This window comes from Corynebacterium lujinxingii (assembly GCF_014490555.1).
GTDB classification, from domain to species: domain Bacteria; phylum Actinomycetota; class Actinomycetes; order Mycobacteriales; family Mycobacteriaceae; genus Corynebacterium; species Corynebacterium lujinxingii.
In genome coordinates this window covers 2,098,535-2,156,205 of sequence record NZ_CP061032.1, presented here as the reverse complement: position 1 = coordinate 2,156,205, position 57,671 = coordinate 2,098,535, and the positions used below count along the sequence as shown (strand labels likewise).

The following is a 57,671-nucleotide window of genomic DNA, read 5'->3' as shown; positions in this document are numbered from 1 at the left end:
TTCCCGTCGGCTTGCGGCAAGACCAACCTGGCCATGATCACCCCGACGCTGCCGGGCTGGAAGGCCGAGGTCGTTGGCGACGACATCGCCTGGATGCACCTGCGCGAGGATGGCCTGTACGCCGTCAACCCGGAGAACGGTTTCTTCGGCGTCGCGCCGGGCACCAACTACGCCTCCAACCCGATGGCCATGAAGAGCATGGAGCCGGGCAACATCCTGTTCACCAACGTCGCGCTTACCGACGACGGCGATGTCTGGTGGGAAGGCATGGACGGCGAAACACCGGAGCACCTCATCGACTGGCGCGGCGAGGACTGGACCCCGGACTCCGCCAGCAAGGCCGCGCACCCGAACTCCCGTTACTGCGTGCCCATCGTGCAGTGCCCGTCCGCGGCGCCGGAGTTTGAGGACTGGCAGGGTGTGAAGATCGACGCGATCCTCTTCGGCGGCCGCCGCCCGGACACCGTCCCGTTGGTCACGCAGGCGCACAACTGGGAGCACGGCACGATGATCGGCGCGATGCTGTCGTCCGGCCAGACCGCCGCGTCCGCGGAGGCGAAGGTCGGTTCTCTGCGCCACGACCCGATGGCGATGCTGCCGTTCATGGGCTACAACGTTGGCGACTACTTCCAGCACTGGCTCGACATGGGCGAGAAGGGCGGCGACCGCATGCCGGAGATCTTCCTGGTCAATTGGTTCCGTCGTGGCGACGACGACCGCTTCCTGTGGCCGGGCTTCGGCGACAACTCGCGCGTGCTCAAGTGGGTCATCGACCGCATCGAGGGCAACGTCGAGGCTGACGAGACCGTCGCCGGCTACACCGCCCGCGCGGAGGACCTCGACCTCGAGGGCCTGGAGACCCCGATCGAGGACGTCCGCGAGGCGCTCACCGCCGACCCGGAGCTGTGGAAGGAAGACCTCGCGGATTCCCGTACCTACCTCGAGAGCCTCGGCTCGCGCGTGCCGCAGGAGATCTTCGACCAGCTGGCGAAGCTCGACGAGCGCATCCAGGAGGCCTCGAACTAACTCCTCGCCTGGATCGGTGGTGATGCTGTAGCATCGCCACCGGAAAACTTCAGACAAGATCTGTTGTTAATAAAACTCAAGGCCTGCCACTCGGCAGGCCTTGAGTTTTTGTTGGTGGCGTAGTGGGGGAATTGGCATTTTTAGCCCCGCAGCACGAGGACGAGGTTGGATACCGCGAACTCGCGGAGCACCGGCACTCGCGTGACCCACCACGCCCATGACGGGTGGTAGCGCGGGAACGCGGCGAGAAGCCGCCCGGTTGCCTCGGCCCATTCGAGGCCTTCGCGCGCGGAGACAGCGAACAGGGTGTCGCCGAAGCGGTTCTTCGGTTCGTGCCCGTGCTTTTTCGCGTATCGACGACGCGCCCAATCCCCACCGACGTAGTGCTGCCACAGTCCCGTTTCGTGTCCGCCGAAGGGGCCGAGCCAGACGGTGTAGCTAAGCACCGCCAGGCCGCCGGGTTTGGCTACGCGCAGCGTCTCGTTGCCCATCGCCTGCCAATTTGGGATGTGCTCGGCGACGTTGGAGGAGTACACCACGTCGAAGGAGTTGTCGGCGAAGGGCAGCGCGGTGCCGTCGCCGCGCACGGAGCCGAAGCCCGATAGGCCCGCGGCGGACATCTCGGAGACGTCCGGTTCGAGCCCGACGTAGAAGCAGTCCGAAAACGCCTCGGCGAAGTAGCCGGGGCCGCCGCCGACGTCCAGCACCGACTGGCCGGTGACGGGGGTGTCTCGAAGGTCGCGCGAGAGGTCGTCGATAAGCAAACGCGTGTCGCGTGCCAGCGACGAATAGAACACCCGAGGCCGGAATTGCTCGTAGGAAAACGAGCGCAGCAGCCGCATGGAGCGGCGGAGTGTGGCCATCCGGCGGGTACGGTGCATGCGCATACCGTAGCAACCGTGCTACGCTCCGGTGCATGGCCACGCCGCAACACGATGAATCGCTGGTAGAGCGCAGGATATCGCAGCGCGAATTGCGCAACGACTCCGCACAGATCATGCGCGCGGTGCGAGCGGGCGTCAGTTTTGTGGTGACCAGCAACGGCGAACCGGTGGGGCGGTTGACCCCCTTGGAGGCGCGACAACCGCGGCTGACGATTACCCGTCCGGCCACCCGCGTCGGCGGCTGGCTGGACCTGCCGGTGGAGCCCGTGGAAGGCGCGCCGCTGGACGAGATGCTCGACGACATGCGCGGGGAACGCATCTAGGATGCGCAGGGTCTACGCGGACACGTCCGCCATCGGATGCCTGCTGAAAGCCGAGCCGCACACGCACGCCATACGCTTGTGGCTTGAGGCGGGGGAGTGCGAGGTGGTGTCCTCCGATCTGCTCGAGGTCGAGTTGCGGCGGTTGGCGGTGCGTCTCGGCAGGCCCCAGGGTGAGGCGACGCTGATTCTGCGTGGCATTTCGATCGCGGACCTGGGCCGTGCGACGCTTCGTAGCGCGAGCATGCTGCCGATGCCATACCTTCGCACGCTGGACGCGATCCACCTGCAGGCGGCGCTGGACCTGGAGGCGGATGCGGTGCTCACCTACGACGAGTGGCTGGCGGATGCCGCGCGCGAAGTCGGGCTGGAGGTTATCGCGCCGTGAAGATACTGCTTCTGTGTTGGCGCGATACCACCCACCCGCAAGGCGGTGGGTCGGAGCGCTACCTCGAGCGCGTCGGTGAGTACCTGGCGGCGCAGGGCCACGAGGTGATCTACCGGACGGCGAAGCACACGGACGCGCCCCGGCGGTCGCGGCGAGGCGGGGTGCGCTTCGAGCGGGCCGGCGGAAAGTTCAGTGTGTACTTGGCGGCGCCGTTGTCGATTTGGCGCAACCGGCCGGATGTGGTCGTCGATACGCAAAACGGCATCCCGTTTTTCGCCCGCCTGTTCACGCGCAGGCCCGTGGTACTGCTCACGCACCACTGCCACAAGGAGCAGTGGCCAGTGGCGGGGCCGATCGTTGGCCGGTTGGGCTGGTTCTTGGAGTCGCAGGTCGCACCACGGGTGTATCGCGGGGCGCGGTACGTGACGGTGTCGCAGGCGTCGAAACGCGATTTGGTGGCGTTGGGTGTGCGTGCCGGCGAGATCGAGATCGTGGAAAACGGTGTCGACCCGGTGCCCGCGCACACGCCCACGCTTCACGACGACCACCGCACCCACCTGGTCACCCTCTCGCGCCTCGTGCCGCATAAGCGCATCGAGGAGGCGATCGACGCGGTGGCGACGATGGACAACGCGGTGCTGGACATCATCGGCTCGGGTTGGTGGGAAGACGAGCTGCGCGCCTACGCGGCGGGGCGCGACGACGTGGTGTTCCACGGGCACGTTTCCGAGCCGTACAAGCACGCGCTGCTCGAGCGCGCCGAGCTGCACTTGCTGCCCTCGCGGAAGGAGGGGTGGGGGATCGCGGTGATCGAGGCCGCGCAGCACGGGGTGCCCACGGTGGCGTACGCGTCCGCGGGTGGTGTGGCGGATTCGATCCGCGACGGGGTAACCGGCCGATTGGTTGCAAACGGGGAGGATTTCGCCGAGGCAGCCCGCGAGACCCTGGAGCGACGCGGCGCGATGGCGCAGGCCGCCAAGCGCTGGGCGCAGGGGTTTTCCTGGGAGGAGACGGGCCGGAAGTTCGCGCGCGTTATTGCAGCTCTGTAGTCCAGTTGAGCTGCTGGATCTTGGTGTCCAATTCGCGGTAGGCCTTGGAGGCGCTATCGGCCATGTCGCGCAGCGCCTTGACGTCCACGGTGGGCACGAAGCGGACCTCGGAGCGTGAGTAGCGGGCGTTTGACATCGTCGCGGCGTCGGCAACCGCGGCGTAGAGACGACGGGAGCGCAGGAGGGCGTCGCGGCGCGCGATGGCGTCGGTAAGCGTCGCGCCCTCGAAAGCCGTCTTCGCGTTGGTGTGGTTGATGCGGCGCACCAACGTTTCGATCTCCTGCAGCAGCCCGGCGACCTCCTCGAGCATGTCCGCCGGGTCCTCCGGCGGGGTGTCGCCCTCCTGCATCAGCGCGCCCTGGACCAGGCGGTCCTGCAGCTTGTTCAGGCGGTCCTGCGCCTCGGCGCGGCGCGCCAGTGCCTCTGCGAGCAGCATGTGTGCCTCCTTGACGTTGCTGTCCCCGTTCCCGACCCTCGCGGCCGCTTCCGAAACCCCCAACGTCGTGGTAGTAAATCGTGCTCGGTGCAACCCTGTGGTGGGGGTTGTGCCCGTGTGCGTCGTGCAGGCCGCATGCGTTGTGCGTGTGAGCGGAATCGAACCGCTTCAGCCCTGATACGGCCACAAGGCGCCAGGAGTGCTCCCTTTTCCCCGGGCGCGTGGGGTTGACGTTCGCTGGGTGACGGAAAGCATTTCCGCTACCGACAGTGTCATCCGAACATAGCAAAACGCCCAGCCACAAAACAAGGCTGGGCGTTGGCGACAGCGTTTACGCGGCTGCGGGGGCGGGGAACAGGTCGCCTTCGCGGAGGCGATCGCGCATCTCAGCCTCGACGAGGACCGGGACGAAGTCCTCGACGACGGCGCTGTTCTTGTGTGCGCGCAGGACGGCGTCGAACGCATCGTTGATCTCGAGCGCGTCGTACTTGCCGGCGTACTCGGTGAGCAGGTCCTCGCGGATGTTTCGCAGGGCGTGCTCGCGGATGATGCTGAAATCAATGTTGTTAGCCATGATTGTTCCTCTCTTGCAGAAGCTGTATCTGCTCCTTCAAAATCTCGGGGCTACACCTGGGGTGTAACCTGTTGTTCATCTTGCGTTCACTTTAACCCGGGCAACGTGAATCATGCAAGGACGTCAACGATTGGAACTTTCCATTAATGGGGAACTGCCAACTAATGTTCTTAGAAACCCTGGTCAGCGCGCTTTCTTCTCTTATTGTGATCTATGCCACATAGCAACAGTGGCACCATGCACCACAGCGCGAACAGTGCGACGCCCGTCCAAGGCCAGCCCCTCACGCGCGCTTGCGTATCGACGACCTCACCATCCGCCCGCACCACAACCCCGACGCCCAACTCGCGCAGGCGTTGCGGATCGTCGACGGCGGCCTGCGCCGCGGTCCAGCGCAGCGACGGCGGATCCACCGCCACGCCGTCGACCGTGAGCGCCCCGGATTCCACGACGTTGAAGGCTTTGGGGGCGGGGTCGACGGTGGGGTGGTCGCCGATAAGCACAAGCGTGGGGCGAGATTCGAACAGCACGTCGCGGCCCTGGTGGTGAATGGCGGGCACCTCGACGGTGGTGGGGGTGAGCGCCGCGACGGCGACCGGGGCGTCGGGGACCTGGAGCAGCGCGAAGGTCAGCGCGGCCAGTGCGCGGCGGGGATCGAGGGCGCCGGCGGCAGCGACGAAGGCGGGGATGGCGAGGATGAGCCACTTGTGACCGTCGCGAAGCAGGCCCGCGCCGGGCACGTGCGCGACCACCGGCCCGAGCAGACCCGCCCAGGACAACAGCGCGATCAGAAAACCCAGGCCGGCAAGCGCGAGCCAGCGGCGGGGAACCTCGCGCCACGTGAGGGCGAGCAGGGCAAACAGTGCGATGCCGAACAGGGCGAAGCCGACTGTGCGGGAGCCGGGCACGGCGTGGGCGTTCCAGATCCCGCCCAGGCCCGCGAGCGCGCCGAGGGTGCCGGTGAAGGCTTCGGCGCGCGGGGCGAAGAGGTCGGCGGACGCGGCCGAGGAGGTGCCGCCGGCGCCGGCGAAGATCCCGGCGACAACCCACGGCAGGCAGGTGATCACGGAGATTACGGGGCTGCGAGCCACGCATGCCGCGGCGATCGCGCCGGTGGGGGTAAGCGAGGCGAGCCAGTGTGCTAGGCCGGATGCAGGGTGGAGCCGCAACGCGACCAGGGGCAGCAGCCACGCGGCGGCGGCGAGCGACCACTGGCCCTGCAGGAGGCGCTCGACAACAAACGGGTTCCACACCGCAACCGTCATCGCCGCCGCCTTGCCCAGCGGGGAGCGGCCCAGGCGGTGCCCGGCCCAGGCGGCGCAGGCGGCCGCGGCCACCATGAACACGCGCAGGAACAGCACTGGGTGGGGCAGGATGCCCAGCAGCGCGTCCTGCGGAACATTGCGGGCGGGCAGATCACCCCAGCCGAGCGAGGCGCGGGTGAGCGCCATCTGGTCGAAGACCATCATGTCGCGCAGCGCGAACGCCTCGCCGGGGACAAGAAATGGCCAGGTCAGCGCAAGGACGAGCGCCGCGCCGTAGGCGGGCGCCCACCACTGGTTAACGGCGGCGCGCATAGGCCACCAGCCCGACGATGAACGCCACGGCCGCGATGAACCGCGTCAGCACCGCCATCACCTGCAGGCCGCGCAGCCAGGCGATATCGTTTCGGGCGGCGTTGACGGCGGCGGTTTTGGTGTCGTCGGCAAGCACCCACTGCTCGGGTGGGCAGTCCCATACCTCGTCGAGGATGCGGCCGGTGCGGCGTTCGGCGTCGACGGTGCGCGTGCAGCCGTCGGAAAGCGTGGCGGCGTATTTGTAGGTCTCCAGGCCGCGCACGTTGCCGGGGCCGAGGTAATCGAGGGCGGCGTCGTTGCCGGTGGTGGGGTCGTGCAGCGGGTAAGTGCGACGCTCCGGGTTGTACGGGATGAGTGGGCCGAGGCCGGCGCGGCCTCTCGTGGGAAACGCGGTGGAGGGGTCGATGAGGAAGGAGTCGACTTCCTCGCCGTCGACCTCGACGCGGGCCCGCATCGCCTTCGGTGCTTCGGTGAGCGTTACGGTGCGGGAGCGCTCGCCGCTGAAGTGCATCGTGTAGTCGCCGGGGACAAGAGTGCGCTGCTTCGCGATCACGATCGGCGAGGCGATATTGAGTACTGCGCAGACAACAATGACGCCCAGGCAGGCGGCGAGACGGCGACGCAGATTCACCCGACTTACCCTACCGGGCCGCTAGACTTTGCCCATCGTGAATCCGAGACCAGCCATCCTTCCCGAGCTCGACGGCCTGCGCGCCGTCGCCGCCTACGGGATCGTGGCCACCCACGTCGCGTTCCAAACCGGGGCCGGTTCGGCGGTACTCGAGCGCTTCGACTACTTCGTCGCCGTGTTCTTCGCGCTCTCGGCGTTCCTGCTCGCGCGCGGCGGATTACGCGACGGCTACTACTCGCGCCGCGTCGCACGCCTCGTACCCGCGTACGTGGTGTGCGTTGCAGTGGTGCTGCTCGCGCTGCCGCCGCTCGCGGGCGTAAACGCAAGCCAGGTTGTGGCGAACTTCCTGTTAGTGCAGGTCTACGTGCCGCACGCGCTTATCGACGGCCTCACGCAGATGTGGTCCCTGTGCATCGAAGCCGCCTTCTACCTGGTGCTGCCGCTGTACCTGAGGCTTACCGCGCGGGGGCGGCGCATCGCCCTGGCGGTGTCGGTGGCGCTCGGGCTGGCCTGGCCGTGGGCGGTGTCGGGCATCGCGGATCCGGCGGTGGTGAATCTGCAGATCTGGCCGCCGTCGTACGCGCCGTGGTTCGCCGTCGGGCTTGTGCTCGCCGAGCTGGAGCGCGCCGGGGTGCGATACGCTGGCCCGCGCTGGCCGTTTCCCCTCCTAGCGCTGCCGGTCGCGTGGATCGCCGGTGTCATCGGCCCGCGGGGGCTCGCTCACCCGGACCCGCTCGAGTTCAACGTGCGGGTGCTGCTCGGTGCGGTGTTCGCTGCCCTCATCGTCGCGCCCTTTGCGCTGGGGCAGCGTGTGGCGGGGACGTGGTTGTCGTCGTCACGCATGCGCACCTTGGGGCACTGGTCCTACTCGGTGTTTTTGTGGCACATGGCGGTGCTGTACTTCGTGTTCCCGGTACTCGGCGTGGATATGTTCAGTGGGCACTTCGTGGTCGTGTACGCGGCCACCGCGCTGGCCAGCACGGCTGTGGCGTACGTGTCCTACGAGTTGGTGGAGGTGCCCGGCGCGCGATTGGTCAGGCAGGCCACGGCGAAGCACGCGGCGAAGACACAAAACAGCGACCACCCCGCGTAGTTCGCCGCCGGCCATGGCGCACGCGCGAGCACGAGCCCGGCCACGGTCATCGACGCGGCGGCGAGGTGTGGCATCGGTAGGACGGTGAAGCGTCGGACTAGCCACGCGAGCGCGACCGCGACCAGGCCGGGCAGGGGTGCTGCGGCGATTACAGCCACCCCGGAAAGCCAGTTCGCGCCGGGCGGCGGGGTGAATCGCTCGAAGCGGCGCCAGGGCGCCCACAGGCAAAACACTACGACGAGCAGGCTGAACGCCCCGCCGAGGAGGAGCGAGTACCGGTAGGAGTTATCGCCTGCAAACGTCATCTCGAACTGCCCGGTGGCGCCGTCGGGGACGCGGAAGGCCTGGGCGCCGGCGTCGACACGCACAGGCTCCAGCGGGGTGCCGCCGAGGGTGCCACGCAGGCCCTCGTTGTACGCGCGGGTGGTCAGGATGAGCCGGTCGCCATCTGCGTCGGGCAGCGGCGCGCGCGAGAGCATCACGGTTTCGGCGCGGGTGAACAGTTCGTGGGTGCCGGCCTCGAGGAACACGCGGCCGACGTGGCGCTCGCCGTCGATGGTGGCGGGCTGCGACAGTTCCCACTCGCTGTCCACGGCGGTGGTGAAGCGGCGCTGGATCACGCTGGTGGCGGGGAAGCGGCGCTGGAAAAAGTAGCGGTCCGCGGTGCCGTTGACCTCCACGATGCGGCGCACGCCGGCGTCAAGTTCACGGATGCCTACCGGTTCGGTCAGGCGCAGGATTGCGGCGTCGCCGCGGGTGAGCCGCCGCGGCTGGTCTTTGACCAGGGTGACGCTGCGGCAGTGGTCGTTGCGGTCGCACAGCCGCACCGTGGTGTCGGCGGTGGCGGTCACGGTGACCGTATCTGCTTGCGAGTCGAACTCGATCCACGCGTCGTTATCGCCCGGCGCGGGCCACCACGCGGTCTCTGCCAGCCCGTCGAAGGCGGCAGTGAGCGAGTTCGCCGGTACCGGACCACCGAACGCGCCAGCGTCCGCGCGTGACGACGACGCCCGCGCCATCCCCTCCTCGCGCACGCCTACCCGCGTGCCGGCGGACGGGTAATCCTTCACCCGGTTGCGCACGGTGGTGTCCTCCCACTCGCCGGCCAGGGTGCCGGACTGGCCGCTGATGGTGCCGTAGTTGCGAACTGACAACGCTGGAGTGTCGGTGACGATGTCGGCGTTCCCGCTGGTCAGCGTTGCCGGAAAGTAGCCGAGTTCGCGCCACAACAGAGCCAGAACCTCGCCGCCGCCGTCGACGGCAATGGGGGCGCGGTCGGTGTCTATCACATCCGCCTCCGGGTCGAGCAGGTGGATATCCACGTCGCCGAAACTCGCGTCCGGCTCGCCCAGGCTCGGCGTGGGCGGCTGGTGCTCGAGGTCGCGGCGCACCACTACCGCGCCCACGCCGATGGAGCGCAGCGCTTGCGTATCGACGACCCCCGTCTGCCCGTCCAACCCGCGAATCGCCTCCGGATCCACAAGGGGCACAGCATCCCGGAACGCGAAGCGGGTGCTGGTCAGCGCCTGGATCGGCTCGTCGCGGGTCCAGCCCCAGTCTTGGCGCGCAAACTGCGTGGGCGGCACTACCAGGGTGCGCGTGCCCGCGGCGTGCTCCTCCAGCCACTGCCCGGCCGCCAGCCAATCCGGGGAGACCTCGGTCCAGGTGCCCTCCGGCAGCAAGCGCAGCGACCACGCGGGTGCCACCGCCACCGCGGCGGCAAGGGTCACGCCGACGATCTGCGGGCGGCGCACCGTTGATGCCACAAACCCCACCCCGAGCACGAGTGGCAGGCGCACCAGCGGATCGAATTTGTGGAGGTTGCGCAACGGGGCGAGGGTGTCGTCGTAAAGCGAGGCGATGCTCGCCGACGTCCCGAGAATGACAAACCCGACGGCGAAAATGGTGAGTAGCGGCCCGCGCCACGGCATGTCGCGCCGGGCGAGGCCGGCGAGCCCCACGGCAGCGACCAGGCAGGTGGCGATGATGAACGCGGGTTCGGCGACCAAAAGGTGACCGGCGGCGCGCTCGGTGTCCACGAACGGCGTCCAGGAGGTGGTGCCGCGCAAGATCTCCACCGGGTTGAGCCATGCGGTGGTCACGTGTGCGGACTCGATGAAGTCCGTAAACGGCGGGGAGTACCGGCCGAGCACGAGCAGTGGCCCGATCCACCACGCTGAGACGGCCATCGCTCCGGCGGCGAACAGCGCCGCCTGCTTCAACGCGCGCCGCGCAAGCAGCAGCACGAACGCCGGCAGACACGCGGCGACGGTGGCGGTTGCGTTGACCGCGCCCATGCATGCCACCGCCACCAGCGCGGGTGCGACCTGGGGCCTTTTAGACACCAACGGCACGAGTGTCCACGGCACGAGCGCGACCGGCCACGCCTCCGACGAGATTGCGGTGAGCGTGGTCAAAATCCTCGGGCTTAGCGCGTACAAGATCGCCGCGAGGACCGGTGGCCACGTGCCCCGGATCCCGATGCGACGCGCAAGCACCAGCGTGCCCGAGTACGCCAGGCACAGCAGCAACGACCACCACGCGCGCTGGGCGAGCCAATCCGGTGCCCAATCGAGAAGCAGGAAAAACGCGCCTTGCGGGAAGAGGTACCCGTACGCCTGGTTCTGCACCTGGCCGAGCGGGAACTCGTCGGTAAACGCGTGGGTGGCGCGGGTAAGAAACCGCAGCGGATCAGCGACAAGGTCGAACTTCGTGTCCGCCGCGACCCGCCCGGGCGGCTGCGCGAGCGTGAGCAGAATCAGCGCGAGCCAACCGAGCACATGCGCGCGTGACGACGAGCGCACGCCGGCCTACTTCCGCGAGCCGTACTCCGGCCCGCCGAGCACCGCGTCGTCGGCGGCGACGGCAGTATCCTCCGGCACCGTCGACTGGCCCGACGCCGCCGCGATGCCGAGCACCCCGACCACGCCGAGGACGATGCCGACAACGGCGCTGGCCACCACGGGCGAGGCAGCGTGTTGACGCAGCGGCTCGGGCAGCAGGTTCACGCGATGGGACATGTCGGGTAAGGCTACCAGTGGCGAGTACAGTAATGGCGTTTCCACACACGATGAAGGGGTCTGTGCAATGCGGGTTCGAGCCACAGCGGCTGCCACTGTGCTGCTTATGTGCGCCGGCCTTGCCGCCTGCGCCCCGGAGGAAACACCGGCGCCGGAGACCGAAGTGGTGACGGTGACCTCGACGGAGGGGCAGCCGGGGCAGGGGTTCGTCGATAAGCAAGCAGCTCCCCAGGTGCTCAGCCCGGCGCAACAGCGCGTGCCGGAGGACCTGCGGGCGCGTGTGGCGTCGCTGATGGTCGTCGGCGTGTCCAACTACGACCAGGCGCGGTTCGCGCTCGACCAGGGCGCCGGCGGGCTGATCATTCCGAGCTGGGCGGACCCGAAGTTGCTCACGGAACCGGGCCGCAACATCAACGCGTTGCGCGAGCAGTACGACCGGCCGTTTTCCGTTTCCATCGACTTCGAGGGCGGCCGCGTGCAGCGCCACACTGGGGTGTTCGGCGAGTTCATGTCGCCGCGCGCGCTCGCTGGCACCCCGCCGGAGGTCATCCGCGGCACCGGCTGGGACATCGGCCGGGCGCTGCGCGAGCACGGGGTGAACGTGGACTACGCGCCGCTGCTTGACCTGGATGTGACCAACCTGGACATCGTCGGCGACCGCTCATTCAACGGCGATCCGGCCGAGGTCGTGCGAGTGGCGTCGCTGTTTTCGCAGGGGCTTATCGACGCCAACATCACCCCCACCTTCAAACACTTCCCGGGCCACGGCCGCGCCTCGGGAGATACCCACCTGCAACTTGCGGTCACCCCGCCGCTGCACGAGATGCGCGAGCTGGACATGCGTCCCTACGGTCCGCTGCTGTCGAAGTACCCGCGCGCCAGCGTGATGATGGGCCACATGATCGTGCCGGGCCTTGGTCCCGACGGCGTGCCGAGTTCCATGAACCCGGAGGCCTACCGCATCCTACGCGAGGGCGACTACCCCGGCGGCGTGCCGTTCAACGGCGTGGTGGTCACCGACGACCTGTCCGGCATGCGCGGCATCTTGGACTACGCGCCCACCCGCGACGCCGTCGCCCGCGCCATCGGATCCGGCGCCGACCAGGCGTTATGGTCCTCCGGCAAGGACCTGCCCGCGATCATCGACCACATCGTGTGGTGCGTGCACAACGGCTACATCCCCGAAGAGCGCGTCACCGAAGCCGCCACCCGCGTACAGCAAATGCTTATCGACGACAGCCTCTAGGCAGCTCTTTCAAAGATCTCCATTACCCTGGTTTGGGTGACTACGGTGAACGCAACCTCGCATAGAGCGGGCAGTTCCGGCCGCGGCGGCAAGATCGCACTCGGCGTGCTGCTCGGCATCGTCGCGATCGCACTCGCGCTCTACCTCGCCGACCTGGCGATGCACCGCGGCAACGTGCCGCGTGGCACCACCGTCGGCGGCGTGAACATCGGGGCGATGAAACCCGACGAGGCGCGCGAGAAGCTCGAAAGCGAACTCGGCGGCATCGCCGACGAGCCAGTCGAGGTCCGCGCAGGCGACAAGGCCGCGACGTTCGTGCCCGCCAAGTCCGGCCTGGGCATCGATTGGCAGGGCACCGTAGACGCCGCCGGCGTCGAAACCGCCAACCCGATCTCGCGCCTGCGCGGCCTGTTCACCACCCGCGAAGTCGACGTCGTTCCGCGTATCGATGAGCCCGCCCTGAAACGGCAACTTGACCGCTTGACCGACGAACTGCACGTCGACCCCACCGACGGCACCATCAGCGTCAAGGCAGGCAAGGCCGAGACCACCGACCCGGTCAGCGGCCAGAAGGTCGACCGCGCAACGCTTCACGACGAAACCACCACCGGCTGGCTCAACCCCGACGGCATCGACATCGAACCGATCGAGATCCCGCCTGCGATTGATAGCGCCGTCATCACCGCCGCCATGGACGGCCCCGTGCGCGCAGCCCTGAACGGCCCGCTGACCGTCAACGGCCGCGAGGACCACACCGCCGCCATCCCCGAGGATCGCCTTGGCGAGGTGGTCAGCTTCCCCAACGAGGACGGCAAAATCACGCCGCGCGTGAACACCGAGGCCGCCCAGGGCATCCTCGGCGAGCAACTCGCGGACAGCGAGGTCGAAACCCAAAACGCCCGCGTGCTCGCCGGCGGTGGGGTAGAGCCGTCCGTTGACGGCACCATCGTCGACTGGGAAAAGACCATGGCCGGCTTCAACGACCGTTTGCTCGGCGACAAACCCCGCACCTGGGACGCCGAATACAAGGAGGTCCCCGCCGAGTTCACCACCGACGACGCCAACAACGCCACCTTCGACGAGGTCGTCGGCTCGTTTACGACCGGCGGCTACTCCGGCGCCTCCGGTACCAACATCGCGATCGTGGCGGGCACGGTCAACGGTGCCATTGTGAACCCGGGCGAGACGTTCTCCCTCAACGGGTTTACCGGCCCCCGCGGCACCGCCCAGGGCTACGTCGAATCCGGCATCATCCTCAACGGTCGCGCGGACACCGCCGTCGGCGGTGGCATCTCCCAGTTCGCGACCACCTTGTACAACGCGGCCTACTTCGCCGGCATGACCGACGTTGCGCACACCCCGCACTCGTACTACATCTCCCGCTACCCGGCCGGCCGTGAAGCCACCGTGTACGAAGGCGCTATCGACTTGCAGTTCCGCAACGACAGCCCGTACCCGGTGCGTATCGCCACCAACGTCGGCGGCGGTCAAGTCACCGTCAGCCTCATGGGGGTCAACACCGTGAACGTCGAATCCATCAACGGTGGTCGCTGGGCCCAGACCAGCCCGCAGCCGGTCTACGTCTCCGGGGCGAACTGCTCGCCCTCCGGTGGCGCCCCGGGCTTTACCACCTCGGACACCCGCATCATCTACGACCTCGCCGGCAACGAGATCAACCGCGAGACCCAGACCACGGTCTACGATCCGCAGCCGATCGTGCGGTGCGGGTAGGGCGCCGCGGTTTCGTGTCCCATTTCCGCAAATGTCGATAGTCCGATGACAATAGTTCCTGGGTGGAAGGTTTTCGTCGGTGCGGGGTGTCGTCGTCAAGTAATGCACTGACATGGGAGTATGCCCATCGAACTATCGTCATCGAGGTTCGCGCTTGACAGTAGACCGCTTGGTCTATTAGTGTGCGTTGTGGATCAAGAAGTTCGACGGTAAAGGCCCCCGGCTCGTCGGCAAGCAACCGCGCATATCGCGCACGGTGCTCCCGGGGGAAGATCCGCCGGCACGCGCAACCGCCGTGCCGGAAGACGCGATTTCCGAGGAGCATTTATGTCCACCCGCACCTGCACGTACCACGAATGCGACCGCCGCACCGCAGGCCACAACGACCACTACATCCCGGTGCTGCGCGCCATGAACCAGAAGTACGGCTGGTTCCCGATCGAGATCCTCGAGCAAGACGGCACCAAACTGACCTTCAGCTTCCGCTCACCGCTTGGCGACGAAACCCGCACCGCCTACAACCACAACCCCGAACTTCTCGCCCAGGCGCAGCAGTTCAACCCTGACTGGAACATCCTGCGGTTTAAGCGCGATGGCGGAACGGCGTACCGCGCAATCCTGCTGTCGCGAAAGCCGCTGGCGCCCTGCACGACAGCGGCGTAAAAATTGGGAATTGGTTTGTCACTTTTTGTTGTCCGCCACACGAGGACGTAAGCGCGCTCGGTCAGCGAGTATTCGCTGGTCGATCATCTTCATAGTTGCGACCAACTCCGCGTCGGCTTCAGCTAGCTCAGCTGCCTGCCGGCCGGAGTTGTAAAGGTCGTAGCGTTCTTTGGCTAAGCGGTTAGCCTCCTCGCGGGTGACCCTCCCTCGGTCTTCAAGCGGCTGGAAGCCGTTGAACTCGATGAACGCATCGGTCTTCTCCAGCCACTCCGCCATGTGAATCGGGCTGCGCATTTGCGCTTGTAACTCCGCGTAGTCCAAGAACTGGGAGACCAAGAGGTTGAGCGTAGTGAGCTCCGGGTGGGTGAGGTAGTTTTTCGCCGTTGTCACATCCCCTTTTCGGACAACTTCTCCTTTGAAAGTGGAAAGACCGAGATTGTCGGCCGCCGGGTCACATCGTGTCGCGATGATTTCTGAAGACGTTTGGCCCGTAATCGCGTAGTGCAGTTTGTCCTGGATGGCGCTGTAAATTCCACGCGTTCGTGGGCTATCTTTGTCGTAATCGGCTGCGAGTGCGACGATGTCTCGCAGCTTGAGGTACAAACGTGCTTCTGAAGATCGGATGTCGCGGATCCGCTCCAAAAGTTCATCGAAATAGTCCGTGCCGCGGGGATCTTTGAGCTTTTCGTCGTTGAGTGCGAAGCCCTTTACCAGGTATTCCTGGAGTACTTCGCTTGCCCATCGCCGGAATTGGTTGCCTCGCGGCCCCTTTACCCGGTAGCCGACGGCGATAATCGCGTCAAGGTTGTAGTGAAGTAGTGTCCGGTGAACGTCACGGTCCCCTTCAGAACGAACTGTTTGAATTTCTTTAATAGTTCGGTCCCTGCTCAACTCGCCTTCGGCGTAAATGTTCTTCAGGTGAGTGCTTACAGTAGCCGTGGTTACATCGAAGAGCACGGCAATTTCCGCTTGAGTCATCCAAGCCGAGCCGTCGACGACTCGCAGATGTACTTCCGTTAAGCCGTCTTGGGTTTTGTAAACAACAAACTCGCCAAGTTTTGAAGATTTTAAGTTAAGTGGTTGCTCACCCATTATTCTCCATCCCCCGATGTCTTGGAGCCGGCGACGAGAATCGAACTCGCACTCTCAGCTTGGGAAGCTGATGTTCTACCACTAAACTACGCCGGCAGCTTTTATGACTTTAGCACCGCCTAGTCGAGGCCCAAAAACGGGAAGTACACTCTCAAGGCGTGCTGCTTTCAGATCACGACATTCGCGAATCCATCGACTCCGGCCACCTCAGGATCGACCCGTTCGACCCCGCCATGGTGCAGCCGAGCTCGGTCGACGTGCGCCTGGATAAGTTCTTCCGCGTTTTCAACAACTCGAAGTACACGCACATCGACCCGAAGCTGGAAATGCCGGATCTGACCAGTCTCGTCGAGGTGGAGGACGACGACGGCTTCGTCCTGCACCCCGGCGAGTTCGTCCTCGCCTCCACACTGGAGTGCTTCACCCTGCCCGCCGATCTTGCCGGCCGCCTTGAGGGCAAGTCCTCGCTCGGTCGACTCGGGCTGTTGACCCACTCCACCGCAGGCTTTATCGACCCGGGCTTCTCCGGGCACATCACGCTGGAACTGTCCAACGTGGCAAACCTGCCGATCACGCTGTGGCCCGGAATGAAGGTCGGCCAGCTCGCGCTGTTCAATATGACCTCGCCGGCGGACACCCCCTATGGCTCGGGCGCGCTCGGCTCGAAGTACCAGGGGCAGCGCGGCCCGACGCCGTCGAAGGCGTACCTGAACTTTCAGTAGCTCAGCTCAGCTTTCTGATAAACGTAGGTATTCACGGCCTCGGGCGGTGAGCTCGAGTGTGAGCGGGCGCTTCGAAGCTGATTGGATAAGTCCCTCCGCTTCCAGCTTTTCAGCTACGGGCCGGATCGTGTTCCAAGACCGCCCTATTGCTGAAACTGCCTCTTTGAGGGGGAAGGGTAGATCCGGGCTGAATAGATATGCTTGCGCAGCCAAGTAGAGCAAGTCGCGTTCGTACTCGTCGCGGTCTATTGAAGATAGGATTTCTTGCAGACTATGTAACTGGAAATGTTTTTGATCCAGTGATTCCTCCAAGTCGCGCTGGGCATCGATCAGCATCTCAAGCATGGCTTTGAGGAAGATCGTCGCCTCTCCGTAGTTCATCGCGTTCTCTGTATCCAAGAAAGCGTCGTAATACTTCTTTCTCTGGAGTGAGAACTGGTGGGAGAGAGACATCGAGGTTGGTGGAGAAAGAACCTCGAGAGCTTTGAATGCGAGTAAGAAACGTCCCATACGACCGTTGCCGTCGTAAAACGGGTGGGTGTACTCGAACATGAAGTGACCTATCAGCGCGTTGATGAGGACATGGGTTTCATCTCTTTGGGTCTGTAAGAACGTTTGGATGCGGTCTTCAATGTCGTCTTCGCCAAGGGGGGCTTTATGGACCCCCTTCATGCCGTCGTGAATTTCTACGGGCCCTGATCGGAACAGCTGTCCATCGGGACGATCTTCCTCAACGATTTCGTCTGCGAGCAACCTGTCGTATTCGGCACGCAGGGATGTGGGGGTCGTTGGAAACTCTGGTCGCGCATGAGGGTTGAGTAGCGATTCGTAAAACGCAACCATTTCGCGGAACCGCTTGTGTGGTCCAGTTGAAGGACGGGTCAGCGCTTCTGCAATTTCTTTACGGGTCGAATGCACGCCCTCGATTTGGTTCGTGGCTTTAATTTCCTCGATGAGAAGGCCTGTCAGGTAGTGGCTACCGGCCACGCCTGGAAGCGTGGACCACTTGTGGGAAATCCGGAGCTCTGCGCGCCAGACGTCCTCCAGGAGTGACTGAATCTCCGCAGTGAGTACCACGAAGAGATCGTGGTTGCCCACTGTGAAGTTCCAATGCAGTGCAGCTGGCGACGTAAACCTGGCGGCGTATTCAGCTTCGGCAGCCTGCCTGCCGTCTCGGGATTTGTGAAACACCGTCTTTAGGTTCTTGTAGTTGCCCACTATTGGACTTCCTTTGCGGGTCAGAATGTTCAATTCTGAAATTCTAGCCGGATCTCCACTTGATTATTTTGCAGAAAACGTCGAGCTTGAAAAATAGGGATCGTGCGACGCATCCAAACTTCCAGTACTGCAAGTAAGCGTTTCGCGCTCACCCTGCAGCGCTCGCACCGTCCCGGCATAATGGCCACTTATGCGGATGACTGTGATTGGCACTGGTTACCTCGGGGCGACGCATGCTGCGTGCATGGCGGAGTTGGGCCACGAGGTGCTGGGCGTTGACGTGGATGAAAACAAAATCGAGGCGCTGAAAAACTCCAAGGTGCCGTTTTATGAGCCGGGCTTGCCCGAGGTGCTCGAGCGCAACATCGACGCCGGCCGCCTGGACTTCACCACCGACTATGACGAGGTCGCTGCGTTTGCCAACGTGCACTTCATTGGTGTGGGCACCCCGCAGCAGCGCGGTTCCTACGCCGCGGACACCCGCTATGTTGAGGCGGTTATCGACGACCTGGTGCCCAAACTGCAAGGCCACCACGTCATTCTGGGTAAATCCACCGTCCCGGTCGGCACGGCAGCGGCGCTGCAGGAGCGCGCGGACAAGCTCGTGCAGGACGGCGCCAGCGTCGAGATCGCGTGGAACCCGGAGTTCCTCCGCGAAGGCTACGCGGTGAAAGACACTATTGAGCCGGACCGCATCGTCCTCGGCGTGCGAGGCGCAAGCGCCACGCACGAAGAAAGCCGAGCCGAAGAAGTCGCCCGCGAGGTCTACGCCACCCCGCTGGAAAACGACACGCCATTTATCGTCACCGACTTGCAGACCGCGGAGTTGGTAAAGGTCTCGGCGAATGCGTTTTTGGCCACGAAGATCTCGTTTATCAACGCCGTTTCCGAGGTGTGCGAAAACGTCGGCGCGGACGTGACGCAATTGGCGGACGCGATCGGTTACGACGACCGCATCGGCCGCAAATTCCTCGGCGCCGGCTTAGGTTTCGGCGGCGGGTGCCTGCCGAAGGACATCCGTGCGTTTATGGCGCGCGCCGGCGAAGTCGGCGCCGACCAGGCGCTGACGTTTTTGCGCGAGGTGGACGCGATCAACATGCGCCGCCGCCAGCGCGTGATCGACTTAGCCCGCGAGGAACTCGGCAGCCTCATCGGCCGCAACATCACCGTGCTCGGTGCGGCGTTCAAACCGAACTCTGACGACGTGCGCGACTCGCCGGCACTCGCAGTAGCGGGGCAACTCTCCCTGGCCGGTGCAAGTGTTCGCGTGTACGACCCGCAGGGCATGGACAACGCCCGCAAGGTGTTTCCCACCCTCGACTACGCCACCAGCCTCGAAGACGCCCTGAACGGTGCGGAACTTGTCATCCTCGCCACCGAATGGCAGGAGTTTAAGCAGATGGATCCGGTGTGGGCAGCTGGGCTCGTCGATAAGCAACTGCTCATCGACGGCCGCAACGTCCTCGACCCCCAAACCTGGCAGGCGGCAGGGTGGCAGCTGCGGGCGCTGGGGCGAACCTTGGGTTAACTGGTAACTAACTGCCAGGAAAAAGCGGTAACGCTAAGGTGGGTGAGGAACAAACTTCTTGCAGCTTACTTAATCGAGTAGGTTGCCCTTCTGACCTAGGAGTTCCTATGAGTACTCGTTCCCGCCGCGTGGCAAACCGCGCAATCGGTGCCGCAACCGTCGCCATCCTCGGCCTGACCACCGTGCAGGTGGCCGCCCCCGATTCGACCTTCGTGCCAACCGCCGATGCCGCGACGCGCACGGTTCAGGGCACCACCGTCACCTACGACGATCAGACCCCGGCGTCGGTGCCGTGGAATACCACCGTTAAGCAGAACGTCACCCGCTACGGCACGTTGTACCTGAGCCTGGACGCAGTGGCCGCCGACGGCATAGCCAGGACCGGCACCTACGACCAGTGGGGGAGCCCGGTCCCGTTGACCATTTGGGACCCGGCGAACCAGACGATCTACCGCAATGGGTTTACGTCTGCTGTGCGCCCAGATCCGTTCAGCAATTCCAACAAGATTACGACTCAGCTTGGCGACTGGTCCTACGTCTCCCAAAGCTCCACGTTCCAGGTGACCTGGAACCCCGCGCCGGGCTACATCGGCTACGCCCCGCCGCTGCCGATCCAGATCGACCCGGTGAAGCCCGGCGGCCAGCCAGCGCCGCAGTACGACTACGCCACCACCGGTCTGCCGGGCAAGACCACGACCCCGCTCACATCTACGGGTGCGCTCGGCACCACCCAGACTGCGCAGGCCGGAACAGGGTTCCAAGGTGTCACCGGAGGCATTGTCTGGGACTACCAGCCCACCTACGCGTTCCAGGTTGACAGGAACGACCCGATCGCGGCCAAGGCGACGATTGCGGACGCGGACTTCGCCAACGACGCCGACGGCAACTACGTCGGCTACGTCACCAACGAGCTGAACACCACCGAGGGCCGGTACACAATCAACCCGGACTCCGGCGAGGTCACGTTCACCCCGAACAACGACTTCTTCAAAACAGGTGACCCGACCACCAAGCAAGCCACCCCGATCCGCGTGATCGTGTCCAACATGACCACGAACACGGACGAGGGCAACGGCCGCGTCATGGCCTACGGCGTCACCCGCCCCGCGCACACGATCAACGCGAACAACCAGTCCTACTCCGAGGTCAACACCACTTACACCCCGACGGTGACCAAGCCGTCGGTGCAGCTCGAGGACGTCGCAGGGCAGAACCAGGTCGGCCGCGCCGTGACGCTGCGCCCGAACTACGCGCAGGCTGACGGCGCACCGGCGATCAACACGGACACCGTTGAGCTGCTGAACCCGGACGGCACGACCGCCGGCAAGACCCTCACCGTGGAAAACGAGGGCACGTGGCAGGTCAACAGCAACGGCACCGTCACCTTCACCCCGCAGGTCGGCTTTATCGGTGACCCGACCCCGGTGCAGTACACGGCGAAGAACACCGTCGGCATCCAGGCGGACTCGGCCACGCTCACCGTCGACTACTTCGTGCCGGACGGTCGCCCGGCGACGACGTACGGCACCCAGGGCGTGACGCAGAAGTCCACCGACAGGACCACTTCCGAGGGCGACCGCGGACTGACCGCCCAGCAGATGTTCCCGGGTTACCCCACCAACTGGTACAGCTCGTTCACCTACCAGCTTGTCGACCAGGACGGCAACGCAATCGCGCCGAACACCGCGCTCAAGTACGACAACGTTGGCACCTACACCATCGACGCCGCGTCCGGCGAGGTCACCTTCACCCCGGACCCGTTCTTCGTCGGTCCGGCACCGGAGGTCGGCGTGCGCATCGCCAACCTCACCACCGCGAACGGCCAGCAGCGCGGCGCGGACGGCTCCTACCTACCCGTGGTCACCAGCTCCAACGTGTACCTCCAGCCCGCGTTCGCCAACGGCAACGTCGGCGACACGCTCAAGGCCACACCGGACTACGCGATCGCCGGCCTGCCGAAGATCGACACCGAGAGCATTTCGCTTATCGACGATGCCGGCAACCGCGTCGGCACCACCCTCACCGTCGATGGCCAGGGCACCTGGACCGTCGATCTTGCGACCGGTGAGTTCTCCTTCACCCCGGTTGCGGGCTTTTTGGGCAACCCGGCACCGGTGAAGTACACCGCGAGGAGTGTCGACGGTATCGCGGCCCGCGAGCCGTCCACCGTCACGGTTACCTACAACCCGCTGGTCACCCGTACCGCCACCACCATCGGCGGCCCGACCGAGACCCAGAAATCCACCGACCTGAACTCCCCGGGCGACGCCGGCAAGACCACCGCGGAGCTCTTCCCGGGCCTGCCCGAGGCTTGGTTCAACGCGCCGGTGCAGTTCAAGCTCGTGGACGGCACCAACCTCGTCGACACCCTCACCGTCGATGGCGAGGGCACCTACACCATCGATCCCGCAACGGGCGTGGTCTCGTTTACCCCGGTCGACGGGTTCCTTGGCGGCCAGCCCTCGAAGCAGGCGGGCGGGGTGAAGATTCAGGCCATCAACACCACTGCCAACGGCACGAAGGTCAACTCGACGCTCATTGCGCAGTACATCCCGACCGTCGAAGACCGCACGTACACGCTGCCGTCCGCTACCAACTCGGCGCCGCTCGGCAAGCCGGGTAAGGCGACGCCCGATTACGGCACCACCATCAACCCGACGAGCGTGCAGCTTCTCGACGCTGCCGGCAACCCCGTCGGCAAGACGCTGGACATCCCGGGACAAGGCACCTGGACCGTCGACCCAACGACGGGCGAATTCACCTTCACGCCGGTGCCGGGCTTCGTCGGCACGCCGGTGAGCGTGCTCTACACCGCCGCGGCCACCAACGGCGGCACGGTGACCGGCACCGGTGGTGTGACCATCACCTACCCGGCGGCTATTACGGTCCCCGCCACCACCGTCGGCCCGCAGGGCACCGCCCAGAACAGCACCGACAAGGGCGCGAACGACACCGGCCGCACCCCTGCCGAGATGTTCCCGAACCTGCCTACCGAGTGGTATGGCCAAGCCAACAGCCCGGTGAAGTTCCAGCTCGCGGGTGCAACCGACAATGTGCTCACCGTCGAGGACGTGGGCACCTACACCATCGACCCGGTCAAGGGCACCGTGAAGTTCGAGCCGGAGAAGGGCTTCACAGGCCAGGCCCCGGCAGTGGAGATCCAGACCGTCGGCCTCAGGGACGCCAGCGGCCAGCCGGCCGAGATGACCAGCACCTACCAGCCGTTCGTGGTGCCGGTGCGTGTTGAGATCCCGTCCGACTACGCCAAGGCCACCCGCATCGGGCAGCCGATCACGGTCACCCCGGAGTACCTGGACACGACGGTGGACAAGAGCACGATCCGGATCATCGCGCCGCAAGGCAGCACGCTCTCCGATGACGGCAAGACGCTGGTTGTGCCAGGCGAGGGCACATGGACCGTCGATAAGCAAGGCAACTTCACCTTCACTCCGCAGGGACCTGACGGTGAGGGCGGCGCGTTTGTGGGCAGCCCGACCCCCATCGACTACACCGCCACCAACTTCGACGGTATCCCTGCACAGGTGCCCGGCCAGATCTCGGCGTTCTACCCCACGCCGGATCCGATTTCGGCTGTCACGACCAATCTGCAGGGCGTGACGCAGCACTCCGACGACAAGAACCGCCAAGACCAGGGTCTCACTGCGAAGGAGCTGTTCCCGAACATCGCCCAGGCCACCTGGTGGGACCAGGCAGTCTTCGGACTCTTCGCCCCGGACGGCACCCCGGCGGAGAACAACACCCTCACCGTCGCGGGCGAGGGCACGTACACCATCAACCCGACAACCGGCCAGGTCACGTTCACCCCGGACCCGGCGTTCGTCGGCACAGCGCAGTCGGTGGGCATCGGGATCGTGAACGCGCAGGGCACGCCGACGGCGAAGTACACCGCCGTCGTTGAGCCGGTGGATGTGCACCTTTACGACGCCTCCGTGCTCGGCAACATCGGCAGCCCCCTGAAGGTCACGCCGAGGTACCTGGACACGGTCGATAAGTCCACGGTGGAGTTCGTCGGTGCCGACGGGAAACCCGCAGGCAAGGAACTCAAGGTCGACGGGCAGGGCACCTGGACCGTCGATAACAACGGCACGTTCACCTTCACCCCGGTAGACGGTTTCTACGGCACTCCGACCCCGGTGAACTACACCGCGAAGAACACCAACGGCGTGCAGTCCACCGACACCGGCACGGTCGCCGGCGACTACCGCTCGCCGCGGACCTCCCCGTCGGTGACAACTGGCGATGTGAACCAGACCCAGACCTCGAAGACTGGCGCGGAGATGTTCCCGTCGTTCCCGAGCGCCTGGACCGTCACCTACTCGCTGGCGGGCGCGACGGACAACAAGATTGAGACCGATGAGGGCACGTTCCAGATTGATCCGGCGACGGGCGTGGTCAAGTTCACCCCGGCGAAGGACTTCAGCGGCACCCCTGACCCGGTGACCGTTCAGGCGACGACCGCGACGGGGGCGACCGAAACCACCACCTACCAGGTGTCCGTGACCGGCAAGGTGACGGAGACAGCGACCGCTACGTCGACCGCTACGACGACGGCCACCTCGAACGTCTTGTCCACCGTCACGGAACAGGCGACGCCGCAGACGGTGACCTCCAATGTGCCAACCACCGTTGAAGTGCCCACCACCATCGACGGCACCCCAACCACGGTGACCCAGACCCAGGTAGTCACCGAGGCACCGACGACGATCGACGGTGTGCCCACCACGGTCACGTCGACGGTCGTGGTCGCCGACCTGGCGCTGCCGAGCGCGGAGCGCGTCGTGCGCACCCCGGGCCCGGTCGGCGTGAAGCCGGATTACTCCGAGGATGTGGACCCCGCCACCGTGCGCCTGATCTCCAGCACCGGAGAGGAGACCACCACGCTGGTGGTGCCGGGGCAGGGCACCTGGACGGTCAACGACGGCGTGTTCACGTTCACCCCGGAGCCGGGATTCACCGGTGATCCGGACCCGGTGAAATACACCGCGCGCAGCACCGACGGCGTGCAGGCGCACGCTCCGGCCACGGTGAAGGTGGGCTACAACCTGCCGGCCACCGCGACGACGACCGAGCGCGCCACCGACACGGTCACCGCGACGAACCCGGTGGAGACCACCACGATCACCCCGGACGCGGTGACGGTCACCCAAGACCCGGTCACCGTCACCCCGGAGGCCGTGGTCACCACGATCACCCAGGTGCAGGAGCCGCAGCCGGTCACGGTGACCCCGAACCCGGTGACGATCACGCACGACCCGATCACCACCGAGGTCACCATCCCGGGCGAGCCGAGCGCGGTCACCACGACGCTGACGATCAACCCGGAGCCGAGCACCGTCACCCCGGACCCGGTCACCACGACCATCCCGGGCGGCACCGAAATCGTCCCGGTGACGGTCACCCCGGCGCCGGTGACGGTCACCCAGCCTGCGGTGACGGTGACCCCGAACCCGGTGACCATTACCAACGAGACAACGGTCACCCAGACCGCGGACTCCGGAACCAAGGTGGAGTTCACGGCCGGCCGCGCGCGCATCGACACGATCGAAAACACCACGGTGAAGGTTGTGGTGCAGGACGGCTTCGTCGATAAGCAATCGCTCGTGTTCCGCCCGGTTGAGGGGGCGTCGCTTAGCGACGACCACCGCACCCTGACCATCGACACCCAGGGCACCTGGCACATCGAGGACGACGGCACCGTGACCTTCGTGCCAGTGCCGGGCTTCACCGGCGAGGTGACCGAGGTGGAAATCGACTACACCCGCACCGACGGCAACGAGGTCGAGGGCCCGTACCGGATCTCCGGCAACTACCGCCCGGCCCAGCCGGGGGCGACGGAGACGGTCACCGAGACCGAACCCGCCCCGGCAACAACCACGGCCGCGCAGCAGGGCTCGTCCGGGAACGAAACGGTCAAGCGGTGCGTGGCCAACGCGGTGCGTTCTCCGATCCTGTGGCTCATCCCGATCGGTCTGCTCGCGCAGTTCGGCGGCGAACTGATCCAGCCGTACGTGGGGCAGTACCAGGCACAGATCAACCAGATCAACGCCGATCTGCAGCGCCGCTGGTCGGAGCACACGCGCGACTGGGGCGTCGGTGGCCGGGGTGGTCGTCGAAACGACCAGTTTGAGGAGCTTCGTCGTCAAGCGGACGCGATCAACGCGCAGTTCCAGCAGGTGGCGAACCGCCCCGAGGTGCAGCAACTGGGCCAGGTTGCCGGCGGCATCATCGGCGTCGTAGCGCTGTCCGCGGTGCTCTACGACTGGTGCAGCGCCGAGCCGGGCAAAGCGCTGACGTCCATCGACACCGAAGGCGGCTCTAGCGCCTCTGAGCAGTAGTTTCGTACTACCTAAGCCGGGTGCACCACATGGTGTGCCCGGCTTAGGTTTTGCGTCGGGGTGGGGCATGATAGGGGGTATGCCTAAGGAGAAGCCAGGAAAGTTTGCCAAGGGCGCGCTTGGTGCTGCTGCAGCGGCGCTGGGTGGCGTCGCGATCCACGACCTCAAGCAGACTAAGTACCCGGTGCTGCGTAACTACCCAGTTCTAGGCCACATGCGCTACGTACTCACCGCGCTTGGCCCCGAGATGCGCCAGTACTTCATCGAGCGCGACTGGGACGGCCGCCCCTTCAACCGCGACCAACGTGAAGCGATCTATGAGCGTGCCAAGGGCCAGCAGAGCGAGACCTCGTTCGGCACCGTCCAGGACGTCTACGGTGAAAACCACGAGCACCTCGTGCACACGATCGCGCCGCTGGAGATGCCGGAGGAACCGCCGCGCGCTCTCGTCGGCGGCAAGGACTGTACGCAGCCGTACTCCATCTCCATGCTGAATGTCTCGTCGATGAGCTTCGGCTCTCTGTCCAAAAACGCGGTTCGCTCATTGAACAAGGGCGCGGCGCTCGGCGGGTTCGCGCACAACACCGGCGAGGGCGGCATCTCCCCGTACCACCGCGAAAACGGCGGCGACCTGGTCTGGCAGTTGGGCACCGGCTACTACGGCGCGCGCACCGAGGACGGCGATTTTGACCCGGCTCAGTTCCGCGACAAGGCCGCTGACGACCAGGTCAAGATGGTCGAGCTCAAGGTCAGCCAGGGCGCGAAGCCAGGCATCGGCGGCGTGCTGCCGGCCGACAAGATCACCAAGGAAGTCTCCGAGATCCGCAGCGTTCCCATGGGCAAGGACTGCATCAGCCCGGCCGCACACCGCGTGTTCAGCACCCCGGTGGAGTTGATCGAGTTCATCGCGGAGATGCGCGAACTCGCGGGCGGCAAGCCCGCGGGGTTCAAGCTGTGCGTGTCGTCTCGTCGTGAAGTGCTGGCGATCTGCAAGGCGATCCGCGAGGTCGGCACCGCACCTGACTTCATCGTCGTCGACGGCTCCGAGGGCGGCACCGGCGCAGCCCCCATCGACTTCGAGGACCACATGGGCATGCCGCTGACCCACGGGCTGATGACGGTGCATAACGCGCTCGTTGGCACGGGGCTTCGCGACCAGATCAAGATCGGCGCATCCGGCAAAGTCGCAGGCGGCGCCGACATCGTCATGCGCATGATCCAGGGCGCCGACTACACCAACTCCGCCCGCGCCATGATGATGTCCGTCGGCTGCATCCAGGCGCAACGCTGCCACACCGGCGAATGCCCCACGGGCGTGGCCACCCAGGACCCGCGCCGCAACCGCGCCATCGTGGTGGAGGACAAATCGAAGGCCGTCTACAACTTCCACAAGACCACCGTGAACACCGCGGTGCGCCTCATGGCGTCCATGGGCGTTGCCGACCCGTCCGAGCTGCGCCCCGACATGCTGCGCCGCAACGTCTCGCCGACGGAGTCGCGCTCCTACGCCTCCATCTACGAGTGGCTGCGACCGGGGCAATTGCTTGACGACGCCCCCTCGTCCTGGGCCGCCGACTGGAAGGCCGCCTCCCCAGACACCTTCCGCCCGGTGTAGGGGTTGGTGTTGGCCCCAGTCGGCGTCATTGGTCTGGTGTTTCTGACACATTCCGCCGGAATCTGTCAGACGGGGTGTAAAGCCCTAGGACCCTGACATATTCCGCCGTGATCAGTCAGCGCGGTGCAAAAAAGTTCCCGGTTTCAGCGCGAAACCGGGAACTTTTTTACCCCGCCGGTGAGCCGACCTGGGGAAATGTCTCCGCGATGGGGGCCAAACCCCCAAATAGTTCCCCGGCTGGGAACTATTTTGCCGGGAGGGGGCTGCCAAGCCCCGCCGGCCAACCCCTAGTGCTGGTGATAGTCCGCCAGGAAGTTGCCCAGGCGCTCGATGGCGTTCTCCAACTGCGACGCCCATGGCAGGGTGACCACGCGGAAGTGATCGGGGGTGGGGTAGTTGAAGCCGGTGCCCTGCACCATGAGGATCTTCTCGGATTTGAGCAGGTCGAGCATGAAGCGTTCGTCGTCGTGGATGTTGTACATCTCGGCGTCGATTTTGGGGAAGCAGTAGAGGGCACCCTTCGGCTCAACGACGGACACGCCCGGGATTTCCCGCAGCTTCCGGACGGCAACGTTGCGCTGTTTGTGCAGCCGTCCGCCCTCGGCGGTGAGTTCGTAGATGGACTGCCGGCCGCCCAACGCCACCTGGATGGCGTGCTGGCCGGGCACGTTCGCGCACAGGCGGGTGCCGGAGAGCAGGTCGAGGCCTTCGATGAAGCCCTTGGCGCGGCGGCGCGGCCCGGTGAGCACCATCCAGCCGGCGCGGTAGCCGCACACCCGGTACGCCTTGGACAGGCCGTTGAAGGTGACGCACACCAGGTCGGGGGCGACTTCGGCCATGGAGATGTGCTGGGCGTCGTCGTAAAGCACGCGGTCGTAGATTTCGTCGGCAAGCACCATGAGCTCGTGCTCGCGGGCGATGTCGGCGATGCCCTCGAGCACCTCGCGGGAGTAGACGGCGCCGGTGGGGTTGTTCGGGTTGATCACCACGATCGCCTTGGTGCGGTCGGTGACCTTCGAGCGGATGTCCTCCAGGGATGGGTTCCAGTCGTCTACCTCGTCGCACATGTAGTGCACGACTTTGCCGCCTGCGAGGGTGGAGGCGGCGGTCCACAGCGGGTAGTCGGGGGCGGGGATGAGGATCTCGTCGCCTTCGTTGAGCAGCGCCTGGGTGACCATGCTGATCAGTTCGGACACGCCATTGCCCAGGTAGACGTCGTCGATGTCGATGGCGGGGAAGTCGTCGATCATCTCGTAACGGGTCACCACCGCGCGGCGTGCGGACGTGATGCCTTTGGAGGTGGTGTAGCCCTGTGAGGTGGGCAGGTTGGCGATCATGTCGCGCATGATCACGTCCGGCGCTTCGAAGCCGAACACGGCCGGGTTGCCGGTGTTGAGCTTCAAAATGGTGTGGCCGTCGCGCTCCATCTTCTCGGCGGTGGCGCTCACCGGCCCGCGGATGTCGTAGAAGACGTTTTTCAGCTTGTCCGCCTGGTCGAAGTGGCGGTGCTTCTTCAGTGGCTCGCTCATGGCACCACTGTAGGCCTGTTTACTTCTTGCGGAAGCGGTTTACCGTATCTTGAGCGATATCGAGCGCGTTGTTGGTCAATTCGTCGATCTGCGACTTTCGCTGCGCCCGCATCAACGCCTGCTGGTGCACGCGCGCGGATTCGATCTCCAACTGGCGCGCACGGATCTCGCGACGGCGCTGCTGCTCCAACTGTCGCAGGCTGGGGGTGTACCAGGAATCCGGCCCGATCTTCATCACGTACAGCAGGATGAACAGCGTCGGGATGATGAGCAGGAATATTGGGTGCAGCGCGGTCAGCCCGATCGAGCCCACGGTACCCAGCCAGAACGTGCCCGCGCGCATCCTGCGGCCGGAGCGTCGCGCGTTCATGATCTCCGCTTGGCTGTACAGCACGGCATCATCGGGCACTCGCTTATCGACGACCCCCTGCTGCCTGCCCACCGGCAAATCCGACAACAGCGGCACCAGGTCGTTGTGCGTTTGCGCCTCGGCGACGCGGCTGCACCGGTCGTCGAACTCGTCCATGTTCAACCGGCCCTCGCCGAGGGCGCGGCCGAGGACGTCCATGGCGTCCATGCGTTCCTGGTCGCCGATGCGGAAGTTGCCGTTGGGAGTGCTCACGGATGTGATGTTACGTCACGAGTGCCACTGCTCGTCGATGCCCGTGGTGCCGTCAGCGTAACGCTGTTTGGTGGCACCGTAGACCTCCTCCGGCAGCTGGTAGAAGTACACGCGCGGCATGACTGCTTCGGCGTTGTCCAGGTAGGTGGTGACGAACTCGTCGACGTTGTCCTTCTTCGCCGACTCCGCGTTGACGTAAATGAACAGCGGGCGAGACAACGGGTAGTTGCCGTTTTTGGTCTCGTCGGCGGTCGGTGTGACGCCATCGACCAGCACGTTGTCGATCTTATTGCGCACTTCACCCTCGGTAGCGAGGTAGTTACCGATACCCATGAAGCTCAGCCCGTTGACGTCGTCGGCCACCCAGGAGGACAGTTCCTGGATATCGTCGCTGGATTGGTAGTCGTCGCGGATGGTGTCGCTACCAAGCACCAGTTCCTCGAATACACCAAGGGTGCCGGAGCCGTCCGGACGGCCGTAGAGGTTGATCTCCTCGTCTGGCCATGACGGGTCGATGTCCGACCACTTGGTCACGGTGGATTCCTTCGACCAAATGTCGTGCAGCTGCTCAACGGTCAGGTCCGTGGCCCAGTCGTTGTCGGTGTGTTTGACGATGGTGATGGCGTCCAGCCCGACCGGTAGTTCGAAGAAGTCGACGCCACCGTCTGCGCACTTCGCCTGGTAGTCCACCGCAGATTCGCTGCCCGGGATGGCCACAGATGCGTCGTTGATGTCGGCTTCACCCGCACAGAATTTGTCAAAACCGTCGGTCGAACCGATACCCTCGATCTGCGCGTCGAAGTCGTAGCGGTTAGCTATGTAGCGGGTAATTGGCTCCACGGTGGACGAACCGGTGACGGTGATCGCCTCGCCGTCGGCGTTGTTGTCGGCATCCTGCGAGTTCGAGCAGGCGGAAAGCGACAGCGCGGTTGCGGCCGCAACTGCGGCGATGATTGCCTTACGCATCCTTGTGGCCCTCCCGCATCTCGGCGCGGAACTCGCGCAGCAACTTGAACAGATTGGACCAGGAACCCTTGGCGTTGGCCCAGTACTCCGGGAAGTTCTCCAGCTCTGCTTCCTGCTCCGGGGTGACGTTCGGGTTCACCTTCTTGTAGCGCGAGGCCGCATCCACCTCGTCGTCTTGCAGGTTCTGGTTGGTGGAGTGCCGGGCGGCGAGTTCGTCGCGGAGCTCGGCGGCGGTCTCCTCGAGCTCATGGAGCAGCGCTTCAAGCGCGTTGTCGGGGGCTTCGTTTTGGATGAGTTCCTGCGCCATTGGCGACAGGTCTGGCGTTTGGTTTAGGTTGTCGTTCGTCATGTACCTGCTCCTTTTAGGACAGCGCGTTGGAGATGAAAACGGCGAGGATCGGGATGGCGAAGAACACGCCGCCGATCCAGAGGAATACAAACAGCTTGTTCTTCACGGCGAGACCGGCGAGCCAGTCGGAGCCGGCCGGCGGCAGCTTGCGCAGGAACGGCAGGCCGAGGATCACGATTGCGGAGCACACGTTGAACAGGGTGTGCACCAGCGCACCGGCCATCGCGGCTTCGGCGTCGGCACCGGAAGCGGCGAATGCGGCGATGAGACCGGTCATAGTTGTACCGATGTTCGCGCCGACCACGAACGGGAACAGCGTGCGGACCTCGAACTTGCCGGACGCGGCCAGCGGCACCGTCAGCGCGGTGGTGGTCGACGACGACTGCACCAGGGTGGTGATGAGCGCACCGGAGAGCAAGCCCACAAACGAGTTCTTGCCCAGCGCGGCGTAGAGGATCTCCTGCGCCTTGCCCACAAGCAGAGCGTTGAGCAGATTGCCGATGAACTGGATGGACAGCAGGATCAGGCCGATGCCGATGACGGACAGCAGGATGCCGCCCCACATGTCGCCGAGCGGTTCAACCAAGCTGCTGGCAAGGCCAACGAGCGGCTCGGTGATGAGGTCGAGGAAGTCGCCGACCTTCTCGAACGCGCCGGCGACGACACCTTCACCCTGGCCGGACAGCGACGGCGCGATGGCCGACGCCGTGCGCGACAAGAAGCCAGTGAAGATCTCGAGCGGGAAGAAGATGAGGATGGCGATGAGGTTGAAGAAGTCGTGCACGGTCGCCATCGAGAAACCGTTCTTGAACTGGCGCTTGTTGCCGGCCAGCCCGAGGGCCACCAGGGTGGAGGTCACCGAGGTTCCCATGTTGGCGCCGAAGAGCATCGGCACGGCGATGTTCAGCGGCAGACCGCCGGCGATCATGCCCACCACGATGGAGGTGGTGGTGGACGAGGACTGGATGATCGCTGTCGCGACCACACCGATAGCCAGTCCCACGAACGGGTTCTCGGCAAAGGAGAAGAGCTCCTCGGCGCGGTCGCCGGCGACCATCTTGAAGCCGTCGCCGATCATGCCCACACCGTTGAGCAGGATCCAGACGCCGAGTGCTACGGCGATCCAGTTCGCGACCTGTTTCGCTGTGCCCTCAAACGGGAGGAACCCGAGGGGGTCTTTGTGTTCGTTGTCATCGTCGACGTCGAGGTCCTCGAGGTTCTTGTTCTCGTCGTCACGGCTTGTGTCTTGTTCTTTCACCACAGTTGAACCGCCGGGGTTACCCGTTTCGTTTCTACTCATGTTTGCCCAATCAGTTGTTTACGACAGATGTCTTCGCATGACCGTATGTGGGCGGGGTGCCATCGAAGTGAAGCCTTGGTAAACGCTGGGAAAACTTTTTAAGCAAACTGGGATTGGTGCAACGTCCAATACGCGCCTTGCTTTGCGACGAGCTCCTCATGCGATCCCTGCTCCACAATCGTGCCGTTTTCCATGACGAGGATGACGTCGGCGCCGCGGATCGTCGACAAGCGGTGCGCAATAACGATCGAGGTGCGGTTCGAACGAAGGGCGTTCATTGCTTGCTGGACCAGCACCTCGGTGCGGGTGTCAACGGAGGAGGTCGCCTCGTCCAAAATAAGCAGCGACGGCGCCGCCAAGAAGGCACGCGCGATGGTGATCAACTGCCGCTCGCCTGCGGACACCGATCCGCCGTCCTGGTCCACTTCGGTGTCGTAGCCGTCCGGCAGCGTGCGCACGAACCGGTCCACATACGTGGCCTTCGCCGCCGCAATGACCTCCTCGTCGGTGGCGTCGAGGCGACCGTAGCGGATGTTGTCCATGATCGTGCCCTTGAACAGCACCGCGTCCTGGAGCACCATGCCGATGTGGTCGCGCAGGTCCTCGCGGGCGACGTCGCGGATGTCGGTGCCGTCGAGGGTGATGGAGCCCGAATCGACGTCGTAGAAGCGCATGATGAGGTTCACCAGCGTGGTCTTACCCGCACCGGTCGGCCCCACGATCGCAGCCGTTTGGCCCGGCTCGACGCGCAGGTTGAGGTGCTGGATAAGGGGAGGAGTGTCGCTGCGCTCTGTCGCGTAATCAAAGGACACGTCGTGGAACTCGACGAGGCCGTCCACGCGATCGTGAAACTGCACCGTTGCGGATTCTGCGGGTTCCTCTTCGGCGTCGAGCAGCTCGAAAACGCGCTCGGCCGAAGCCACGCCGGATTGCAGCATCTGCATCATGCCGGCGATCTCCCCGAGCGGTTGGTTGAACTGGCGGGAGTACTGGATGAACGCGGTGGCGCCGCCAAGCGTCAACTTGCCCGAGGCCACCTTCACGCCGCCGAGCACCGCGATGGCCACGTACGACAGGTACGAGATGAACTGCATGATCGGGTGCATCGAGTTGGCCAAAAACTGCGCCTTTTGAGCCGCGCCGGCGAGTTCCTCGTTGCGTTCGTCGAACTGGCGGCGCAGCTCGTCGGTGCGTCCGAAGATGACGGCGACGTCGTGGCCGGAAAACGACTCCTCGACGTGCCCGTTGACGTCGCCGGTGGCCTTCCATTGGGTGGTGAACTGCTTTTGCGAGCGCGTGCCTACTAGCCCCATGACCAGCCCAGTCAGCGGGATGGACACCAGGGCGACCAACGCGAGCTGCCAGGAGATGGCGAACATCATCACGATGATGCCGACCACCGTGAGCACCGCGTTGAACAGCGACGACAGCGACTGCTGCAATGCCTGCTGCACGTTGTCCACGTCGTTGGTGGTGCGCGACATCACGTCGCCGCGCTGCCGGGTGTCAAAGTACGACAACGGCAGCCGGTTGATCTTCGCCTCCACCCGCTCGCGCAGGTTGAACACGGTGCGCATCGTCAGCCGGTTCAAGATCGCGCCTTGGGCCCACATCAAAAGCGACGCCGCCAGGTACAGCACGAGCACCGTCACGATGAGGGCGCGCAGCCGGTCGAAGTCGATGCCGGAACCGGGGCGCAGATCCATCGCGGCGGCCATGTCGGCGAACCGGTCCTCACCTGCCGCGCGTAGCCCTTCGACGGCCTGTTCCTTGGTCATGCCAGGCGGCATCTGCTTGGACATCACGCCGGAGAAGATCACGTCCATGGCGCGTCCCATCACCCGCGGGGCGTAGACGGCGAGGAACACCGACGCGGCGTTCATGATGAACACCGCCGTCAGCGCCATTTTGTACGGTGCGAGGAGCCCCAGCAGGCGCTTCGCGGAGGGCCAGAACTGCTTCGCCTTGCGCGGCGCGGAGGACGAATAGTCGTCGCCGGCCATCTTCTCTTCGTAGTCGGCGAGTTGCTCGTCGGTCATCTCGCTCATGCGTCCACCTCCGCCTGGCTGTGTTCAATCTCGCGGTACGTCTCGGACGTTTCCAGCAGTTCTGCGTGCGTGCCCTTTGCGACGATCCGTCCCGCCTCCATCACCAAAATCTGGTCCGCGTGCCGGATCGAGGCCACCTTTTGCGCCACCACGATCACGGTCTTGTCGCTTCCGGTTTCGCGCATCGCGGCGTTGAGCTTGGCTTCCGTGGTCGCATCCAGCGCACTGAAAGAGTCGTCGAAGACGTACACTTTCGGATCCGCCACCAGCATCCGCGCGATGCACAAACGTTGGCGCTGGCCGCCCGAAACGTTCGTGCCACCTTGGGAAATCGGCATGTCCAAGTCCTCGACAAACCCCGCCTGCGCGGTCCGCAGCGCCGCCCACAACTGCTCGTCGGTCGCGTCCGGGTTGCCCATGCGCAGGTTAGACGCCACCGTGCCGGAGAACAGCCACGGCTTCTGCGGCACCATCGCTACCGCGCGTACGAGGTCGGTGCGGGCGAAGTCGGTGATCGGGGCGTCGTCGATAAGCACCTGTCCCGAGGCGGGGGAGTACAGCCGCGGCAGAAGGCCCACGAGCGTGGACTTGCCGGAGCCGGTCGCCCCGATGATCGCGGTGGTCGTGCCCGGCCGCGCCTCGAACGAGATGTGCTCGAGCACGGGTTTCTCGGCGCCGGGGTAGGTGTAGGAGACGTCGTCGAAACGCACGACGCCCTCGCTTGCCGACGACCCCACGCCCCCGGCCTCCACCGCCTCATGCGCGAGCACCTCGTCAATGCGGTCCGCGCACACGATCGCGCGCGGCAGCATCATGAGCATGAACACACCCATCATCACCGCCATGAGGATCTGCATGAGGTACTGCATGAACGCGGTGAGCGAGCCGACCTCCACCAGGCCCTCGTCCACGCGGTGGCCACCGAACCACAGCACCGCCGCCGTGGCCAGGTTCAGGATGAGCATGATGACCGGGAACATGGTGACAAACACCCGGCCGATGTTCAGGCTCAGCCTCGTGATGTCGTCGTTGGCTTCGGTGAACCGCTCGGCCTCGTAGTCTTCGCGGCCGAAGGCGCGGACCACGCGGATGCCCGCGATCTGCTCGCGCAGCAGGCCGTTGATGGCGTCGAGTTTCTGTTGCATGCGCTTGAACAGCGGCATGAGGATCGCGGCGATGATGGCGACCACCACCGCCAGAATGATCACCGCGACCGCTACCAGCCAGGACATGCCAGCATCCTGGCGCAGCGCCATGATGATGCCGCCGACCGCCATGATCGGGGCTGCCACCATGAAGTTCATGAACAGCAGGAACGTCATCTGCACCTGCTGGACGTCGTTAGTGCCGCGGGTGACCAGGGTGGCGGTGCCGAAGTGCGCCATGTCCTCGCTGTCGTAGGCGGAGACGCGGTCGTACACCGCAGCGCGGATGTCGCGGCCGGTGTTCATCGCCACCTTGGACGCGAACCACACTGCCGCGATTGCCGCCGCGATCTGGACCAGCGCCACTAGCAGCATTGTGCGGCCCACGTGCCAGATGTATGGCACGTCCGCTTGCGCGACGCCGTTGTTAATGATGTCCGCGTTCAAGTCCGGCAAATACAGCGTGGCCAGGGTAGTGACCAGCTGTAACGCGATGACCAATGCGAATTGGCCGACGTAGGGTTTGCCGAAGCGCGCGGTAAGACGGATGAGATCCACGTATGCCCCTTCTTCTCGTTGCCCGGGGCAATCCTAGACTTCTGTCGCATCGCACACGGCTCGAGCGTGGGCACGGTGCCGTCCGGGCGCGTCTGCCCGGGCGCCTAACCGTTGTAGTGCTCAGGGAGGCCGTTTTTGCCGTACGACAGGCGACGGTGCAGCCATTCGAACGGCCCCGGCCTGCCAGCCCGCTCAAGTGCCCACGCACCAGCTACCGTGGCCAGCCACATAATCAGCGCCCAGCCGAGTTTGCCGGCGATCTTCGCGTCGCGAGTTACCCACCAGAACGCGGGCTGGGTTGTCAGGGTGAAGAGAATCGTTTGCGCAAGATAGCCGCTCATGGAACGTTTCCCCAGCGCCACGAGGGGTTGGGCTAGGTGCGGGAGGGAGCCGGAGGCGTTGATACGCGATTGCAACGGCCGGCACGCGAGGGAGATGGCAGCGAGGATGCCGGGGCCGGTGAGCATGCCGACGAGCTCGTTGGCGGCATTGAGCCCTGTAGCCCACCCAGGTCCGAGTGCGCCGATTTCCGCGCAGCCCCACGGGATGCCGACGGCCACGATAACTACGGCTGCAAGAATCGCCCACCCGCGGAGCATCCGGGAATTTCCGTTTACGTTGCCGAAGACGCCACGCCGGCCCCATACAAACCCGACCACGACAAGCGGGAAGAAGGCGAGCATCTCGATTACGCCCATTGCCGGGTACACCCAGAAGTTGGCCAGGCCGGCGGCTATGCGCTCGCCGAGGTCAACGATGCGCGCGGGGCTGCCGTCTACCGGTTCCGCTGCCGACGAAAACGCGGCGAATACACCAGGAGCACGAAGTATCGCGTTCAGGGCGAACGCTGCACCTGCGAGCGCGTAGAGTGCTCGGTCGCTCCACCCGATGAACAGGCACAGGATAAGCGCCGCGATGCCGTACGCGGTCATGATGTCGTTGGTGAAAAACAGCGTCTTGTGCACTAGGCCGAACAGGAACAGGAACCCATAGCGGCGCGCGAGCACCATGCGCCGGGCGCGCAGCGGGTAGCCGCGCCGCTCGAGACTGGCAAAGATCATGCCGACGCCAACACCGAGCAGGGTGGCAAACATGGGCAAGCCGCGCACGTGCACGAAGACCGTCTCGAAGAAGACGAGCAGCTTCTCCAACAAGGTGCCGTCGCCGTTGTAGCCGCCGAGGCCCGCCGCGTGGTCGACGCCCTCAGCAGGGTCCCAGTCAGTGACCATGTTGGCCATCGCGATGCCGACGAGAGCGAACCCGCGGGCGAGGTCGGGGGCCACGAACCGCTGGCGGACCGCAGTGCGCTCACTGGTGTGTGTTGTGGTCCCTGTCGCGGTCACTTCACTGCCCTCCGCTGAACGGCCGCGTACGCGGCGGCGACGAGGGCCACGACCCACACCGCGAGGGTAGCTACTCCGGCCGTGCCGTTCCCAGCCGCGCCGCCCGGCAGGAGCTTCTCCAGGACAGCGGCCCACGGCTGGTTGATCGCACTGAGGGCAGTCTCCACGATGAGCAACTCGACGACCCAGACGAAGAAGGACGCGGTGCCCGAGCCGAGCAGCACGGCTGTCAGGGCCGCAAGCAGTGGGTAGGCGATCCACAGCTCGGCCTGGTTGAGCACCATACCCGCGCTGTCGGCACCGTCCAGCGCGACGCTGTCGACGAACGCGTGCGCGCCGCCGAGCCCGATCGCCGAGGCAGCAAACGCCGTCAGTGTGCAGGCGAGAGCTGCGACGCCAACGCGGCAGGCAAGCTCCCAGCCGCGGTGATTCGACGCTAGGTAGGCGTAGCCGATCGTGCCGCGCGAGTGTGCGCCGCCGGCGGGGAAGGCGCCCGCGGCGAGCGCCACGGGGAGCATCAAGCTGGCGGGGATGAGCAGCATCGCCGGGTCTGCGACGTTTGTTCCGTTGGGGCCGAGGAGCATCGCTACGGTTATGGGACCGAGAATGAGAGCGACCGCGACGAATGCGAGCAGTATGCGCGTCGCGGGGCGGGAGAAGACCTCCCGCAGGGTTGCTTTCAACGTATGCATGGAAAAACCTCCTACGTCCTATTTCGTCGATTCCAGGAACACTTCTTCGAGGCTGCGGCGGGATTCCTGGAGGGAGTAAACCGTCACCCCGGCGCCCTGGGCGGCCTCGCCGACGTCGCGGGCGGAGGCGTCGTCGACGACAACGGAGTCGCCAATGACCTGGCCGCCGACGGCCTCGGCCAGCCGCGCCGGGTCGCTGCAGGTCGCCTCAACCCGGTTGGAGCCCAGGAAGTCCTCGAGCGGGCCCTCGCCGGCGAGGCGGCCGCGGTTGATCACCACGAGGCGGTCCGCGGTGAGCTGCATCTCGCTCATCAGGTGCGAAGAGACGACTACCGCACGGCCCTCGGCGGCCATCTCGCGGATGCGCCCTCGCATCCAGGCCACGCCCTGCGGGTCGAGGCCGTTGACCGGCTCGTCCAGGATGACGTTGGTTGGGTCCGCGATCAGCGCGCTGGCCACGCCGAGGCGCTGGCGCATGCCGAGGGAGTAGTCTTTCACTTCCCGTTTTGCCGCCTCCGCGAGCCCGAACGCCTCGAGCGCCTCGTCGGCGCGGGATTCCGGCACGCCGGCGTAGTCAGCGACCATCTTCAGGTGGCCGCGCCCAGTCATGTGCGGGGCGATCCATTCCGGGTTGAGCAGCGCCCCGACGACGCGTGCGGGTTGGTCGAGGGATCGGAAAGCGGAGCCGTCGATAAGCGCCTCGCCCTCGTTTGGGGTTTCTAGTCCGACGATCATGCGCATGGTCGTGGACTTGCCGGAGCCGTTCGGGCCCAAGAAACCGGTGACGGCACCGTCCGGCGCCGTGAACGACAGCGCGTTTACGGCGGTGGAGCTTGAATATCGTTTGGTCAGGTTGTGAACTTCGATCATGGTTCCCACAATCGCGCGCGGCGCGGGTGAAATCGTCCGCCCGCGGGTGTAAATCGCCGTGTACACCCTGGGGTGTACACGGCTAGTGGCCCAGCAACTCGCCGGTGCCCACCAGGCCCGCGCGGAACGCGAAGAGGACGGCGTGGACACGGTCGCGGGACTCGGTCTTGAACAGAATGCGGTGCACGTGTGTCTTCACCGTCGCGGGGGAGAGTGTTTCGGCCTCGGCGATCTCCTCGTTTGAGTAGCCGAGCGCCACCAAGCGAAGGACCTCCACCTCGCGCGGGGTGAGGCGCTCGAGCATCGCCTCATTGCGTGCCGCCTCCCGCTGCTCGGGGGCTTGCGCGGCGCCGATGACGTGGCGCGTCACCTTCGGCGCGAGCACCGCGTCGCCGCCGTTGACGGTGCGCAGCGCGTCGAGCAGCTCGTCAGGGTCGGCGTCTTTGAGCAGGAACCCGGAGGCCCCGGCGTCGAGCGCGCCGAGGACGAGGTCGCGCTCGTCAAAGGTGGTCAGCATGATCACGCGGGTGTCCGGGTGCTCGGTGAGCAACGCGCGGCAGGCCTCGATGCCGTCCGTGCCGGGCATCTGGATGTCCATGAGCACAATGTCCGCCGCCGGCTGCCCGGCCACCCCTGCGCCGTCGCCCGCCTGCCAGACCACGTCCATATCGTCCTGGGAGGTGACGAGCATCGAGAAGCCGGCGCGCACGAGCGGCTGGTCGTCCACAAGCGCGACGCTGATCATCGCGGCACCTCCGCGGTCAGGACGAACTTGCCACCGTCGTCGGTCACGTTCACGCGCCCGCCATGCGCCGCGACGCGCTCGCGGATGCCCACCAGCCCGAAACCGTTGGGGCCGTGCTTGCTTTTCGGCGCAGCGTTTACCGCCTCCACACGCACCGACTTCGCGTCGGCGGAAAAGGTGAGCGCACCTTCCGGTGCGGACGCGTGTCGCAGCATGTTTGTGATGGCCTCCTGGCAGACACGGTAGAGGGTGAAGAGCGTGAGTGGCGGCACATCCTCTGGGAGCTCGTCGAAGCCCGCGACGCTTAAGTTGAGGCCACGGGCGCGGGCTTCGTTGAACAGAGCGGTGAAGTCACGTCGGCCCGGGGCAGCACCGGTGGGTGCTGCGGCGTCGTCGTCGCGTAACACGCTGAGCAGCCCGCGCATCTGCGACAGCGCGGTACGTGATTCGGCGCTGATTGTTTCAAGGGCGCCCCTGGCCACCTCTGGGTTGTGTTTGGATGCGTATCGCGCGCCGTCCGCCAGGGCGGTGATCCCGGCGAGCGTGTGGGCGACGATGTCGTGCATCTCTCGCGCGATCTGGGTGCGCTCGCGGACGTGAGCGAATTCGACCTGCTGCTCCAGCTCCGAGATCTTTTCCCGCCGGTTGCGAAGCTGAGCACCGAGAAGGAAAAAGAAGCCGAGGAAGACCCATGACAGTGCCACCGCGCGGGCCGCGACGGTGGCGGCACGCCCCGCCGACTGACTGCCCGGCCAGTCCGGCGCGAACATGCTGTGGGTGAAAAGCGCGACGGTGGGTATCGCGAGGAGCCAGACGATCAGCCAGGTGCGGTCGCGCCGGGGCACCCGGGAGGTGGTGATGACCGCGCCGAAGGCGAGCGCTGGCTCCCAGTAGAGGGGGACGCTCAGCGCATTGAGGCACAGTGCAAAGCTGGCGCACGCGGCGATCCCGGCGACAGCTGTGACGGGGCGGACGCCGTGCGCCGCGCAGCAGGCGCCACACACGGCGATGAGCGTGGCGCCGGCTGCAGTGCCGACTGAGCCGTACGGGGACTGCACCGTGACCCAGTCGAACACGGAAAGCGCAGTCAGGATTGCGATGAGCGCGAGCACCGTCGCCCGCCGCCAAGTCGGGTTCAAGCGTCTGCCCCTTTCTCCGCAAAGAACCTCTTCGTCGTGGCTAGTTATTTCATGCGAACCAGGATAGGTCGTCCCGGGTGACCCAGCGGCAGTCAGATAACTGCTCCCATCGAGGTCAGTTCCGCAACAAGAAATCGACACGTCGCGCGAACGTGTCGATTCGGTTGATGTGGCTTTTCCGCTGCGAGGTCTTACTCGCCGGCGCGGGAGTGGCCGAGCATCTCGTCCCACTCCACAATCTTCTTGCGTTCGCGCGGGAAGTTCGGGTCGGCGGCGCCGAGTGCGCGCTCAGCCTCATCGAGCTTGTACCAGCCGTCCCAGGTTGCGTAGTCCACGCCGCGCTCGCGCAGCAGGTTGAGGATCTCGTCGGCGCCGGTGTGCGACGGTGCGGCGAGCTTGCCTGCGTCGGCATCGGCGATGAGCATGTCCGTCGTCTCCTTGGCATCGGACTTGGTGTTGCCGATCAGACCAACGGGTCCGCGCTTGATCCAGCCGGTGACGTACAGCTTCTCCTCCGGTGCGGCGCCTTCCTCGGCGGTGACCAGGATGCGGCCGCCGTCGTTCGGGATGACGTGGCGCTCGAGGTCGAACGGCACGCCCTCGACCGGCTCGGAGCGGTAGCCCACAGCGTGGTAGACCTGCTGGACCGGCCAGTCGGTGAACTTGCCGGTGCCGCGGATACCGCCCTCGCCGTCGAGCTCCTGGCGCTCGGTGCGGATGCCGGTGACGTTGCCGGCGTCGTCGGTAAGCACCTCGACCGGCTCCTCGAAAAAGTGGATGTAGATCTTGTGCGGGGAGTCGTCCGGCTCGCGCATTGCGTACTGTTCGAGGACCTGGCAGTTCAGATCGATGGACTTGTCGGCGCGGCGGACCTGCTCGGACAGTTCGTCGTAGTCGATGTCCTCCGGGTCGACGAGCACCTGGATGGTGTCGGACTCGTCGAGCTCGCGCAGCTCCTTCGGGGTGAACTTCGCCTGGGCCGGACCGCGGCGGCCGAACATGTGGACGGTCTCGGCCTGGTTCTTCTTCAGCGACTCGTAGACGTTGTCCGGGATCTCGGTGACCGTCAACTCGTCGCCGGTCTTGGCCAGCACGCGGGAGATATCAAGCGCGACGTTGCCCACGCCGACGACGGCGACTTCCTTCGCCTCGAGGTTCCAATCGCGCTCGAAACGCGGGTTGCCGTCGTAGAAGCCGACGAACTCGCCGGCGCCGATGGACTTGTCGCCGCCTGGGATCAGCAGTTCGCGGTCGCGCACGGCGCCGGTGGAAATCACGACGGCGTCGTAGTAATCGCGCAGGTCGTCGATGGTCACGTCGCGGCCCACGGTGACGTTGGCGATGAGGCGGAGCTTGTCCTTGTCCAGCACGTTGTGCAGGGACTTCACAATGCCCTTAATGCGCGGGTGGTCCGGGGCAACGCCGTAACGGATCAGGCCGAACGGGGCGGGCATCTGCTCGAAGAGGTCGACGTGGATGTCGTGCTCCTCGTTGCGGATCAGCAGGTCAGAGGCATAAATGCCGGCGGGGCCGGCACCGACGACAGCGACGCGCAGGCTCATAGTTCATGGTCCTTTCGCAAAAGGGGATGTTTTTCGATGCTCGACACTATAGCGCATAGACCGAGCGGTCTTAAAGTTCCCAGGATTTTCATTCGTCGCGCCAAGAAAACCCTAAATTGGCACAGAAATCCATTACATTCACCGCGTTAACCGGCTGTTTTGCGAGAAAAGTTGTCTTAGACAAAGTGGTACGGCAGACTTGGCCAGCATCACCACCGGCAAGGCCGGTTATGTACCAACCTGTCTATTAAATGGAGGGCCCGTGAGCGCACCAACTAAACCTCGCGCGAAAAAGTCGCAGGGGCAGTGGCTTGTCGACGGCACCGATCCGCTCAACCACGACGAGGAAATCAAGCAAGAATCGCCGGTGTTGGACGTCAAGCAGCGCGTGATCGACACCTACTCCAAGGGCGGTTTCGATTCGATCGACCGCGAGGACCTTTACCCGCGCTTCAAGTGGCTCGGTCTGTACACACAGCGCAAGCAGAACTTGGGCGGTGAGTTCACCGGCGAGGACAACAAGGTCCTCGAGGACAAGTACTTCATGATGCGTGTCCGCTTCGACGGCGGTATCTGCTCCACGGAGCAGGCCCGCGCCGTCGGCGAGCTCTCCCGCGATTACGCCCGCTCCACTGTGGACCTCACGGACCGTCAGAACATCCAGTTTCACTGGGTGCGCATCGAGGACGTCCCGGCGATCTGGGAGAAGCTCGAGGCCAACGGCCTGAACACCTGGGACGCCTGCGGTGATGTGCCGCGCGTGATCTTGGGCTCGCCGGTGGCGGGCATCGCGAAGGACGAGATCGTCGACGCCACGCCGGCGATCCGTGAGATCCAGAAGATCGTCACCGACGACGAGTTCCAGAACCTGCCGCGCAAGTTCAAGACCGCGATTTCCGGAAACGCCCGCCAGGACGTGGTGCACGAGATCAACGACCTCGCCTTCATCGGCGTCGAGCACCCCGAGTTGGGCCCCGGCTTCGAGTGCTACGTGGGCGGAGGCTTGTCGACGAACCCGATGCTGGCCCAGTCCCTCGGCGCCTTTGTCACCCTCGAGCAGGTTCCGGACGTGTGGGCGAACGTCGTGCGCATCTTCCGCGACTACGGCTACCGCCGCCTGCGCAACCGCGCCCGCCTGAAGTTCCTGGTCAAGGAATGGGGTGTGGAGAAGTTCCGCCAGGTGCTTGAAGACGACTACCTGGGCTACAAGCTGCCGGACGGACCGCACGCCCCGAACAACCTGGTCGACCGCGACCACATCGGCGTGCACGAGCAGAAGGACGGCAACGTCTACATCGGCGTGAAGCCGACGCTCGGCCACATGTCCGGCGAGCAGCTCATCGCACTCGCCGACCTGGCTGAGAGCTACGGCGTCACCGACCTGCGCTTCACCCCGTTCAAGGAGGTGCTGCTGCTCGGTGTGAAACCGGATGTCGTCGACAAGCTGCAAGCGGACCTCGAAGAGATGGGCCTGTACTCCAAGCCGAGCGAGTTCCGCCGCGGCCTGCTGTCGTGCACCGGCCTGGAGTACTGCAAGCTCGCGCACGTGACCACCAAGTCGCGCGCCATCGAACTTGCCGACGAGCTTGAGGAACGCTTCGGCGACCTCGATTCCCCGATTACCATCTCGCTGAACGGTTGTCCGAACGCGTGCGCCCGCCACCAGGTTTCCGACATCGGGCTCAAGGGCCAGATGGTGGACAACGGCGAAGGCGAAAAGGTCGAGGGCTTCCAGGTGCACCTCGGCGGCACCATCGGCGAGGGCGCGAACTTCGGGCGCAAGATCCGTGGTCACAAGGTACTTTCGAGCGAGTTGACGGAGTATGTCACCCGGGTGGTGCAGAACTTCGTCGATAAGCGAGAAGGCTCCGAGACCTTCCGTGACTGGGTGGCGCGGGCCGACGAGGAGGACCTGAAGTGAGTTTCCGCCGGGAACCGAACCCGAACCGCAACTTTCCCACCTTCTGCCCGTACTGCTCCGGCGAGGACCTCTGGCCCAACGAGGAGACGGACTTCGCGTGGAAGTGCGGGGAATGCTTGCGCGTCTTCGAGGTGAAGTTCCACGGCCAGGACGACCCGCAGTCCGCGCCGGCGGCGGCCCCGTCGACGGAGGAGGCGCTGCAGGCCTCCCTGAGAAAGCACGGCCACACTGCAGTAATGAAGGAAGGCAACCGATGATCAACCTGCTCAACCAGTCGGGCGACGGCTTCCGCGACCCCGAGATCAGCCCGGAGGGACCGAAGGAGACGGCGCCGCTGCCGGAGGACGTCGCTAAGCAAAACGCGCTGCTTGTCGACGAGTGGGCGGACAAGCTTTACGACGCCACCGCCGCCGACATCCTCGAATGGGCCCACGAGCACGCGCCCGGGAAACTCGTGGTCACGCTGTCGATGGAAAACACGGTGCTGGCGGAATTGGCCGAGCGCCACCTGCCCGACGCCGACTTCCTGTTCCTGGACACCGAGTACCACTTCCCGGAGACCCTCGAAGTGGCCGACAAGGTGGAGGCGCGTTACCCGAACCACGAGCTGGTGCGCGCCACGGCGCAACTTAGCCGCCCCGAGCAGGACGAGGTGTACGGCCCGAACCTGTACCTGCGCAACCCCGGCGCTTGCTGCCGCATGCGCAAGGTCGAGCCGCTGGCGGTGCACATGAGCCCGTACGCCGGCTGGATCACCGGCCTGCGCCGCGCCGACGGGCCCACCCGCGCCGAAGCGCCCGCGCTGAGCCTGGACAACACGGGCCGGCTGAAGATTTCCCCGCTGGTGACCTGGTCGCTCGAGGAAACGGAAGCCTTCGAAGAGGACAACGACCTGATCATCCACCCGCTGACCCGCCAGGGCTACCCCTCCATCGGCTGCGCGACCTGCACCCTGCCGGTGGCAGACGGGGAGGACCCGCGCGCCGGGCGCTGGGCGTTCGCATCCAAGACCGAGTGCGGCCTGCACGAATAAAAGGAGCAAACCAATGACTGAGCTTTCACCGCACCTGAAGGACTTGGAAAACGAGTCCATCCACATCATCCGCGAGGTGGCAGGGCAGTTCGACAAAATCGGCCTGCTGTTTTCCGGCGGCAAGGATTCCTGCGTGGTGCTGGAACTTGCCCGCCGCGCGTTCCACCCGGCGGCGATGCCGATTGAGCTGTTGCACGTGGACACCGGGCACAACTTCCCGGAGGTGATTCAGTTCCGCGACGAGATCGTCGACAGGCACGGCCTGCGCCTGCGTGTGGCAAAGGTACAGGACTGGATCGACCGCGGCGACCTGCAGGAACGCCCCGACGGCACCCGCAACCCGCTGCAGACCGTCCCGCTCGTGGAGACCATCGCGGAGGTCGGCTACAACGCCGTGCTCGGTGGCGCGCGCCGCGACGAGGAACGCGCCCGCGCCAAGGAACGCGTCTTCTCCGTGCGCGACTCGTTCGGCGGCTGGGACCCGCGCCGCCAGCGCCCCGAGCTGTGGGACTTGTACAACGGCGCGACGCTTCCGGGCGAGAACGTGCGCGTATTCCCGATTTCCAACTGGACCGAGGCGGACGTGTGGGAGTACATCGGCGCGCGCGGCATCGAGCTGCCGCCGATCTACTTCGCGCATGACCGCGAGGTGTTCAACCGCGACGGCATGTGGCTCACCCCCGGCGAGTGGGGTGGCCCGCGCGAGGGCGAGGAGTTGGAGACCCGCCGAGTGCGCTACCGCACCGTCGGCGACATGTCCTGCACGGGCGCGGTCGATTCCGACGCGTCCACGATCGACGAGGTCCTCGTCGAGATCGCTAATTCCACCCTCACCGAGCGCGGCGCAACGCGTGCCGACGACCGCCTGAGCGAATCCGCCATGGAAGACCGCAAGAAGGAAGGCTACTTCTGATGACTGCTCCCACCACCGCCTCCGCCGCGGCCGCATTGGCGGACCGCGAGACCCTGCGCCTGTGCACCGCCGGTTCCGTCGACGACGGCAAGTCCACCTTCGTCGGCCGTCTCCTGCACGACACCAAGTCGGTGCTCGCCGACCAGCTAGCATCCGTCGAGCGCACCTCCGCCGACCGCGGCTTTGAGGGCCTTGACCTGTCGCTGCTCGTCGACGGCCTGCGCGCCGAGCGCGAGCAGGGCATCACCATCGACGTGGCGTACCGCTACTTCGCCACCGACAAGCGCACCTTCATCCTCGCCGATACCCCGGGGCACGTGCAGTACACCCGCAACACGGTCACCGGCATGTCGACCTCGCAGGTCGTGGTGTTGCTTGTCGACGCCCGCAACGGCGTCGTCGAGCAAACCGTGCGCCACCTCACCGTGGCGAAACTGCTCGGCGTGCGCACCGTGATCCTCGCGGTGAACAAGATCGACCTGGTCGACTACTCGCAGGAGCGTTTCGACGAGATCAAGGCCGACTTCGACGCCAAGGCAGCCGAGCTTGGCATCGAGGAGCCGCACGTCGTGCCGATTTCCGCTCTCAAGGGCGATAACGTCGCGGAGCGCAGCGACGCGACGCCCTGGTACACCGGCCCCACCGTGCTCGAGCTGCTGGAGACGATCCCGGTGCAGCACGGGCGCGCCGACGACCTCGACTTCCGCTTCAACATCCAGGTCGTGCTGCGCGAGCACGCCTCTGACTATCGCGCTTACGCAGGCCGCGTCAACGCCGGGTCCATCGCCGTCGGCGACGAGATCCTCGCCCCCTACGGCCGCACAACCACCGTCGCGGGCATCGACACTGCCGACGGCCCGGTGGACTCCGCCCACGCCGGCGACTCCATCGCGCTGCGGCTTGCTGACGAAATCGACCTCACCCGCGGCGACCTGCTGGCCGCCGGCTCGCGCCCCGAGGATGTGCGCGAGTTCGAAGCCACCGTCGTGGGCCTGACCGAAAAGGAGCTGCGCGCCGGCCAGGCCGCGAAGTTGCGCATCGGCACCGCGTTCGTGCGCGCTCGCATCGCCAGCGTGGACCGCGTGCTCGACATTGACGGCCCCGCCGGCGACGACACCTCCCCGGAAGCGGTGGCGCTGAACGAAATCGCGCACGTGACCATCCAGACCGCCGATGAACTCCCGATCGAGCCGTATGCGGCCCGCGGCGCGGTGGGCGACTTCCTGCTCGTGGACCAGTCCAGCGGCAACACGCTGGCGGCTGGGCTCGTCGGCAAGCGACTGCGCTAAACGTCATGACTGCGCTGATCACCCTCTCCCACGGCTCGCGGCACCCCCGCGCCAAGGAGGGCATCCGCGCGCTCACGGAAGCGGCGGCTGCAGAGTTGGGCGTGGAGTGGGCCGACGCCCACCTCGAGTTCGACAGCCCTACGCTCGCTGAGGCTGCGGCGGCGGTGTCGTCGTCACGCGCGATCGTTGTGCCACTGTTGTTCACCCGCGCGTTCCACGCCAAGGTGGACGTGCCGCACCACTTCGCCGAGGCGCGCGAGCACTGCGAACTGGTGCTCGCCGAGCCGATCGGCACGGGCCCCGACGTCGCCGAGGTGCTCGCGCAGCGCTTGCTTGCCGACGACCCCACCGCCTCCCACGCCACCCTGTTCCCGGTCGGCACCTCCAACCCGGAACAGGCCGCGAACTACCACCGCCTTGCCGCCGACGTCGCACAGCGCGCCGGTGTCGAGGTGGACGTGGTGCCGGCAACCGGCAAAGGGGAGCGGCGCTTCGCGGACACGCACGTGCTTCCCCTGTTTGTCACCCACGGAACCCTGCTCGACCGGATCCCGGCGCACCTGCCGGCGTCCGGACCACTACTGACTGACCTCGCCGGCGTGGTCGCCAACCGGTACCGCGCCGCCGCCGAGAAAGGCGCCTGACATGTACAAGATTGAGACGCTGCTGCTCATCGCCGTGGCCGGCTTCGCCGCGCAACTTGTCGACGGCGGCCTGGGCATGGGCTTCGGCGCCACCTCCTCCACCATGTTGATCGCGCTCGCCGGCATCACTCCGGCGGCCGCTTCCGCCGTCGTGCACACCGCCGAGCTGGGCACCACGCTCGCCTCGGGTGCGGCCCACATGCGCTTCGGCAACGTGGACTGGCGCACCGCCTTCGCTATCGGCATCCCCGGCGCCATCGGCGCATTCATCGGTGCGACGGTGCTCGTGCGCCTGTCAACGGAGGCCGCGCGCCCGGTGATGTCGCTCATCCTCGCGCTGATCGGTTTGAATCTCATGCTCCGGTTCGCCCGCGGGCTCACCCAGCGCAAACTGGCGGACAAACCGCACTCCACAACGTTCCTTGCAGGCCTCGGCCTGTTCGGCGGGTTTGTCGACGCCACCGGCGGCGGCGGGTGGGGGCCTGTGACCACCTCGACGCTACTGTCCGCCGGCCGCGCCGAGCCGCGCCGCATCGTCGGCACCGTGAACACCGCCGAGTTCTTGGTCACGCTTGCCGCCACCGCGGGCTTCGCCGTCGGCATGTGGAACGACCTGGTGGCGAACCTCGCCGGCGTACTCGCGCTGCTGGTCGGCGGCGTGATCGCGGCGCCGGTCGCGGCGTGGCTTGTCACGCGGATGAATCCGATTGCGTTGGGTGGGGTCGTCGGCACGCTGATCGTGTTTTTGAACCTGCCGGTGGTGCTGAAGTTCCTGGGCATGAGCGACGGCCTGTGGGTTGTGCGCGTGCTCGTGCTCATCGTTGGCGCGGCGCTGTCCGTGCGCGGCGTGCTCAAGGCACGGTCGAACTCGCGCGCCGCCTCAGAACGCGAGGGTGCGACGGTGGTCGAGCCGGATACGATAGGCAACCATGTCTGACTTGCTCATCGTCGCAGCTATGAAAGAAGAGGCCGCGGACATCATGTCCGGCGGCGACCACGAGGTGCTCATCACCGGCATCGGCACGCTGCCGGCCGCGATCGCGCTGACCCGCCGCCTGTCCGAGGGCCCACTGCCGTCGCGCGTGATCAACATCGGCACCGCGGGCGCCTTGGTGGACCTGGATCCGGGCGTCTACGAGGTTTCCGACGCCGTCAAACACGACTTCAAAGTCGGCGGCACCTCCGAGATCACCGACTTTGTCTACCCGCGCTGGTTCACGTTCGAGCCGCTGACCGACCTTCCGAAGGCCAAACTGGCCACCGGCGACGCGTTTGTGAACCGCTCCGACCTTCGCGACGAGCTCGCCCGCGACTGCCAGTTGGTGGACATGGAAGGCTACGCGCTCGCCGCCGTCTGCTCCACCTTCGGGGTGCCGCTTACCCTGCTCAAGCAGGTTTCCGACTCCGCCGACGAATCCGCTTCCGCCGTCTGGGAGGCCGCCCTCGAGCGCGCCCGCGTCGAACTCGAGCAGGCGCTGCGTGAGCACCTTCGCTGAAGACGCGGGCATTTCGCTTGACGACGACCCCACGTCCCTCTTCCAACTCCTCGTCCTGTGCATGCTGCAAGCGAAGCCCATCCGCGCCACCGTCGCCGTCCACGCCGCACGCGGACTGTTCGACGCGGGCCTGGCCACGCCGTCTGCACTGGTTGAAGCGCCGCGCTCGCAATTGATCCGCATTTTCGGTGATGCCGGCTACGCGCGTTACGACGAATCCACCGCCACCCGCCTCCACGCCATGGCCAGCCTGCTTTGCGACGACTACTCCGCCGACCTGCGCAACCTACGCCCCGGCGCTCCCTCATCGCTGGAGGTCTTCGACGGCGTCGGTCCCGCCTGCGCAACCATGTTCGCCCGCGAGGCGCAGGGGGTGTGGCCGGAGTTGGCGCCGGTCTTCGACAAGAAAGCCCTGCAAGGAGCCGCGAAGTTGGGTCTGCCGGAGGATGCGCAGGTGCTCGCTTCGCACGCTCGGTCCGAGGGGGTTGCGTTGCCTGCCTTCGCGGCCCACCTGGTCAAAGTGGCCCTCGGTATTGAGTGATCATCCGCGATTGCCAGATCTGCTAGTGGCGTGCGCGACCCACTAGCAGATCATCAACTTATCGGCGCTTGTTTTCAACACGACCTGGGAAAACGCAATCCAGATGGGCGGATCTGCTAGTTACGTGCCGGAGGGCACTAGCAGATCCAGCCCAGACATGCAAAAAGCCCGCCGGCGTAAACGCGCCAGCGGGCTTTATCGTTGCTAATTTACTTCGCGAACTCCTCGACGAGTGCGGCGTTGAAGGCCGGCAGATCGTCCGGGGTGCGGGAAGAGATGAAGCCGGAATCGACCACAACTTCCTCGTCTACCCAGTTAGCGCCCGCGTTGACCAGGTCGGTCTTCACGTTGGCCACGGAGGTGAGCTTCACGCCCTTAAGCAGGTCGGCCTCGGTGAGGATCCAGCCGCCGTGGCAGATCACGCCGATCGGCTTGCCTGCGTCCTTGAACGCCTTAACCAGGGCGACAGCCTTCTCGTCGGTGCGGATGGTGTCCGCGTTGACGGTGCCGCCCGGGAGGATAAGTGCGTCGTAATCAGTAACCGTTGCGTCGGCGGTGGTGAGGTCGACGGCGACCTTCGCGCCCTTCTTGCCCTCGACTTCGCCAGCGTCGGTGGCGATGACCTTGGTGGTCGCGCCAGCCTGCTCAACGGCCTCCTTCGGGGAGGTCAGCTCCGAGTCCTCGAAGCCGTCGGTGGCAACAATTGCGATGGTTTTGCCGTTCAGGTCGGCCATGGGGTGCGTCCTTTCTTCGTTGAGCAATTACGTCACTCAACCGTACCTACTTGTCGTCGTTCGTGTTTTGAATGCGGCCGGGTACGTCGGTGTCGGTGTGCTGCTCGAGGAGGTCGCTGTCAAGTGGCACGCGCGTGGAGCCCAAACCCTCCTTGACCGGCACCTTTGTGTTGGTCTTGTTGCGCTTGGTCATGTTCATCATGTGGTCGCGCACAGCCAGGAAGGACTCCTTTGAATCCAAGGTCTGGGTTTGTTGTGTGGTCATTGATATCTCGTCGGCAGTAATTTCGCCGGATCGCAGCGAAACCATCTCCGCCCAGTAGCGCAGCCACACCGCGGCGACGGCGGCCACCGGCACGGCGAGGAACGCGCCGACAATGCCGAACAGCGTGCCGCCCACCGCCACGGCGAGCAGCACCACGGCGGCGTGCAGACCCATGGCCTGGGACTGCAGGATTGGGGAAAGCACGTTGCCCTCGAGCTGCTGGACTGCGATGATGAGCAGCAGCACGAACACGGCGTTCATGAAGCCGTTGGACACCAGCGCGATGATCACCGCGAGCGCACCGGCGGAGATCGCACCGACGATCGGGATGAAGCCGGCAAAGAACGTGATCACAGCGAGCACCGGCCACAGCGGCACGCCGAGCAGGAGCAGGCCGAGGCCGATGAAGACGGCGTCGACCATGGACACGATCGCCTGGGTGCGGATGAAGCCGGACAGGGTGTTCCAGGAGCGCATGCACACCTCGGTGAGGTGCCAGCCGGCGCGCACGCCGACATACTTGCGCACCCACGGCAGGAAGCGGTCGCCGTCTTTGAGGAAGAAGAAGGTGAGCACCAGCGTCAGTGCGAGCGTTGTGCCTACCGACGCAATCACGCCCAGGCCCGAGAACACGCCCGATGCGATGTTGGAGGCCTGGCCCTTGGCAAACGCGGTGGCCTGGTCGACGGCCTGCTGGATCTTCTCCGGCTCGAGGAAGGTGAAGTTACGCTCCTTGAGCCATTCGACGATCTGGTTCACACCCTGCTCCGCCTGACGCGCCAGCTCGCCACTCTGCGTCTTCACGGTCGGGGCCATGGCGGCGATGATGCCGCCGATGATGCCGAAGAAGCCGATGATCGTGATGAACACGGCTAGGGCGGAGGGGAACTTGTGGTTGCGCATCCAGCGCACCGGCGGCCACAGGACCGTGGAGACGATGAGCGCGAGCAGGATCGGCAGCAGGCCCATCCAGACCCACTTGAGCAGGTACAGCAGGATCGCGGTTGCGGCCACCACGATGATGAAGCGCAGGGCCCAGGCCGCGGCGGTGCGGCCGTCGGAGGCGATGACGTCGCCTCGGTCGACCGGCTCGCGCGACATCTCTTGGGCGGCGTCGGCCGGGGTGGGCAGGGTGTCCACCGGGTCGACGGCCGTGTCGAGCGCTCCCACGAATTCGTTGTTATTACGTTCAGTCACCCGGTCATTGTGTCAGAGATTCGCCAGGATGCATACGGGGAGAGGTGCAGGTGGTCGTCGTCAAGCAAGTGTTGCGCTTGTCACAGGGGGCGTGCTTATCGACGACTTCCTGTCCCGGAAGTCCCGGTTTTGCGCGTTTTACCTGCGAAAATAGAAAAAGTTGCGTCGAGTGGGAACAACTTTGTGGGGAGGACCGTTACATCCATTGAGTGCGACAGGCTCAAGGCTGGCGCCGCTGGTGTTATAGTGGTGGCCGTCAAGTTGAGTCGCAGCACATCAACTTACTGATAAACCACATCTCTACAGGAGGAAAAACACTTATGGCACGTGCAGTTGGTATCGACCTCGGCACCACGAACTCGGTCGTCTCCGTCCTCGAGGGCGGCGAGCCGGTTGTTATCGCTAACGCTGAGGGATCCCGCACGACCCCGTCCGTCGTCGCGTTTGCGAAGAACGGCGAGGTGCTCGTCGGCCAGTCCGCGAAGAACCAGGCGGTGACCAACGTCGACCGCACCATCCGCTCCGTCAAGCGCCACATGGGTGAGGACTGGACCGTCGACATCGACGACAAGAAGTACACCCCGCAGGAGATTTCCGCTCGTACCCTGCAGAAGCTGAAGCGCGACGCTGAGGCTTACCTCGGCGAGGACGTCACCGAGGCTGTTATTACCGTGCCGGCGTACTTCGAGGACGCGCAGCGTCAGGCTACCAAGGAGGCCGGCCAGATCGCTGGTCTCGACGTACTTCGTATTGTCAACGAGCCGACCGCTGCGGCCCTGGCTTACGGCCTGGACAAGAACGAGAACGAAGAGACCATCCTGGTCTTCGACCTGGGCGGCGGCACCTTCGACGTGTCCCTGCTGGAGATCGGCGACGGTGTCGTCGAGGTGCTGGCAACCGCTGGCGACAATGAGCTCGGCGGCGATGACTGGGATAACCGCATCGTCGACTGGCTCGTGGACAAGTTCAAGTCCCAGAACGGCGTCGACCTGTCCAAGGACAAGATGGCGATGCAGCGTCTGCGCGAGGCTGCTGAGAAGGCCAAGATCGAGCTGTCGTCTGCGCAGCAGGCTTCCATCAACCTGCCGTACATCACCGTCGACTCCGAGAAGAACCCGCTGTTCCTCGATGAGACGCTGACCCGCACCGAGTTCCAGAAGATCACCTCCGACCTGCTGGACCGCACCAAGAGCCCGTTCAACCAGGTGGTTAAGGATGCCGGTATGTCCGTCGGCGACATCGACCACGTCGTGCTCGTCGGTGGTTCCACCCGTATGCCGGCCGTGACCGACCTGGTCAAGGAACTCACCGGCAAGGAGCCGAACAAGTCCGTCAACCCTGACGAGGTTGTTGCTCTGGGTGCTGCTCTGCAGGCTGGTGTGCTGCGCGGCGACGTCAAGGACGTGCTGCTGCTCGACGTCACCCCGCTGTCGCTGGGTATCGAGACCAAGGGTGGCGTGATGACGAAGCTCATCGAGCGCAACACCACCATCCCGACTAAGCGTTCTGAGACCTTCACCACGGCTGAGGACAACCAGCCGTCCGTGCAGATCCAGGTCTTCCAGGGCGAGCGCGAGATCGCTTCCGCGAACAAGCTGCTCGGCTCCTTCGAACTGGCAGGTATCGCTCCGGCGCCGCGCGGTGTCCCGCAGATTGAGGTCACCTTCGACATCGACGCCAACGGCATCGTCCACGTCACGGCGAAGGACAAGGCCACCGGCAAGGAGAACACGATCAAGATCCAGGAAGGCTCCGGTCTTTCCGACGACGAGATCGATCGCATGATCAAGGACGCCGAAGCTCACGCCGACGAGGACAAGAAGCGCCGCGAGGAGCAGGAGACCCGCAACAACGCGGAGAACATGGCGTACCAGACCCGCAAGTTCATGGATGAAAACGGCGAGAAGCTCTCCGAGGACATCAAGTCCCGCGTGACCGAGGCTGCCGACGCTGTCGATGAGGCGCTCAAGGGCGACGACATCGACGCGATCAAGTCCGCAGTGGAGAAGCTCAACACCGAGTCCCAAGAGATGGGCACCGCGCTCTACGAGGCACAGGCCAATGAGGGCGCAACCCAGGCTGACGCCGCTGGCGACGACAACGTTGTCGACGCCGAGGTTGTCGAAGACGACGACACCGACGCTGACAACAAGTAACTTCCACCCAGTGAAAGGAGGGGACGTCTGATGACGAACCCGTTCAACGAGCAGATGCCCGACAACCCGGGTGATCCGGCGGAGACGGACGAGCAGTACGTGTCCCCGGACCAGGCCGAGTCCATCGCGGACGAGGCGGCCGAGTCCGAGGCTCTGGCCACGGACGAAGATCCCCTTTTAGCCGCCGACGCTGAGTTGGAAGACGCCGCCGAGATCGCCGAAGGCGAAGTGAACCCGGACGCTGACGGCGACGGCGCGGTCAGCGACATCGAACTGCAGCTCGCCGAGCGCACCGAGTCCCTGCAGCGCGTCAGCGCCGAGTACGCGAACTACCGCCGCCGCACCGAGCGCGAGCGCGGCGAGCTGGCCAACAACGCGAAAGCGAAGTTCGCCACCGAGCTCCTGCCGCTTCTCGACGACCTCGACCTCGCCCAGCAGCACGGCGACCTGGACGAAGGCCCGCTGAAGGCCTTCGCGGACAAGTTCCGCACCATCGTTGCCGGCCAGGGTGTCAAGGAGTTCGGTGCCGAGGGCGACGCCTTCGACCCGGAGGTCCACGAGGCCGTGCAGGACCTGTCCCAGGGCGACGAGAAGGTGCTGGGCACGGTACTGCGCAAGGGCTACACCGTCGGTGACCGCCTGGTGCGAAACGCCATGGTGATCATCGCCGATCCGGCCGAAAGTGCCGACGCCGACGAGTAACACCGCTCGATGGCAGGGCCGGGGATTGGGTTCACGCAATAAGCGGCCTTCAATCCCCGGCCTTTTTACTTAGATTATTTAGTGAACGAAATTTAGCCAGAACACGACGCACTCAACATAGAGAAAGGAGGGTGCGAGATGGCCATGCAACAGGAATGGGCCGACAAGGATTATTACGGCGATTTGGGCGTGAGCTCGTCGGCAAGCGCTGCCGATATTAAGAAGGCGTACCGCAAGCTCGCACGCGAAAACCACCCGGACAATCACCCTGGCGACAAGAAGGCCGAGGAGAAGTTCAAGCGGGTCGCGGAAGCGTACGACGTGGTCGGCGACGAGCAGAAACGCAAGGAATACGACCAGTTGAAGTCCATGATCGGCTCGGGAGGCTTCGGCCGTTTCGGGCGGGGAGGAGGATCCGGCTTTCCCGGCGGGTTTCGTGGCACGGAAGCGGAATTCGACCTCTCCGACATCTTCGGATCAGCCACTGGTGGACAAGCTGGAGACAGCGGCCTTGGTGATATCTTCGGTGGCTTCTTTGGCGGCCGCGGCGGTGCTGGCAGGAACGCTCGGCCGTCGCGGGGGGCCGACGTCGAAACGGAAATAACCCTCGACTTCCGTGAGGCAGCCAAGGGCACGACGTTCCCGGTCGAGCTCACCGGCGACGCACCGTGCACCACCTGCCACGGCTCCGGTTCCAAAGACGGCAAGACCCACACATGCCAGGTCTGCTCGGGTTCCGGCTACATCCGGGAAAACTCCGGCGCGTTCGGCATGGCACGACCTTGCACCAACTGCGGCGGCACCGGCGAGGTCATCGAGGACCCTTGCCCGACCTGCGGCGGTACCGGCACCGTGCGGCGTACCCGCTCGATTACGGTGCGCATCCCCGCCGGCGTGACCGACGGGCAGAAGGTGCGGCTCGCTGGCCAAGGCGAGGCAGGCCCCAACGGCACACCCGCCGGCGACCTGTTCGTCACCGTGCATGTGCGTGACGACGACACCTTCACCCGCTCCGACGACGACCTCGAAGTGACGGTTCCGGTCTCCTTCGCCGAGGCCGCCCTCGGTGCGACGGTCGCCGTGCCCACCCTGGACAACCCGGTGAAGGTGAAGGTTCCGGCCGGCACCCCGAACGGACGCACCCTGCGTGTGCGCGGCCGCGGCATCCCAAAGAAGTCCGGTTCCGCGGGCGACCTGCTGGTCACCGTCGAGGTGCAAGTGCCGAGGGATCTCGACCCGTCCGCCACCTCCGCGCTGCGCGCCTACGCCCAGGCGGAGAAGGATTCCGGCTTCGACCCGCGCGCCGGGTTCGCCGGAAACTAAGCGCCGGAAGGAGGTGTAACCATGGCAGACGAGAAGGAATACTTCGTCATCTCGGTCGCCGCCGAACTGACCGGCATGCACGCCCAGACGCTGCGCACCTACGACCGGCTCGGCCTGGTCACCCCGATGCGCACGAAGGGCGGCGGGCGCCGCTACTCGCGCCGCGACATCTCGATGCTGCGCCGCATCCAACACCTCTCCCAGGAGGAGGGGGTGAACCTGGCGGGCATCAAGACGATCATCGAGTTGTCCCAGCAGATCGAGGATCTGCAGGACGAACTGGAAACCCAGCGCGGACACAACGAGGAGTTGCGGCGGAAGTTGCGCTCCGGCTCTCGCCGCGGCGGCGAGCTGGTGCACGTGCCCCGTTCCACCGCGGTGGTGGCGTGGGAGCCCGCTTCACGACGACGCCGGCGCACGTCGTAGCGACCAATAGCTGAAAGTAGCCTCCCGCCGGATCCCCACCAGGGGTTTTACCGGCCTCGGGAGGCTACTTTCAGCTATTGTTCCTCCGCCACGGGAAAGCCCGCGCCGCCTACAAGTGAGGCGGCGCGGGCTTTATCGCGTATCAGCGGCTAGTGCGGACTAGCGGCGGGTCACAACCTGCTTCTCGTCGCGGTTGAGCACGGAGCGTGCACCGGCTGCACCGCAGAATGCGGAGATGACAGCGCCGATGAGCAGACCGGCGAAGGTCCACCAGGTGCCAACGGCAGCGTCGTCGGAGACCTCGTCAGCGGTCTGCTTTGCGTCTTCCCAAGCCTCGTTGGCCTGCTGCTTCGCGTTGTCGATGTCTTCCTGCGTGACCTGGTCGCGGGCGTCGTTGATGGCGTCCTCTGCCTGGTTAGCGGCATCGCGTGCCTCTCCCTCGGAGACGTTTTCAGACGCGTACTGGCCCGCGGCGTCTGCTGCGCCACCGACTGCGGAGCCGGTTGCGTCAGCGGCGGTGCCCAAGATGGAGCCAAGGCCACCGAGTACGGATGCGCCGAGCCAGCCGGCGAGGATGAGCGAGGCGATCAGCGAGGTCGCCCAGGTGCCCAGGCCGTGGAACAGGCCGGCGCGCACGCCGAGGGCGCCGGAGACGTAGCCAGCTGCGGCGAATGCCACTGCCAGGGAGATCAGCGCGAAGATGCCGGTGGCCAAGCCGGTCGAGCCCTGCAGGCCCATGGCTGCGGCACCGATGCCGAGCAGGATCATGATCGCGAGGAAGGTCACCACGCCTGCGAAGATCGCGCCCCAGGAGACGTTGCCGGTGGACACGTCGGTGGAGTCGGTGCCGACCCAGGCTTCCTGGCCGATGTGCTGGTCGTCGTCAGCAACCTGCTCGGCGCGCACCGCGGTGCTGGAGGTTGCCGGGCGTGCAGCGCGCTCGCGGCGCGGGTTCTGCGGAGAAGTCATAGATATAAACCTTTCTTTACGGGAT

At 65.4% G+C, this 57,671-nt stretch carries 50 protein-coding genes, 1 tRNA gene and 1 riboswitch (1 of these 52 cut by a window edge); of the genes, 25 read left to right on the top strand and 26 right to left on the bottom strand.

Going from position 1 to position 57,671, the window contains the following annotated elements:
* Nucleotides 1-1,026, top strand: partial view of a phosphoenolpyruvate carboxykinase (GTP) gene (locus IAU68_RS10575; protein ID WP_171193844.1) — the 3' portion only. The gene continues 801 nt to the left of window position 1, outside the view; 1,026 of the gene's 1,827 nt are visible here — the last part of the coding sequence; the start codon falls outside the window, past its left edge; the stop codon is at nt 1,024-1,026.
* 140 nt (nt 1,027-1,166) lie between these two features.
* Here the strand turns inward: IAU68_RS10575 and IAU68_RS10570 are convergent, their stop codons facing one another.
* On the bottom strand, nt 1,167-1,907 hold the full coding sequence (locus IAU68_RS10570; RefSeq protein WP_171193843.1) for a class I SAM-dependent methyltransferase: 741 nt from the start codon (nt 1,905-1,907) through the stop codon (nt 1,167-1,169).
* A 35-nt stretch (nt 1,908-1,942) separates the two neighbouring features.
* Between IAU68_RS10570 and IAU68_RS10565 the strand changes: the two genes are divergently transcribed.
* The 3 genes from IAU68_RS10565 to IAU68_RS10555 are packed head-to-tail and all read left to right on the top strand — an operon-like array spanning nt 1,943 to nt 3,667.
* Nucleotides 1,943-2,233, top strand: a complete 291-nt coding sequence (locus IAU68_RS10565) for a type II toxin-antitoxin system Phd/YefM family antitoxin (protein ID WP_171193842.1) — start codon at nt 1,943-1,945, stop codon at nt 2,231-2,233.
* Nucleotide 2,234: 1 nt separating this feature from the next.
* On the top strand, nt 2,235-2,618 hold the full coding sequence (locus IAU68_RS10560; RefSeq protein WP_171193841.1) for a type II toxin-antitoxin system VapC family toxin: 384 nt from the start codon (nt 2,235-2,237) through the stop codon (nt 2,616-2,618).
* Complete coding sequence (locus IAU68_RS10555) at nt 2,615-3,667, top strand: glycosyltransferase family 4 protein (protein ID WP_171193840.1); 1,053 nt, start codon at nt 2,615-2,617, stop codon at nt 3,665-3,667. The genes IAU68_RS10560 and IAU68_RS10555 overlap by 4 nt, the downstream gene beginning before the upstream one ends.
* Here the strand turns inward: IAU68_RS10555 and IAU68_RS10550 are convergent.
* From IAU68_RS10550 to IAU68_RS10535, 4 genes are all read right to left on the bottom strand, one after another.
* A complete protein-coding gene (locus IAU68_RS10550; protein WP_171193839.1) occupies nt 3,651-4,103 on the bottom strand; it encodes a DIP1984 family protein in 453 nt (150 codons plus the stop codon). The two genes, IAU68_RS10555 and IAU68_RS10550, sit on opposite strands and share 17 nt — an antisense overlap.
* 331 nt (nt 4,104-4,434) lie before the next feature.
* The gene (locus IAU68_RS10545; protein ID WP_171193838.1) at nt 4,435-4,677 is read right to left on the bottom strand and encodes a three-helix bundle dimerization domain-containing protein; all 243 of its coding nucleotides are present in this window, start codon (nt 4,675-4,677) and stop codon (nt 4,435-4,437) included.
* 170 nt (nt 4,678-4,847) lie between these two features.
* Nucleotides 4,848-6,254: a hypothetical protein gene (locus IAU68_RS10540; RefSeq protein ID WP_171193837.1), complete on the bottom strand. Its 1,407-nt coding sequence runs from the start codon at nt 6,252-6,254 to the stop codon at nt 4,848-4,850.
* Nucleotides 6,238-6,885, bottom strand: coding sequence for a porin PorA family protein (locus IAU68_RS10535; protein WP_171193836.1), 648 nt, complete (start codon nt 6,883-6,885; stop codon nt 6,238-6,240). Before IAU68_RS10535 ends, IAU68_RS10540 begins: the two co-directional genes overlap by 17 nt.
* 37 nt (nt 6,886-6,922) lie before the next feature.
* Between IAU68_RS10535 and IAU68_RS10530 the strand changes: the two genes are divergently transcribed.
* Nucleotides 6,923-7,978: an acyltransferase family protein gene (locus tag IAU68_RS10530; RefSeq protein WP_231699031.1), complete on the top strand. Its 1,056-nt coding sequence runs from the start codon at nt 6,923-6,925 to the stop codon at nt 7,976-7,978.
* Here the strand turns inward: IAU68_RS10530 and IAU68_RS10525 are convergent.
* Nucleotides 7,885-10,782 carry an alpha-(1->3)-arabinofuranosyltransferase domain-containing protein gene (locus IAU68_RS10525; RefSeq protein ID WP_231699030.1) on the bottom strand — a complete coding sequence of 966 codons (2,898 nt, stop codon included), beginning with the start codon at nt 10,780-10,782 and terminating at the stop codon, nt 7,885-7,887. The genes IAU68_RS10530 and IAU68_RS10525 overlap by 94 nt on opposite strands.
* Before the next feature lie 6 nt (nt 10,783-10,788).
* Nucleotides 10,789-10,998, bottom strand: coding sequence for a DUF2613 domain-containing protein (locus IAU68_RS10520; RefSeq protein WP_171193835.1), 210 nt, complete (start codon nt 10,996-10,998; stop codon nt 10,789-10,791).
* Between the two features lie 67 nt (nt 10,999-11,065).
* Between IAU68_RS10520 and IAU68_RS10515 the strand changes: the two genes are divergently transcribed.
* From IAU68_RS10515 to IAU68_RS10505, 3 genes are all read left to right on the top strand, one after another.
* Nucleotides 11,066-12,244: a glycoside hydrolase family 3 N-terminal domain-containing protein gene (locus IAU68_RS10515; RefSeq protein ID WP_231699029.1), complete on the top strand. Its 1,179-nt coding sequence runs from the start codon at nt 11,066-11,068 to the stop codon at nt 12,242-12,244.
* Nucleotides 12,245-12,280: 36 nt separating this feature from the next.
* Complete coding sequence (locus tag IAU68_RS10510; RefSeq protein WP_413228099.1) at nt 12,281-13,975, top strand: VanW family protein; 1,695 nt, start codon at nt 12,281-12,283, stop codon at nt 13,973-13,975.
* Between the two features lie 192 nt (nt 13,976-14,167).
* Nucleotides 14,168-14,288: riboswitch (SAM riboswitch) on the top strand.
* Nucleotides 14,289-14,302: 14 nt separating this feature from the next.
* Nucleotides 14,303-14,638 carry a hypothetical protein gene (locus IAU68_RS10505; RefSeq protein WP_171193834.1) on the top strand — a complete coding sequence of 112 codons (336 nt, stop codon included), beginning with the start codon at nt 14,303-14,305 and terminating at the stop codon, nt 14,636-14,638.
* Between the two features lie 18 nt (nt 14,639-14,656).
* Here IAU68_RS10505 and rhuM read toward each other — a convergent pair whose 3' ends face one another.
* The gene (gene rhuM, locus IAU68_RS10500; RefSeq protein ID WP_171193833.1) at nt 14,657-15,730 is read right to left on the bottom strand and encodes a RhuM family protein; all 1,074 of its coding nucleotides are present in this window, start codon (nt 15,728-15,730) and stop codon (nt 14,657-14,659) included.
* Nucleotides 15,731-15,752: 22 nt separating this feature from the next.
* Nucleotides 15,753-15,826 (bottom strand) — tRNA-Gly (locus IAU68_RS10495).
* A gap of 62 nt (nt 15,827-15,888) precedes the next feature.
* Here IAU68_RS10495 and dcd point away from each other — a divergent pair.
* Entirely contained in the window at nt 15,889-16,452 is a 564-nt protein-coding gene (gene dcd / locus IAU68_RS10490) for a dCTP deaminase (protein WP_171193832.1), read from the top strand.
* A gap of 6 nt (nt 16,453-16,458) precedes the next feature.
* On the opposite strand, the gene IAU68_RS10485 is transcribed toward dcd, so the two are convergent.
* Nucleotides 16,459-17,703, bottom strand: a complete 1,245-nt coding sequence (locus IAU68_RS10485; protein ID WP_171193831.1) for a Fic family protein — start codon at nt 17,701-17,703, stop codon at nt 16,459-16,461.
* A 157-nt stretch (nt 17,704-17,860) separates the two neighbouring features.
* Between IAU68_RS10485 and IAU68_RS10480 the strand changes: the two genes are divergently transcribed.
* The 3 genes from IAU68_RS10480 to IAU68_RS10470 all read left to right on the top strand — a co-directional run bounded on the left by IAU68_RS10480 (nt 17,861) and on the right by IAU68_RS10470 (nt 27,169).
* Nucleotides 17,861-19,198 (top strand): UDP-glucose dehydrogenase family protein, encoded by a 1,338-nt coding sequence (locus IAU68_RS10480; protein WP_171193830.1) that lies wholly within the window; start codon nt 17,861-17,863, stop codon nt 19,196-19,198.
* A 107-nt stretch (nt 19,199-19,305) separates the two neighbouring features.
* The gene (locus IAU68_RS10475) at nt 19,306-25,554 is read left to right on the top strand and encodes a hypothetical protein (RefSeq protein ID WP_171193829.1); all 6,249 of its coding nucleotides are present in this window, start codon (nt 19,306-19,308) and stop codon (nt 25,552-25,554) included.
* 79 nt (nt 25,555-25,633) lie between these two features.
* The gene (locus IAU68_RS10470) at nt 25,634-27,169 is read left to right on the top strand and encodes an FMN-binding glutamate synthase family protein (protein ID WP_231699028.1); all 1,536 of its coding nucleotides are present in this window, start codon (nt 25,634-25,636) and stop codon (nt 27,167-27,169) included.
* 287 nt (nt 27,170-27,456) lie between these two features.
* Here the strand turns inward: IAU68_RS10470 and IAU68_RS10465 are convergent, their stop codons facing one another.
* From IAU68_RS10465 to IAU68_RS10405, 13 genes are all read right to left on the bottom strand, one after another.
* Nucleotides 27,457-28,698 (bottom strand): pyridoxal phosphate-dependent aminotransferase, encoded by a 1,242-nt coding sequence (locus tag IAU68_RS10465; protein WP_171193827.1) that lies wholly within the window; start codon nt 28,696-28,698, stop codon nt 27,457-27,459.
* Between the two features lie 19 nt (nt 28,699-28,717).
* The gene (locus IAU68_RS10460) at nt 28,718-29,320 is read right to left on the bottom strand and encodes a DUF1707 SHOCT-like domain-containing protein (RefSeq protein ID WP_171193826.1); all 603 of its coding nucleotides are present in this window, start codon (nt 29,318-29,320) and stop codon (nt 28,718-28,720) included.
* Between the two features lie 15 nt (nt 29,321-29,335).
* Complete coding sequence (locus tag IAU68_RS10455) at nt 29,336-30,286, bottom strand: substrate-binding domain-containing protein (RefSeq protein WP_171193825.1); 951 nt, start codon at nt 30,284-30,286, stop codon at nt 29,336-29,338.
* Nucleotides 30,279-30,635 (bottom strand): hypothetical protein, encoded by a 357-nt coding sequence (locus tag IAU68_RS10450; RefSeq protein WP_171193824.1) that lies wholly within the window; start codon nt 30,633-30,635, stop codon nt 30,279-30,281. The genes IAU68_RS10455 and IAU68_RS10450 overlap by 8 nt, the downstream gene beginning before the upstream one ends.
* 13 nt (nt 30,636-30,648) lie before the next feature.
* Complete coding sequence (locus IAU68_RS10445; protein WP_231699027.1) at nt 30,649-31,893, bottom strand: Na/Pi symporter; 1,245 nt, start codon at nt 31,891-31,893, stop codon at nt 30,649-30,651.
* A gap of 140 nt (nt 31,894-32,033) precedes the next feature.
* Complete coding sequence (locus IAU68_RS10440; protein WP_171193822.1) at nt 32,034-33,983, bottom strand: ABC transporter ATP-binding protein; 1,950 nt, start codon at nt 33,981-33,983, stop codon at nt 32,034-32,036.
* Nucleotides 33,980-35,686 carry an ABC transporter ATP-binding protein gene (locus tag IAU68_RS10435; protein ID WP_171193821.1) on the bottom strand — a complete coding sequence of 569 codons (1,707 nt, stop codon included), beginning with the start codon at nt 35,684-35,686 and terminating at the stop codon, nt 33,980-33,982. The genes IAU68_RS10440 and IAU68_RS10435 overlap by 4 nt, the downstream gene beginning before the upstream one ends.
* Nucleotides 35,687-35,790: 104 nt before the next feature.
* On the bottom strand, nt 35,791-37,029 hold the full coding sequence (locus tag IAU68_RS10430) for a DUF418 domain-containing protein (protein ID WP_171193820.1): 1,239 nt from the start codon (nt 37,027-37,029) through the stop codon (nt 35,791-35,793).
* Nucleotides 37,026-37,721 (bottom strand): hypothetical protein, encoded by a 696-nt coding sequence (locus tag IAU68_RS10425; protein ID WP_171193819.1) that lies wholly within the window; start codon nt 37,719-37,721, stop codon nt 37,026-37,028. The genes IAU68_RS10430 and IAU68_RS10425 overlap by 4 nt, the downstream gene beginning before the upstream one ends.
* A gap of 18 nt (nt 37,722-37,739) precedes the next feature.
* Nucleotides 37,740-38,591: an ATP-binding cassette domain-containing protein gene (locus IAU68_RS10420; protein ID WP_171193818.1), complete on the bottom strand. Its 852-nt coding sequence runs from the start codon at nt 38,589-38,591 to the stop codon at nt 37,740-37,742.
* Nucleotides 38,592-38,673: 82 nt separating this feature from the next.
* On the bottom strand, nt 38,674-39,336 hold the full coding sequence (locus IAU68_RS10415) for a response regulator (protein ID WP_171193817.1): 663 nt from the start codon (nt 39,334-39,336) through the stop codon (nt 38,674-38,676).
* Complete coding sequence (locus IAU68_RS10410; protein WP_171193816.1) at nt 39,333-40,475, bottom strand: sensor histidine kinase; 1,143 nt, start codon at nt 40,473-40,475, stop codon at nt 39,333-39,335. Before IAU68_RS10410 ends, IAU68_RS10415 begins: the two co-directional genes overlap by 4 nt.
* Nucleotides 40,476-40,666: 191 nt before the next feature.
* Nucleotides 40,667-42,037 carry an FAD-dependent oxidoreductase gene (locus IAU68_RS10405; protein ID WP_171193815.1) on the bottom strand — a complete coding sequence of 457 codons (1,371 nt, stop codon included), beginning with the start codon at nt 42,035-42,037 and terminating at the stop codon, nt 40,667-40,669.
* Nucleotides 42,038-42,299: 262 nt separating this feature from the next.
* Here IAU68_RS10405 and IAU68_RS10400 point away from each other — a divergent pair, with 262 nt between their 5' ends.
* The 9 genes from IAU68_RS10400 to IAU68_RS10360 are packed head-to-tail and all read left to right on the top strand — an operon-like array spanning nt 42,300 to nt 49,874.
* Nucleotides 42,300-43,958: a nitrite/sulfite reductase gene (locus tag IAU68_RS10400; protein ID WP_171193814.1), complete on the top strand. Its 1,659-nt coding sequence runs from the start codon at nt 42,300-42,302 to the stop codon at nt 43,956-43,958.
* Nucleotides 43,955-44,215 carry a hypothetical protein gene (locus tag IAU68_RS10395; protein ID WP_171193813.1) on the top strand — a complete coding sequence of 87 codons (261 nt, stop codon included), beginning with the start codon at nt 43,955-43,957 and terminating at the stop codon, nt 44,213-44,215. Before IAU68_RS10400 ends, IAU68_RS10395 begins: the two co-directional genes overlap by 4 nt.
* Nucleotides 44,212-44,991: a phosphoadenylyl-sulfate reductase gene (locus IAU68_RS10390; RefSeq protein ID WP_171193812.1), complete on the top strand. Its 780-nt coding sequence runs from the start codon at nt 44,212-44,214 to the stop codon at nt 44,989-44,991. Before IAU68_RS10395 ends, IAU68_RS10390 begins: the two co-directional genes overlap by 4 nt.
* Nucleotides 44,992-45,004: 13 nt before the next feature.
* Complete coding sequence (cysD, locus tag IAU68_RS10385) at nt 45,005-45,904, top strand: sulfate adenylyltransferase subunit CysD (RefSeq protein ID WP_171193811.1); 900 nt, start codon at nt 45,005-45,007, stop codon at nt 45,902-45,904.
* Nucleotides 45,904-47,193 (top strand): sulfate adenylyltransferase subunit 1, encoded by a 1,290-nt coding sequence (locus IAU68_RS10380; protein WP_171193810.1) that lies wholly within the window; start codon nt 45,904-45,906, stop codon nt 47,191-47,193. Before cysD ends, IAU68_RS10380 begins: the two co-directional genes overlap by 1 nt.
* A gap of 5 nt (nt 47,194-47,198) precedes the next feature.
* Nucleotides 47,199-47,837, top strand: coding sequence for a sirohydrochlorin chelatase (locus tag IAU68_RS10375; RefSeq protein WP_171193809.1), 639 nt, complete (start codon nt 47,199-47,201; stop codon nt 47,835-47,837).
* Between the two features lie 10 nt (nt 47,838-47,847).
* Nucleotides 47,848-48,774, top strand: coding sequence for a sulfite exporter TauE/SafE family protein (locus IAU68_RS10370; RefSeq protein ID WP_171193910.1), 927 nt, complete (start codon nt 47,848-47,850; stop codon nt 48,772-48,774).
* Entirely contained in the window at nt 48,767-49,333 is a 567-nt protein-coding gene (locus tag IAU68_RS10365; protein ID WP_171193808.1) for a nucleosidase, read from the top strand. Before IAU68_RS10370 ends, IAU68_RS10365 begins: the two co-directional genes overlap by 8 nt.
* Nucleotides 49,317-49,874 (top strand): endonuclease, encoded by a 558-nt coding sequence (locus IAU68_RS10360; RefSeq protein ID WP_171193807.1) that lies wholly within the window; start codon nt 49,317-49,319, stop codon nt 49,872-49,874. The genes IAU68_RS10365 and IAU68_RS10360 overlap by 17 nt, the downstream gene beginning before the upstream one ends.
* 209 nt (nt 49,875-50,083) lie before the next feature.
* On the opposite strand, the gene IAU68_RS10355 is transcribed toward IAU68_RS10360, so the two are convergent.
* A complete protein-coding gene (locus IAU68_RS10355) occupies nt 50,084-50,608 on the bottom strand; it encodes a type 1 glutamine amidotransferase domain-containing protein (protein WP_171193806.1) in 525 nt (174 codons plus the stop codon).
* Between the two features lie 46 nt (nt 50,609-50,654).
* Nucleotides 50,655-52,070 (bottom strand): AI-2E family transporter, encoded by a 1,416-nt coding sequence (locus IAU68_RS10350; protein WP_407928712.1) that lies wholly within the window; start codon nt 52,068-52,070, stop codon nt 50,655-50,657.
* A 320-nt stretch (nt 52,071-52,390) separates the two neighbouring features.
* Here IAU68_RS10350 and dnaK point away from each other — a divergent pair, with 320 nt between their 5' ends.
* From dnaK to IAU68_RS10330, 4 genes are all read left to right on the top strand, one after another.
* A complete protein-coding gene (dnaK, locus tag IAU68_RS10345; protein WP_171193805.1) occupies nt 52,391-54,226 on the top strand; it encodes a molecular chaperone DnaK in 1,836 nt (611 codons plus the stop codon).
* 30 nt (nt 54,227-54,256) lie between these two features.
* Nucleotides 54,257-54,928 (top strand): nucleotide exchange factor GrpE, encoded by a 672-nt coding sequence (gene grpE, locus IAU68_RS10340; RefSeq protein WP_171193804.1) that lies wholly within the window; start codon nt 54,257-54,259, stop codon nt 54,926-54,928.
* A gap of 138 nt (nt 54,929-55,066) precedes the next feature.
* On the top strand, nt 55,067-56,251 hold the full coding sequence (gene dnaJ / locus IAU68_RS10335) for a molecular chaperone DnaJ (protein WP_171193803.1): 1,185 nt from the start codon (nt 55,067-55,069) through the stop codon (nt 56,249-56,251).
* Between the two features lie 21 nt (nt 56,252-56,272).
* Nucleotides 56,273-56,677: a heat shock protein transcriptional repressor HspR gene (locus IAU68_RS10330; RefSeq protein ID WP_171193802.1), complete on the top strand. Its 405-nt coding sequence runs from the start codon at nt 56,273-56,275 to the stop codon at nt 56,675-56,677.
* 159 nt (nt 56,678-56,836) lie between these two features.
* Here IAU68_RS10330 and IAU68_RS10325 read toward each other — a convergent pair whose 3' ends face one another.
* The gene (locus IAU68_RS10325; RefSeq protein WP_171193801.1) at nt 56,837-57,646 is read right to left on the bottom strand and encodes an ATP synthase subunit B family protein; all 810 of its coding nucleotides are present in this window, start codon (nt 57,644-57,646) and stop codon (nt 56,837-56,839) included.
* Nucleotides 57,647-57,671 lie beyond the last annotated feature (25 nt).

Bases quoted from the DNA above. Each gene is read 5' to 3' on its own strand.
- IAU68_RS10325 (WP_171193801.1), bottom strand. From the start codon at position 57,646: ATGACTTCTCCGCAGAACCCGCGCCGCGAGCGCGCTGCACGCCCGGCA.
- IAU68_RS10540 (WP_171193837.1), bottom strand. From the start codon at position 6,254: ATGCGCGCCGCCGTTAACCAGTGGTGGGCGCCCGCCTACGGCGCGGCG.
- IAU68_RS10475 (WP_171193829.1), top strand. From the start codon at position 19,306: ATGAGTACTCGTTCCCGCCGCGTGGCAAACCGCGCAATCGGTGCCGCA.
- IAU68_RS10570 (WP_171193843.1), bottom strand. From the start codon at position 1,907: ATGCACCGTACCCGCCGGATGGCCACACTCCGCCGCTCCATGCGGCTG.
- grpE (WP_171193804.1), top strand. From the start codon at position 54,257: ATGACGAACCCGTTCAACGAGCAGATGCCCGACAACCCGGGTGATCCG.
- IAU68_RS10330 (WP_171193802.1), top strand. From the start codon at position 56,273: ATGGCAGACGAGAAGGAATACTTCGTCATCTCGGTCGCCGCCGAACTG.
- IAU68_RS10375 (WP_171193809.1), top strand. From the start codon at position 47,199: ATGACTGCGCTGATCACCCTCTCCCACGGCTCGCGGCACCCCCGCGCC.
- cysD (WP_171193811.1), top strand. From the start codon at position 45,005: ATGACTGAGCTTTCACCGCACCTGAAGGACTTGGAAAACGAGTCCATC.
- IAU68_RS10520 (WP_171193835.1), bottom strand. From the start codon at position 10,998: ATGTCCCATCGCGTGAACCTGCTGCCCGAGCCGCTGCGTCAACACGCT.
- IAU68_RS10505 (WP_171193834.1), top strand. From the start codon at position 14,303: ATGTCCACCCGCACCTGCACGTACCACGAATGCGACCGCCGCACCGCA.
- rhuM (WP_171193833.1), bottom strand. From the start codon at position 15,730: ATGGGTGAGCAACCACTTAACTTAAAATCTTCAAAACTTGGCGAGTTT.
- IAU68_RS10450 (WP_171193824.1), bottom strand. From the start codon at position 30,635: ATGACGAACGACAACCTAAACCAAACGCCAGACCTGTCGCCAATGGCG.
- IAU68_RS10365 (WP_171193808.1), top strand. From the start codon at position 48,767: ATGTCTGACTTGCTCATCGTCGCAGCTATGAAAGAAGAGGCCGCGGAC.
- IAU68_RS10560 (WP_171193841.1), top strand. From the start codon at position 2,235: ATGCGCAGGGTCTACGCGGACACGTCCGCCATCGGATGCCTGCTGAAA.
- IAU68_RS10425 (WP_171193819.1), bottom strand. From the start codon at position 37,721: ATGCATACGTTGAAAGCAACCCTGCGGGAGGTCTTCTCCCGCCCCGCG.
- dnaJ (WP_171193803.1), top strand. From the start codon at position 55,067: ATGGCCATGCAACAGGAATGGGCCGACAAGGATTATTACGGCGATTTG.
- IAU68_RS10565 (WP_171193842.1), top strand. From the start codon at position 1,943: ATGGCCACGCCGCAACACGATGAATCGCTGGTAGAGCGCAGGATATCG.
- IAU68_RS10355 (WP_171193806.1), bottom strand. From the start codon at position 50,608: ATGGCCGACCTGAACGGCAAAACCATCGCAATTGTTGCCACCGACGGC.
- IAU68_RS10415 (WP_171193817.1), bottom strand. From the start codon at position 39,336: ATGATCAGCGTCGCGCTTGTGGACGACCAGCCGCTCGTGCGCGCCGGC.
- IAU68_RS10380 (WP_171193810.1), top strand. From the start codon at position 45,904: ATGACTGCTCCCACCACCGCCTCCGCCGCGGCCGCATTGGCGGACCGC.
- IAU68_RS10470 (WP_231699028.1), top strand. From the start codon at position 25,634: ATGCCTAAGGAGAAGCCAGGAAAGTTTGCCAAGGGCGCGCTTGGTGCT.
- IAU68_RS10550 (WP_171193839.1), bottom strand. From the start codon at position 4,103: ATGCTGCTCGCAGAGGCACTGGCGCGCCGCGCCGAGGCGCAGGACCGC.
- IAU68_RS10455 (WP_171193825.1), bottom strand. From the start codon at position 30,286: ATGCGTAAGGCAATCATCGCCGCAGTTGCGGCCGCAACCGCGCTGTCG.
- IAU68_RS10515 (WP_231699029.1), top strand. From the start codon at position 11,066: ATGCGGGTTCGAGCCACAGCGGCTGCCACTGTGCTGCTTATGTGCGCC.
- IAU68_RS10405 (WP_171193815.1), bottom strand. From the start codon at position 42,037: ATGAGCCTGCGCGTCGCTGTCGTCGGTGCCGGCCCCGCCGGCATTTAT.
- IAU68_RS10545 (WP_171193838.1), bottom strand. From the start codon at position 4,677: ATGGCTAACAACATTGATTTCAGCATCATCCGCGAGCACGCCCTGCGA.
- IAU68_RS10420 (WP_171193818.1), bottom strand. From the start codon at position 38,591: ATGATCGAAGTTCACAACCTGACCAAACGATATTCAAGCTCCACCGCC.
- dnaK (WP_171193805.1), top strand. From the start codon at position 52,391: ATGGCACGTGCAGTTGGTATCGACCTCGGCACCACGAACTCGGTCGTC.
- IAU68_RS10390 (WP_171193812.1), top strand. From the start codon at position 44,212: ATGATCAACCTGCTCAACCAGTCGGGCGACGGCTTCCGCGACCCCGAG.
- IAU68_RS10440 (WP_171193822.1), bottom strand. From the start codon at position 33,983: ATGAGCGAGATGACCGACGAGCAACTCGCCGACTACGAAGAGAAGATG.
- IAU68_RS10465 (WP_171193827.1), bottom strand. From the start codon at position 28,698: ATGAGCGAGCCACTGAAGAAGCACCGCCACTTCGACCAGGCGGACAAG.
- IAU68_RS10480 (WP_171193830.1), top strand. From the start codon at position 17,861: ATGCGGATGACTGTGATTGGCACTGGTTACCTCGGGGCGACGCATGCT.